Genomic DNA, 54,568 nt, shown 5'->3' with positions numbered 1-54,568 from the left:
CGGGCACGGCCGTGCCCTCGGCGAGTCGGTAGTTCGCACCCACGATCGCCAGGCGACGCTCCGCCACGGCGTCGCTGATCAGCTCGGACGAGTGCAGGAGCTCGGCCACCGTGTCGCGGAGGTGCTCGCGGCCGACGCGGTCGGCATCGATGACGGCTGGCACCGCCCCGTCGACGGTCATCTCACGCTGCACACGACGCACGGCGGGAACGATCGGCGCGATCTGCCGCCAGATGCGCGGGGGGAGCGCGGGGGCCTCGAGGGCGACGCTGTCGATCGCAGCGCCGACGGCGCCGCACGCGTCGTGCCCGAGGACGACGATGAGCGGCACCTCCAGAACGGCGACCGCGTACTCGAGGCTGCCGACGACCGAGTCGGAGATGACCTGCCCGGCGTTGCGCACGACGAAGAGGTCGCCCAGGCCCTTGTCGAAGATGATCTCGGCGGACAGTCGCGAGTCAGAACACCCGAACAGGGCAGCACGAGGACGCTGACCCGTGGCGAGCTCGGCCCGCCGATCGACATCCTGCCGCGGGTGTCGGGGTTCTCCGGCGACGAACCGCGCGTTGCCCCGCTGCATCTCCTGCCAGGCCTTCAGCGGGCTGGGTTCGGTCACGCTCACTCCTGTTCGCTCGTCTCGGCGCGCAGCGCCGCGATCTGATCCGAGACCGACGCGGCCACGAGCTCGAGCGTCGCGGCATCCGTCGATCCGTAGATCAGCACGACGTCCGACCCTGCCTGCGTGCTCAGGGCGGCCGAGACGTTGCCGGCTCGCGAGGGGTCGGGGATCGCGTACGTGTCCCACTGGATGCCGTCGATCTCAACGGTGCCGTCCGCAGAGGCGCCGCTCAGCACACGCGTCGTCCACGCCGGGTCGGCGTCGAATCCCTGAGCGAAGCGCAGGAAGCCGCTCGTCTCGTCCGGCACGTACACGATCGTCCACGCGGGGATCGCATCGCCTTCGATCGACGCCCGGTTCACCAGCCATTCGGTCGGCACGCCGGGGACGAGCACCGTGCGCCCCTCAGCCTGCGAGATCGACTCCGCGACCGCGGCGACATCGATGGGTTCGCGCGGCGGGGGCGTGCCCCGCGGCACCGCGAACACGATCACGAGGACCACGCCCAGGGTGACCAGGAGAGCCGCGATCAGATTGCGGGTGTTCTGGCTCGCCCGGTAGATGCGCGAAGACTCCGCCTTGCGATCGGCGGCTTCGTCGGGCGTCTCCGGTCGGCCGAGCTCGGCGACGATACGCGGGTCACGAGCCATCAGGCGTCCGCGCTTCCGCCGCCGGAGCGGGCCTCGTCGAGCCGGCGCTTCGCGCCGAGCAGCCATTCCTCACATCGCGCCGCGAGTGCCTCGCCGCGTTCCCACAGTTCGAGCGAATGCTCCAGCGTCGGGGCGCCCTGCTCGAGTTCGGCGACGACGCGCACGAGCTCGTCCCGAGCCTGTTCGAACGAGAGGCCCGCGACGTCGGCCACGCCTTCGGTCGGTGCGCTCATGAGATCCATTCTAGAGACGTCCGCGCCGCGCACCCGCTCGGCTGCGCGTTCTCGAGCAGGGTCATCGCTCGCCGACCTCGCCCTCGGAGCGGGCCGCGAACGAGCCGCGGCCGACGGTCACGACGACGCTCGCGCCCGCCTCGGCCTCGCTCGCATCGCGCACGATCGCTCCGCTCGGTAGGTGGGCGATCGCATAGCCGCGCGCGAGGGTCGACGCGGGGGAGAGGGTGCGCAGGGCCGCCCGCAGCTCCGCGGCGCGCCGCGCCTGCGCTTCGAGCCGCCGGTCGATCACGTCCCGCCCGCGGGAGAGCAGCAGCCACTGCTGCTGCGAGCGCGCGTCGATCATCGTCTCGGGTGTCCGCAGGACGGGCCGCGAGCGGAGCTGCTCGAGTTGGGCGATGTCGTGCGCGACCCGCTGGGACAGTCTCATCGACAGGCGTGAGCGGAGCTGGGCGACCAGCGCGCGCTGCTCGAGGACGTCCGGGACGATCCGCTTGGCCGCGTCCGTGGGGGTCGACGCGCGGAGGTCCGCGACGTCGTCCAGCAGGGGATGGTCGTTCTCGTGCCCGATCGCGCTGACGACGGGAGTGGATGCCGCTGCCACGGCGCGCAGGAGGCGCTCGTCGCTGAACCCGAGGAGGTGCTGCGGGTCGCCGCCGCCGCGGGCGATGACGATCACGTCGACCGAGGGATCGGCATCCAGTGCCCGAAGCGCGCCGATCGTCTCGGGGACGCAGCGGTCTCCCTGGACCGCGGCGTACGCGGTGCGGAAGCGCACCTGCGGCCAGCGCAGCTCGGCGTTGTGCCGGACGTCCTTCTCGGCGTCGGACTTCTCGCCGGTGATGAGTCCGACCACGTGGGGCAGGAACGGGATCGGCTTCTTTCGGACCGGGTCGAAAAGTCCTTCGCCGCGGAGTTTCGCGCGCAGACGCTCGAGCTTCTCGAGCTGGTCGCCGAGCCCGACGTGACGCATCGCCGAGACGGAGAAGCTGAAGTCGCCCGACTTCACGAAGTAGTCCGCCTTGACGCAGGCGATGACGTGATCGCCGACGGAAAGATCCGCCGGGAGTCGCTGACGCGTGCTCGACCAGATGCGGAACGAGATGGTCGCATCGGTGCCGAGGTCCTTCATCCGGCCGAACACATTGCCGGTGCGGACGTTCCACGACGTGATCTCGCCCTCGACCCACACGGATCCCCAGGTTTCGACGAACCCGCGGATCGTGTCGTTGAGGCGGGCGACCGAGGTGGGGGAGTCGGATGTGGAGTCCCGCGGGCGCACGGCATCCGGCGGCGGGGGCTCCCCGGCGACGGGGTCAGCGCGGAACGTCGTCATCCGATCCTCTCGTGGTGGCGGCACGGCGGCCCGATCGCACGGCCGTCGCCCAGGGCGCCCCCGTAGACTTGAGCTGTGAGCACCTCGGCCGTCCGTCTGCCCGTCCCCCGCATTCCGCGGCAGCGCGAGCGCCTTCAGGATATCCCGGTGCAGGGACACAAGAAGGTGCTGCTGGCGGCACCGCGCGGCTACTGCGCGGGTGTGGATCGTGCGGTGATCGCGGTGGAGAAGGCTCTCGAGCGCTACGGTGCGCCGGTCTACGTCCGCAAGCAGATCGTGCACAACATCCACGTCGTGACCGAGCTCGAGGCCGCCGGCGCGGTGTTCGTCGAGGAGGTCGACGAGGTCCCCGAAGGCGCACACGTCGTCTTCAGCGCGCACGGCGTCTCGCCCGCCGTCGTCTCGGCGGCATCGGAGCGGCACCTGCAGGCGATCGACGCGACCTGCCCGCTGGTGACGAAAGTGCATCGCGAGGCCGTGCGCTTCGCCCGGGACGACTTCGAGATCCTGCTCATCGGCCACGAGGGTCATGAAGAGGTCGAGGGCACCGCCGGCGAGGCGCCCGAGCACGTCACGATCGTGAATTCGCCCGAGCACGCGGACACGGTGGAGGTGCGCGACCCGTCGAAGGTCGTGTGGCTGTCGCAGACGACGCTGTCGGTGGACGAGACGATGGAGACCGTGCGGCGACTGCGCGAGCGGTTCCCGCAGCTGCAGGATCCGCCGTCGGACGACATCTGCTACGCGACGCAGAATCGTCAGGTCGCGATCAAAAAGGTCGCGAAGGATGCCGATCTGGTGATCGTGGTCGGCTCCGCGAACTCGTCCAACAGCGTGCGCCTGGTCGAAGTCGCCCTCGAGTACGGCGCGAAGGCGGCGTACCGCGTCGATTACGCGCACGAGCTCAAGCAGGAGTGGCTGGACGGCGTCGAGACCGTGGGTGTGACCAGCGGGGCTTCCGTCCCCGAAGTCCTCGTGCAGGAGGTCCTGGCCGATCTCGCCGACGCCGGCTACGGCACGATCGAGGAGGTCAAGACCGCGCAGGAAGACCTGATGTTCTCGCTTCCGAAGGAGCTGCGGCAGGACGCCTCGGGTCGCCGGGACGAGCGCGCTCTCGGCGGACGTACGACGTGAGCGATCCGGACCCGTCGCGCCCCAGGCCGCAGTACGGCGAGTACGCGACGCCGGAAGAACAGCGGGCCCGCATCAAGCAGCCCGAGATGACCTGGCTGCTGGAGACCGGACAGGATCCCGACGCGCTTGCGGGCGCGGCGCCTGCCGACGCACCGGCTTCACAGGCCCAGCCTGTCGCCCCGCCGAAGAGCCGCTTCGCCGACCGCGTCGCCACGATCGCGCTGCTGGCCTATGGTCTGGTCAACGTGGCGACCGGCATCCCCAGCATCGTGGATTACGGCGCGTACGTGTCGACCGTGATGGGCATGGCGGGAGTCGACGCGCAGCTCGCGGACGTTTCGGCGGGCAGACCGTGGGCGATCGCGGCGGCGGTGATCCTGGCTGTCGGCTGGCTGGCGACCGCGCTCATCTCGTGGCGCAGCATGTCGAAGGGGAGACTCACCTGGTGGATTCCGCTGACAGCGGGAGTGGTCTTCACGTTCGTCATCGGCATCCTGCTGATGGTGCCGATCGTGTCGGATCCGACGCTGTGGAACGCGATCCTGAACAGCGCCCGGTGATGCCGCGCCTGGTCGCGGTGTGCGCCGTGTCCGCCCTGCGGCCGGACGGCGGCAGGGATCGCGTCACCGCGATCGACAAGCGTCCTCTCGAGGGTCGCGTACGCATCGGTCGCTACGGCGTGGGTGCGGATGTCCAGGCCGATCGCAAGCATCACGGCGGTCTCGACAAGGCGCTGTACGCCTACGCCGCGGAGGACGCCGCTTTCTGGGAGGAGGAGCTCGGACGGCCTCTGCCGCCGGGGTTCTTCGGTGAGAACCTGCGGACCGAGGGCCTCGATGTGAATGCGAGCGTGATCGGCGAGGTGTGGCGGATCGGAGAGGTCTGCACGGTGGAGGTGACCATGCCGCGCACTCCGTGCCAGACGTTCGCGCGGTGGGTGGGTGGCGCCGAGCAGCGGGGCTGGGTGAAGCGCTTCTCGTCCGAACGCCGCCTCGGTCCCTACCTGAGAGTCCTCCGCAACGGTTCGGTGCAGGCGGGTGACCCCATCGAGGTCATCTCACGTCCCGAAGGCGCTCCGGGACTTCTCGTCGGCTATCGCGACCCCGCCTGACGGTCTCAGCGCGCGGCGGCGAGTCCGAACGCGGCGGCGCGCTCGAGGAGGAGTTCGGCGCGGGCGCGAGCGGGAGCATACGAGCCGTCACCGTGAACGGGGCCGTCGAGGATCCGTATGGCGTCCCGGATGGCATCCGTCGTCGGCGAGAGACCCTCGTGCAGCGGCGCGAGGTGGTCATCCCGCAGGACGAGCTTGCCGGTCATCCCCATCGCCAGCGCGTGACGCGCAGCGGCCAGGGCGTCGGTGGGCGACCCGAGGCACGGTCCGTCGATCGGAGCAGGGATGCCGGCGGCGGCACTGGCCACCACGAGTCGGGCGCGGGGCCACGACAGCACCACGGGGTCGTCGGCCATTCCGGTGTCGCGACGGAAATCGCCGCTGCCGAACGCGAGACGGAAGGTCGCCGGGTGCGACGCGATCGACAGCGCACGCTCCAGCCCGATGGCCGATTCGATCAGCGCGACGATCCTTGTTCCCGCGGGGACTCGCTCCGCGGTCGCCTCCACCTGGGCGGCGGAGGCGGTCTCCGCGAGGACGATGCCCTGCAGCCCCGCTGCCGAGCCCACGGCACGCAGATCGGCATCCCAGGCTGGAGTGCCGTGTCCGCTCACGCGCACCCACGCCTCCCGCCGCCCGAGCACGGCGGCGGCTGCCTCACGCCCTTCGTCCTTGAGCTCGGGCGCCAGCCCGTCCTCGAGGTCCAGGACGAGCGCGTCCGGGGTGACCGCGTCCGATTCCGAGAGCGGCGAGCGCAGCATCCAGGATCTCGCCCGATCGGCGCTGATCCGCGGGCGGGTCGAAGTCTCGGTCATCGGTTCTCCACGTTCTGCGCGCACGGCCGATGTGCGCACGTGTCGATCCTGTGCGGGGTCGATGCGGTCGTCGACTTTCGGTCGTAATGGTCCCCGGACGGCGCGATGCCCCGGTCCAGCCGGACCGGGGCATCGCGGAGTGCGGGGGTTCAGCTCTGGGAGTGTCCCGCGGAGCCGAGCTGCTGCGTGGCCTGCACGACGCGGGCGGCCATCGCCGACTCGGCGATCTTGCCCCACGCACGCGGGTCGTAGGCCTTCTTGTTGCCGACCTCGCCGTCGACCTTCAGCACGCCGTCGTAGTTCTGGAACATGAAGCCGGCCACCGCGCGCGTGAACGCGTACTGGGTGTCGGTGTCGATGTTCATCTTGATGACGCCGTTCGCGACGGCCAGAGCGATCTCCTCGTCGGTGGAGCCGGAACCGCCGTGGAAGACCAGGTCGAGGGGCTTGGGGCCGGTGCCGAACTTCGCGGCGATGCCCTCCTGGATCTCGCCCAGCAGCTCGGGGCGCAGCTTGACGTTGCCGGGCTTGTACACGCCGTGGACGTTGCCGAACGTGAGCGCGGCGATCCAGCGGCCGTTCTCACCGAGTCCCAGACCCTCGACGGCCTTGGTCACATCGGCGACCGTCGTGTAGAGCGCCTCGTTGGAGCCCTCGTGCTTGACGCCGTCCTCTTCGCCGCCGACGACGCCGATCTCGACCTCGAGGATCGCGTTGATCGCCTTCAGGCGCGGCAGAAGCTCCTGGGCGATCTCGATGTTCTCGTCGAGCGGCACCGCCGAGCCGTCCCACATGTGCGACTGGAAGATCGGCTGTCCGCCGTCGGCGACGACCTTCTCGGACTCCGCGATCAGCGGCAGGACGAAGTCCTCGAGCGCGGGCTTGGGGCAGTGGTCGGTGTGCAGGGCGACCGTGACGGGGTAGCTCTTGGCCACTTCGTGGACGTACTTCGCGAATGCCAGGGCACCGGTCGCGCGGGCCTTGACGGTGTGGCCGGCGAAGTAGTCGGCGCCGCCGGTCGTGACCTGGATGATGCCGTCGGATCCCGCTTCGGTCAGGCCCTGCAGGATCGCGTTCACGCTCTGCGAACTCGACGCGTTGAACGCGGGGTAGGCGAACCCGCCCGCCTTCGCGCGGTCCAGCATCTCGGCGTACTGCTCGGGGGTGGCGACGGGCATGACGGCTCCTTGGTCGTGTGCAGGGTTTCACCGTCACTCTAGCGAAGGGCGCCGCGCCGCGACCGTTAGGCTACCCACGACACCACGCGGGGAAGGAGCCCGGATGCCTCGCAAATCCCTCGTCTCGGTCGTGGCCGACGCGCTCCTGGACCGCATCGTCTCGGGCGACCTCGATGTCGGGGCACCACTGCCGAGCGAAGCCGAGATCGGCGAGGCGTACGACGTCAGCCGTGTGACGGTGCGCGAAGCGCTCCGCGTCCTGACGACGCAGGGCATCGTCCGCGTGACGTCGGGGATCGGCTCGGTCGTCACACCGCTGGAGGACTGGCAATCGCTCGCGGCGATCCTCCGTTATCGGTCGGCGCGAGGCAACGACGGCGAGGTGGCGACGCAGCTCATCGCGGTGCGGCGGATGTTCGAGGCAGAGGCGGCCGCGCTCGCCGCGCCGCGTCTGAACGGTGCGGCGCTGGATGAGCTCGCGTCGTGCGTCGAGCGGATGCGGGGGGCAAGCGGCGCGGGCGACGTCGATGCGTTCGTCGAAGCGGACCTCCGGTTCCACGATCTGATCCTGCGCGGCTCGGGGAACGTGTTCCTCGCCGCGCTGTTCGAGCCGCTCACCCGCGTGCTGGCCGAGCGTCGCGCGCAGACCTCGCGCGTCCCCGAAATCCAGCGGCACGCGATCGACGAGCATGCCGCCGTTCTCGCCGCGCTTCGGGAGGGGGACGCCGTGCGCGCGCGTGCGGCGATGGAGCACCACATGCAGCAGACCCTCCAGGACCTGCACACGTACGTGCTCGCCGAGAGCGACTGAGCGCCTCCTGTTGACACCACGCGTCGCATCTGTCAACCTGTATGACACCTGACAGCAGGTACCTAACGAAGACGTTGATCGACGATGGAGTTGTCATGAAGCTGGATGCGCTGTTGAGCCCGTACCCGGTGTCGCAGCCGGTGAACCCTGCGGTGATCGCCGACCGCGTGCGCCACTCGCGTCGCGTTCACATCGTTCTCGACGACGACCCCACCGGAACGCAGTCGGTCGCCGATCTGCCGGTGCTCACCCAGTGGGCGGTCGAGGACCTCGACTGGGCTCTGGACACCGGCGCGCCGGCGGTCTACGTGCTGACGAACACCCGCAGCTTCGACGCCGAGACGGCTGCCCGCATCAACCGTGAGGTCGTGACGGCTGCGGTGGCCGCGACGCGTGCCCGCGGCATCCGCCCCGTCTTCACCAGTCGGAGCGACTCGACCCTCCGCGGACACTTCCCCCTCGAGCCCGACGTCATCGTCGCGACGCTCGACGGGCTCGGTGAGCCCGCCGTCGACGGTGTCGTGCTCGTCCCCGCGTTCCCCGATGCCGGCCGGATCACGATCGGCGGCGTGCACGGGATGACCGACGGCGTCGAGTTCACACCGATCGGGCAGACGGAATTCGCGCAAGACTCCACCTTCGGATACCGTTCCTCGCGGCTCGCGGACTGGGTCGAAGAGAAGAGCCGGGGCGGGATCGCCGCGGCGCAGGTCGTCGAACTCACGCTCGACACGATCAGGGCCGGAGCCGAGCGCATCGCCGAGGCGCTGTGTTCGGCCGCCCCCGGCTCGGTGTTCGCCGCCGACGTCGTGGTGGAAGACGACATGCGACAGCTCGCGCTCGGCCTCGAACTCGCCGAAGCGGGCGGACGCAGCTTCGTCTACCGTGTCGGTCCGCCCTTCGTGCGGGCGCGCATCGGACAGCCCCAGCGCAGCCCGCTCGAGATCGACGACGCGGATGCCGCTGAATCGACGACCCGCGGGGGACTCATCGTCGTCGGATCCCACGTGGGTCTCACGAGTCGCCAGCTCGCCGATCTGACGGCGCGCCGGCCCGATGCCGCCGTCGTCGAGCTCGACGTACCGTCCATCCTCGACGATTCGACCGTCGCCGCGACGCTCGAGGCCGCCGCCGACCGGGTCGTCTCGTCCCTCGCGGACGGTGATGTCATCGTGCACTCCAGTCGCACCCTCATCCGGACGGAGGATCCCGACGAGAGCCTCGCGATCTCGCGCCGTGTCTCGGATGCCCTCGTCGCCGTCGTGAGCCGCACGCTCGCCGCGCGTCCGCCACGTTTCGTGATCGCGAAAGGCGGCATCACCTCGAGTGACGTCGCGAGTCGCGGTCTGTCCATCCGCCGCGCGATCGTCCGCGGATCGCTCTTCCCGGGAATCGTCTCGGTGTGGGAGCCCGCCGAGGGACCCGCCACGGGCATCCCGTACGTCGTCTTCGCCGGCAACGTCGGTTCCGACACCACGCTCACCGAAGCAGTCGAGAAGCTCTCCGCCCCCGCATCCCACTCGGCCGCTCAGCGCTGAGCAAAACGAAAGGCACCCTGATGACCACTCCGACCGTCGCCGTCCTCGGGCTCGGCGCCATGGGTCTTCCCATGGCCACCCGGCTCGCCGAAGACCTGCCCGTCCGCGGGTTCGACATCAACCCCTCCCGGCTCGACCTCGCCGAGGGAGCCGGCATCGTGCGCTGCGCGTCCGCCGTCGAGGCCGTCTCCGCGGCGGACGCGGTGCTTCTCGCCGTGCGGGACTCCGCCCAGCTCTCCGACGTGCTGTTCGGTGGGAACGGCATCGCGCCGAGCCTGGCGCGGGGATCGATCGTCATTCTCACCAGCACGGTCGGGACGGACGGGCTCGCCGACGTCGTCGCGCGCCTGGGGGAGTCCGACATCGAGCTCGTCGACGCTCCGCTCAGCGGCGGGCCGGCGCGCGCCGGTGCGGGCGATCTGCTGATCGTCGTGGGGGCCACCCCGGCGGCGCGAGCGAAGGCCGCGCCGATCCTGGAGCGGCTGGCTTCGACGCTCACCGTCGTGGGCGACCGTCCCGGCGACGGCCAGGCGCTCAAGACGGTGAACCAGCTGCTGTGCGGCGTGCACATCGCCGCGGCGGCCGAGGCGCTCGCTCTCGCCGATGCACTGGGCCTGGACACCGAGCGCACCTTGGAGGCGCTGGGAGCGGGAGCGGCCGCGTCCTTCATGCTGGCCAATCGCGGACCCCGTGCGCTGCAGGCCTACGACGCCGATGGCGCGGAGGTGCTCAGCCGCCTCGACATCTTCGTCAAGGACATGGGGATCGTCACGAAGGCGGCCCGCGCAGCCCACCTCGCGACCCCGCTCGCAGCCGCGGCCGAGCAGCTCTACCTGATCGGCGAAGCGCAGGGCCTCGCCGCCCACGACGACTCGGCTGTCATCAAGGTGATCGCCCCCACCCGTCGCAACGCCTGACACCCCCCACCACGAAACACGTCGAAGGAGACACGTTCATGTCCACTCCCGTCCTGCTCGCCATCGGAGTCGGAGGCATCCTGCTTCTGCTCCTGCTGATCGTCAAACTGAAGGTCAATGCCTTCCTCGCCCTGCTGATCACGAGCATCCTCGTCGGCCTCGCCGCCGGCATCCCGCTTGCGACGATCCCCGCGACAGAGGACACTCCGGAGAAGCTCGGCATCATCCCGGCGATCATCGCGGGTATGGGCGGCACGCTCGGATCGGTCGCGATCCTGGTGGCGCTCGGCTCGATGCTCGGCCGGATCATCGAGCTCTCCGGGGGAGCCACGAGCCTCTCGGGCCGGTTCACCAAGCTCCTGGGTCCGCGCCGCGTCTCGGGGGCGCTCACCGCAGCGGCACTCGTGCTGGCGATCCCGGTCTTCTTCGACGTCGGGTTCATCATCCTCGTGCCGATCATCTACGGCTTCAGCCACGCGGCGGGACTCAATCCGGTCAAGTTCGGCCTGCCGATCGCCGGCGTGATGCTCGCGGTGCACGTCGCCGTGCCGCCGCACCCCGGCATCGTGGGCGGTGCATCGCTGCTCGGCGCCGACGTGGGCATGCTGACCCTTCTCGGCATCGCGATCGCCATTCCGCTGGGCGTCCTCTCGCACTTCGTCTCGAAGTGGATCAATCGGCGCGAGTTCCCGATGCTGGCCTCCACGAAGGTCATGTTCGAGGACTTCGGCGGCGGCGATGACACCGGCATCGGCGGCGTCGGCCCCGGCACGACCATGACCGGAACGCTCACCCGCACCGAGGCCCCGCCGTCGGCCGCGATGATCCTGACGCTGATCCTGACCCCGCTGGTGATGATCGGCCTCGGCACGACGGCGGCGACCGTCCTTCCGGCGGGATCCCCCGCGCGCGACGTCCTCGGGTTCATCGGCGCCCCGATCTTCGCGCTACTGGTCACCGTCCTGCTCGCCGGCTTCTTCCTCGGCGTCCGGCGCGGCTGGTCGAGCGCCCACATCTCCGAGGTCTTCGAGTCGGCCCTCCCGCCCGCGGCGATCGTGATCCTCGTCACCGGAGCGGGCGGCGCGTTCGCCCGCATCCTCACCGAGTCGGGGATCGGCAAGGCGCTCGCCGACACCCTCCTGTCCACGGGGCTTCCGATCATCGTCCTGGCGTTCCTCGTGTCCCTCTCGCTGCGCGCCGCCCAGGGCTCGGCGACGGTCGCGATCCTCACCACGGCCGGTCTCCTCTCCGAGGCCGTCCTCTCGGGCGGATACAGCCCGATCCAGGTGGTCGTCATCACGCTGGCCATCGCCTTCGGCGCGCTCGGTCTGTCCCACGTCAACGACTCGGGGTTCTGGGTGGTCACGCGCTATCTCGGCCTGAGCGTCGCGGATGGTCTGCGAAGCTGGACGGTGCTGACGACGATCCTCGGCATCGTCGGATTCCTCCTCACATTCCTCGTCTGGGCGCTCGTCGGCGGTGTGTCCGCGTGACGCTCGACCTGCTCGAGGATGCCGCTGCGTCAAGAAACGCGAATCCTTCGCTCCGCCGGCCGGGCGTTTCCCGGTCGGCGGGGCGGCCCGTGGCTAGGCTGACCTCATGGTGAGCCTTACCGCCGACATGAGTCCGCTGCATCCCGACCGAAACCTCGCGCTGGAGCTCGTCCGTGCGACCGAGGCCGCGGCCATCCGGGCGGTGCCATTCATCGGTCGAGGCGACAAGCTCGCCGCCGATGGCGCCGCGGTCGACGCGATGCGGGCGTTCTTCAACACGGTGAACTTCGACGGCACGATCGTGATCGGCGAGGGCGAGAAGGACGAAGCGCCCATGCTGTTCAACGGAGAGAAGGTCGGCAACGGCCGGGGTCCGCAGTGCGACGTCGCCGTCGACCCGATCGACGGCACCTCGCTCACGGCGGCGGGCCGCCAGAACGCGCTGTCGGTGATCGCCGTGTCCGACCGTGGCAGCATGCTGGACGCATCCACCGTCTTCTACATGGACAAGCTGGTCACCGGACCCGCCGGAGTCGGCGTCGTGGACATCCGCCTGCCGATCGGCGAGAACATCCGGCTTCTCGCGAAAGCGCTGGGCAAGCCGATCGACGAGATGGTCGTCTCGGTCCTGAACCGTCCGCGCCACGAACAGCTCATCGCCGAGATCCGCGAAGCGGGAGCGGGCACCCGACTCATGTCCGACGGCGACGTCGCCGGCGGAATCAACGCCGCGCGGCACAACGCCCGGACCGACATGTGCGTCGGCATCGGCGGGAGCCCGGAGGGCATCGTCACCGCGTGCGCGATCAAGGCGCTCGGCGGTCACATCCAGGGCGTGCTCTGGCCGCGCAACGACGACGAGAAGCAGAAGGGCGCGGATCACGGCCTGAAGACCGACGGGCACGTCTACGAAGCCGACGAGCTGGTCACGGGACAGAACACGATCTTCGTCGCGACCGGCGTGACGGACGGTCAGCTCGTCGCCGGCGTGCGCCGAGAGGGCGACTTCATCTACAGCGAGAGCGTCGTGCTGCGCGGGCGCTCAGGCACCCTCCGCCGCATCGTCTCGGAGCACCTCACCTCGAAGTGGCTGTAGCGGCGCGGCGCGCAGGGTGACCGAATCGTCACACGGTTCGGCGACGTTCTCTGGCAGAATCGAACCTGTGTCGATGGGGATGCGCGATTGTCTCCGTACCCGAAGGGTCTCCCGATGTCCGCACAAGCCAGTGGTGCCCGGCCGCAGACCGGCGCGATCGCGGTGGTCGCCGACGCGACCGACCCGGCCCGGCGTCCCGACGTCCTCTTCCGCGTCCGCCGCGACGAGGACCATCAGGTCTCGGCGTGGTGGATGGTGGGTGCGTTCGTCGGCGTGTCCGTCGCCGTGGTCGCCCTCCTGAGCTTCGTTCCCGGGGGCGCCTGAGCCGCCACGCGGCTCACGTCACGCTCGTGGATCACTCGCGGGTCGACAGCCGATCGCGGACGTCGCCGAGGTCCGCGATGACCCTCGGCTCGGATGCCGCATCCGTGGTGTGCGGCGCGTTCACCGCGGCAGGCTCGACGAATTCGGGAGCCGTGAGTCGACGCGGCGCGCGCTCGATGCCGGCCGGCTCGCTCAGCGCGTCAAGTTTCGTCTGATCGATTCCGGGGAACCGGCGCGCGGACACCAGGACGCGCGTCTCGAGGGAGCCGGCGAACCTGTTGTAGCTGTCGACCGTCCGCTCGATCGCGCGTCGGAGGTCGTCGGCGTGTCCGGCGAGGGTGCCGAGCCGCTCGTACAGCTCGTTGCCCAGGTCGAACAGCGCGCGGGCCTCCTGGGAGACGTCCTGCTGGGTCCACGTGTACGCCACGGTCTTCAGTACCGCCCACAGGTTGACGGGGGAGGCGAGCGCGACACGCTTGCCGAACGCGAAGTCCAGCAGCGCGGGGTCCTGTTCGAGGGCGGCCGAGAGCAGGGATTCGCTCGGCACGAAGCACACGACGAATTCCGGGCTCGTCTCCAAGCCGGCCCAGTACGCCTTCTTCGCGAGGGCGTCGATGTGCGCGCGGACCGCTCTGACGTGCTTGTCGAGCAGCGTGGAGCGGCGCGCCCCTTCGGCACCCTGCGCCGACGGAGCGATCGCACTCGCCTCGAGGTAGGCATCGAGCGGCACCTTCGCGTCGACGGCGATGGTCTTGCCGCCGGGCAGGCGGATGACCATGTCGGGCCGACCGGCCCCGGCATCCGAGGTGATCGAGATCTGCGTATCGAAGTCGATGTAGCGGGTCAGGCCGGCGGCCTCCACGACGCGGCGCAGCTGCGTCTCACCCCACACCCCTCGGGTGCTGCCCGAACGCAGCGCGCTGGCGAGCGACTCGGTCGTCGCGCGCAGTGCCTCGTCGGAGAGCTGAGCCTGCCGCAGCTGCTCGGCGAGCGTGCCGAACTGCGCGTGACGGTCGCGTTCGAGGTCGTCGACCTTGTTCTGCATGTTCTGGAGCGTCTCGTGCACGGGTGCGAGGGCGCGGAGGACCGACTGCTCCCGTCGCTCGCGCTCTTCGCGCAGCGCCTGATCGGTGCGCGCCTGCGCGGCCAGCTCGCGATACAGCAGGTGCTGATGCTCGAGCTGCGCCTGGACCCCCGCCCGCGTCGCCTGCTCGGCCGCCAGTCGCGTCTGCGCCGCAGTGAGCGCCTCGCTCGCGCGCGTGGAAGCGCGCGCGGCGCCGGCCGCCCAGCCGGCGAGCAGACCGGCTGCGAGAGCGCCGATCGCCACCACGGAGAGAGTGAGTGCGTCCATTCCTCAAGGATGGCCTGGGGGTGCGACACCGGCCGGTGTAGCGTCGGAGCATGTCGCCGGAGGAGATCGAGAACCTCGCGCATCTGCGCCGGGCCCGCGACCTGATCGACCGGGACTACGCGCGACCGCTCGACGTGCCGACGATGGCTGCGAAGGCGCTGATGTCGCCCGCGCATTTCTCGCGACGCTTCCGCGCCGCGTACGGCGAGACGCCCTACGGCTACCTCATGACGCGGCGGATCGAACGCGCGATGGCGCTTCTGCGCGATGGTGCCACGGTGACCGACGCCTGCATGGAGGTCGGCTGCACGTCACTGGGTTCGTTCAGTGCGAGCTTCACGCAGATCGTCGGGATGACGCCGAGCGAGTACCGCCGACAGGAGCACGACGCGCTCCGGGCCATGCCGTCGTGCGTCGTCAGGGCCCGTGCCCGTCCGGAGCGAGCGGGTCGGAGCAGGATCGGAGAAGCGCGGGGCGGTTCGGCGGCGTAGCGTCCTGGCATGGACATCGCACTGCAGTACACGAACGTGACCGTCACCGACGTGGACGAATCGATCGGCTTCTATCGCGACGCCCTCGGGCTCGACGTGCTGAACGACGTGGCGTCGGGGGAGCACCGCTGGGTGACGCTGGGCACACCCACGCAACCCGGTCTGGGCATCGTGCTGTCCGAGCCGCACGCCGGTCGATCGGAGCGCGACGGGGACGCGATGCAGGAGCTGCTGACGAAGGGCGTCCTTCCGATGCTCGTCTTCCGCACAGACGATCTGGACGCGCTTTTCGAAAGGGTCCGGGCGTACGGCGCCGAGGTGCTCCAGGAGCCGATCGATATGGGCTGGGGTCAGCGCGACTGCGCGTTCCGTGATCCGTCGGGCAACATGGTGCGGATCGCCCAGGCACCTGCTGTCTGATCGTCAGACGAACAGCAGGGCGGGCTGATCCGTCACCGGGACCGCCCCCTCGAGTCGAGATACGCGGACGGATGCCGCGGCGGCGAGCCCCGCGACGTCCTTCGCTCCGACCAGTTCGGCGGCGTGGATCATGATGTGCGCGCACGCGAGCGCGTCGGCGGTGGCGTCGTGATGCGCGAAGTCGATGAATCCGGCGGCCGCCGCCACCGACGGGAGCCGATAGGACTCGAGGTCGTAGAGCTTGCGGGCGACCTGCAGGCTGCAGACGTACTCGAACGGCGGGTGCACGTCGCCGGTCGCTTCGCACGCGCGCCGGAGGACCGTCATGTCGAAGCCCGCGTTGTGGGCGACCAGCACGTCGGAGCCGGCGAAGTCGGTGAGATCGCCCAGCTGCTCGCTCCACGTCTTGGCGTCGGCGACGTGCTCGGGTTCGATGCCGTGGATACGGACGTTGATCTCGAAGAAGCGGTCGTGTCCGGGTGGCGGCTGGATGAGCCACCCGGCCGTGGCCACCACGCGCCCGTCGCGCACCCGTGCCATCCCGACCGCGCACGCCGACGCGTTGCTGGAGTTCGCCGTCTCGAAGTCGATCGCGGTGAAGTCGAGGGGCACGCGTCCAGGCTCGCCCCGGGCAGCCCGCGCAGGGGGGAGGCGCGCCGCGGGAGCCGGGCATAGGCTCGCGGCATGAGTGGTGACGAGAGGCTGGCGCGCTCGTTCGGCGCCGAAGCCCACACGTACGAGACCGGTCGCCCCGACTATCCGATTCAGGCCGTGGACTGGCTGCTTCAGCCGGTCGCGGGCGGCGAGCGCCGCATCCGGGTCGCCGATGTGGGGGCGGGGACGGGGAAGCTGACGCGGGTCGTGCAGGAGCTGGGTGCCGAGGTCGTCGCGATCGACCCGGATCCGCAGATGCTCGCCACGCTGCGCGAGAGCGTGCACGCCGTCCCGACGTTCGTCGGGACCGCCGAGCGGATGCCGCTCCCCGACGACAGCGTCGACGCGGTGGTCCTCGGCCAGGCATGGCACTGGGTCGATCCGACTGCTGCCGCGGCGGAGGCGGGCCGGGTTCTGCGGCCCGGCGGAGTGCTCGGACTCGTCTGGAACCTGCGCGACGACGATGTGGACTGGGTCGCCCGGATGACGGCGGTCATGCACGGCAGTCACGCCGAGGAAGTCCTCGCCGAGGGGCCGCCGCAGGTGGGTGAGCCGTTCGGCGAACTCGAGAGCGCCGAATGGCGGTGGACGAGGCCCATGAATCGTGCGACCTTCCTCGCGATGGCCCGCTCGCGCAGCTACGTCATCACCGCGCCGGCGGACGAACGCGCGCGTATCGAGGCGGGACTTGTCGGGGTGCTCGATGACATCGGTGCGATCGGGGACCACGTGGTCGATCTGCCGTACGTGACGCGCGCGTTCCGAGCGCTGCGGCGGTGACCGGGGAGCGGCATCCGGTGGTCTTCGCCGCCCGCGCCGTCGACGCGTCCGTCGACGCGGGGGCGGCGGCCACCCGCACGTAGACTGAATGCCCGTGGCTCTCACTATCGGTATCGTCGGTCTGCCCAATGTCGGCAAGTCCACCCTCTTCAACGCACTGACTAAGAACGACGTGCTCGCGGCGAACTATCCCTTCGCGACGATCGAGCCGAACGTGGGCGTCGTGTCGTTGCCCGATCCGCGGCTCGGCAAGCTCGCCGAGGTGTTCCACTCCGAGCGCATCCTGCCCGCCACGGTGTCGTTCGTCGACATCGCCGGGATCGTCCGGGGCGCGAGCGAGGGTGAGGGGCTGGGCAACCAGTTCCTCGCGAACATCCGCGAGGCCGACGCGATCGCGCAGGTCGTCCGCGGATTCACCGACGACGACGTCGTGCACGTCGAGGGCGGCGTGAACCCGAAGAACGACCTCGAGACGATCAACGCGGAGCTGCAGCTCGCCGACCTGCAGACGCTCGAGAAGGCGATCCCGCGCATCGAGAAGGAGGTCAAGGGCAAGAAGACCGACCCCGCTGCCCTCGAGGCCGCGGTCGCGGCGAAGGACGCCCTCGAGCGCGGTCAGCTGCTTTCGCACTCCGGCATCGACCTCGCCCCGATCAAGGAGCTCGGACTTCTCACCGCGAAGCCGTACATCTATGTCTTCAACGTCGATGAGGCGATCCTGACGGATGCGGCGGCCAAAGCCGCCCTCGAAGAACTCGTCGCCCCGGCCCACGCGGTCTTCCTGGACGCGAAGATCGAGTCCGAGCTCATCGACCTCGACCCGGAGGACGTGGCGGAGCTGCTCGCCTCGACCGGCCAGGAGGAATCGGGGCTCGACCAGCTCGCCCGCATCGGCTTCGACACGCTGGGCCTGCAGACCTACCTCACCGCGGGGCCGAAGGAAGCGCGGGCGTGGACGATCGGCAAGGGCTGGAAGGCTCCACAGGCCGCGGGCGTCATCCACACGGACTTCGAGAAGGGCTTCATCAAAGCCGAGGTCATCTCGTTCGACGACCTCATCGCGACCGGCTCGATCGCCGCTGCGCGCGCCGCAGGCAAGGCGCGCCTGGAGGGCAAGGACTACGTCATGCAGGACGGCGACGTCGTCGAGTTCCGCTTCGGAAAAACATGAACGTTATCGATCTGTAACATTTGGTGGGTTTCGAGAGCCAGCGCCATGAAACACATTTAGCCCATTTACAGACGATTCGCGCTAACCTAGATTCATGTCGACGACCACTCGCCTCCCCAACGACGGTTCGGCAACTGCCGCGCTCGTCTCAGAGGCGCGCGATCGAAGTGAACGCGTTGGTGGCACAAAGCTAACCTCCGCTGAGCGAAGCGAGGCTGCGACCAGGTACGGGAAGGTCTACCGGGCGACGCCTGACGACGCAAGACTTTTTGCCGCATGGCTCAAGCGGAAGCGTGCCGCTTAGCTGGATCGAAGCCAACCTTGACTCGGTTCAACGTCTGAGGGGCTTCGAGTGCGCTTATCCGGCGTACGTCGGACGCAGGGACGGGGAGATCACCCATCCGAGGCCGTACCAGATCGTAGTCGAGAGCTTCCTCCAAGAGTTCCAACCCCCCAGGGAACTTCCGCCCGCGGTGCTCGTCGGCGAAGACGATCTGGGTATCGCGGTCATATGCGCGTATTCATACGTGGAGTACGGCGACATCCCGCCGTCATACTTCATCAACGCACTGGCACGGGCGCGCCGATGTTACGGGACGGACTACGCGCAACAGGCGCTCACGGAAACGCTTCAACGGCTGAGGGACAGAAACGCGCGTCACGGCAATGAGTACGGTGTGTACGGCAAAGTGGACAACCGAAATCGAGCGAGCCTTCGGCTGCTCCGAGCCAATGGATTCGAAAGGTTCGCGGGGGATTCGCGATTCGATTTCATGGGCCGCGATCTCTGACGTTCGTGAGCGCGCGTCAAGCCCAAGGCGGAGCGCAGAAAACCCCCGACCCATAGCGGGCCGGGGGTTGCTGTTACTGCTGGCTAGTCCTCGTCAGAGACTCGCTTGATGGTCGTGACACGCGCTGCCTTCGTCACGAAAACAGTCTTCTTCGCGACATTCTGGAAGAAGAAGAAGCCATCTTCCTGCCTGAGCGAGTACGCGCCCTCTACAGTCTCCTGATCGCCGTATCCCTCATTGATGATGTACTTCACTGCCATTTCGTCCCCCTCGGGTTGCTCGGCTTCGAACCCTAGCCAATACCTCAGACATCCCCCGTTACGGTTCAGCGCATTCGCGCTCCCGCCTGCAACGCCAACGCGGAATGCGTGTCGTAACGCTTGATCTCCTGCCCAGCGATAACGCGGGCCTGCGTCAATATGGAGCCATTGGCGTCGACCAGGGTGATGGTGTCCGGGAAAGATACCGACACCGGAGCTCCAGCGCCTGAACCGTAGCTCTGCGCGTAAATCGGCTGATCCCCTCGGACCATGCCACGCAAATTCTCGACGGCCTTGTGCCCACCAGCGGCAGCGACCTCAGCCGCAGTCCACACATGCTCACCGTCCGACGTGCCCGTGCCAGGTCCGCGCACCGCACCACCGCTCGCAAACGTCCCGAACCGTCCTGAGCCGGATACGTCGCCGTTCAAGTCGGGGAGCACCGACCGATAGATGATGTTTCCGGACAGGGTGCCGTACTTGTTCATGAAGTCCTGCACGGTCCATGTCGCTTGAGCGGTGTCCGCGATCATCTTCCACTCCGTCTCGGATGGAATGCGGAAGATCTGATCCGCCAGCGCGCCCGCCTCCTCCGCATTCATGCCGAGTTGTTCCGCACGGTCGATCAGGGTCTGGCGACTGGCCTCGAGGGTGGCCCGGTAAGCCTCCGTGTTCCCGTCGAGCTCGAACTGTTTCTCCGCGGCGTCCTGAGCTTTGCTTGCCAGTTCAACCAGCATGCCCAGGTTGTCCCGGCCGGCCTGCGTAGACGTGTCGAGAGTCGCTGAATACCCCTCCACTCCGTCGCGGGCCTTCTGGATCACCTCATCCACCCCGGCCAGCGCATCCTTGTAGCTGAGGTTCGCCGAAACCGCGTCCTGACCCACCCCGTTCGCCTCGTTGATGCGCCCGATCAGCTCGTCCAGCTTCGATGTGAGTCCTGACACCTCATCGGACGCTGCGATATAGGCGTCTGCTGCGCTCTGCGTCGACTCGGTGTTCTCGTCCGTAGCCGCGGCGAGCAGTTCGTTCCGCTTGACCGCATCTTCCAGGGTGCGGGATTCGCCCTTGACCGCTTCCTCGACAGTCACGATCGCGTTAGCGGTGTCGAAACTTCCGTCCCGCAGCGAAGTCAGTTCTTCGTTCAACTGCTTCAGCGCCGGCCCGCTACCCTCAGCCGCCTTCGTGACCAGGTTTAGGTTGACGCCAAGCTTCTCGGCAGCGTCCAGCGCGGAATCCTGCTCGAACCAAAGGACTTCCCGTTTCGCCGCCAGGTTCTCCCTGATCGCGCGGCGCGTGGCATCAGTGATCTTGTTCGTACCCTGCTCGAGCGTGTCGGCGTACTCCTGCGCCCTGCGCCTAGCCTCAGCCTGTTCGGCTGCGAGTTGACCGACGATCGCGAACAGTCCACCGAGCGCCAGTCCCGCAGCGCCCGCCTGAATGGCCGTCCTACCCATCGAGATACCGGCACCCGCCATCGTGGCCTTGAGCTCAATGAACTTCGGCACCGCGAGAAGGGCTGTACCGCCCGCCAGGGCGATAGCCGCCGTCGCACCGCCCACGGCCAGGACCGTCTCCTTCACGGGGTCAGGAAGCTCGTTATAGCCGTCCACGAGCACAGTGATGGCCTGCACCATGTCCCGCAGAACATCGTTCGCCGCAGACCCGGACGAGATCAGCGCGGTATCGAACGCCCCGCCCAGCGCCTCCAGATCACCCTTCAGGTTGTCCAGCCGTGCGCGAGCCGTCTCAGCCGCATACCCCTGGTCATCAACCGCAGCCGTCCACTCGCGGATACCGTGAGCGCCCTCGTTGTAGAGAACATTCGCCGCACGGACAGCATCGGAACCGAACATGACCGACAGGGCCGCGTTTCGCTGCTCGGGGGTGAGATCGCTCAGAGCCGTTTGCAGATTCCCCGCGAACTTCTCGAGCCCCACGAACTGGCCCGCGGCGTCATATGCCGAGATCCCCAGCTCATCCATCTTCTTCTGCGCCTCCGCAGACTGAGGGGTGAGGCGTTGCAGCATCGTCTTGAAAGACGTACCCGCATCCGAACCCAGAAGACCCTGCGACGCGAACGCAGATAGCGCCGCCGTCGTCTCCTCAATCGTCAGCCCCGTTGCCGCTGCGACCTGGCCTCCCTGAGCGAGCGCCTGCGACAGATCCGACACGTCACCCATCGCCTTGCCGGCACCCGCAGCCAACAGATCGGCGACATGGGCCATGTCCTCGCCACGCAGGTTGAACACCTTCAACGCCGTCGCTGCGATACCCGCCGCGTCGGCAACCTCAAGGCCACCAGCCGCAGCCAGATCCAGCGCCGCGTTCAGACCACCATTGAGGATGTCAGCGGTAGACACACCAGCCTTCGACAGTTCCTCGATCGCACCCGCCGCCTCAGTTGCTGAGAACACCGTGGAAGCGCCCGCGTCAAGCGCTGCCTGCCGTAGCAGATCCATGTTCGCCGTTGTCTCATGAGTCGCCGCCTGAACCGCAGACATGCCTTGCTCGAAATCAGCGAACTTCTTCACCGCCAGGGCGAACCCCGCCGCGACAAGAGTTCCCGTTGCAAGACCGATACGCCCCAGAGACTGGAACGCCTCCCGCTGCTGAGCAAGCTTCTCCGATGCCGTACCCACCTCACGGGTCGCCTTTGCAGCCTCCAACATGCCCTGCCGGTACTGCGCCACCTGGGCCGTCATCGTCACCTTCACAACCCGTTCAGGCATTGCGCTTCTCCTTTTCCTTCGCCACCAGCGCACGCAACTGCTCGGCCGGCATACCCTCGTTCACGGCCCACGCCGCAGCGGCCAGATCAGAACGCGTGGCGGCATCCAGAAGCCCCCACAACTCCGACCACGCCTCAGCGGTCACCGCATCGCCGTCGACCGTCAGCGAGCCCTCTGGGTACAGTCCCGTCACCGCTTCAACGTCGTAACCGACGCCGCGGTCCTGAGCCACCCCGGGCCGAGGCGGGTGGCTGTCCTTCAGCAGCATCCACGGCCCCGCAGGACGCACCTGACTGAAGACGATCTCCACCAGCACGTCACCAACAGCCAACTCAACCGGCATCGTGAACAGCGGCCTATTCCGCGCCCGCTCGATCAGATCGGTCAGCCGACTACGCACCGGCTCAGGTGTGGAAAGCTCCACAACGGGCTCCGGACGCAACGCCGACAACACACTCTCAATACCCATACAGATCACTCCTCCGTCGTTCTGCGTGTGCCCTTTGACGACACGCACCACTGCAATACCTCTTGTCCGACCGGCCCCACACGAACCCGCCACACACCGGACACGCCACCCCCGTCCGCCACCGCGAACGCAACTGAGCCGACAAAGACCGCAACTCAACCGCCGCCCTCTCCGTCCGCTCCAGCAGATCCAGCAACACCGACTCGGGCAACGCCCTCAGTCGCTCCACCTCCGCATCGCTCAACATGTCCGCGCCGCCACCCACCGGCAACCGCCATGCGAAAAAGTCACGCGGATCATCACGGCGAATCACCTCAAACCGCGGAACCTGACGCCTGCGCACAAATCACCAACTTTCTGACCGATGAGCCGTCAGAAACGGCCCGATTCGAAACCTTTGAACCCGTCGCACCTCGGAAAGCCCTCTCCGGCGACTCTCTGGCCGCGGGTAGTTGCGGGGTCCCCCCCGTCGGTGTGAGCCGACGGGGGGACGGGCGCAATCTCTCATTCGTCGGGTTCGCTGTTCTGTGTGCTTCGTGGTTCGAGCAGCGTTCGCCAGGGGTTGTCTGGACTGGTGTCAGCGGTCAGGAGCTTGGCGTTCTCGTCCGTGATTGCTTGCGTGATGGGGCGATAGTCGAGGTTCTGCATGTTCGTGGCCTTTCAGATGTCGGCGAGTCCGTTGAGGACTTCGGTGTGGTTGGCGATGGTGGTTCCGGTGACGCCGCGTACGGAGATCTCGGGCCACACGTGGGCGACGTTGAATCGGATGGTGGTGTCCCAGGGTGTGTGGTCGAATACCCAGTTCGTCCATGCGATTGCTTCGCCGAGCTGGTTGATCTGGTCGTGCAGTCGTGTGATCTCTGCGCGTACCTTCTCCCGTTGCTTCTGCTCGGCGGCTTCGGCGTTCCCGGTGTTCTGGATGCGTTCGCGTTCTGCGGCAAGGTCGGCTTCGATGAGCTTTCGTGCGCCGTTGCTTGCGGCGATGGTGTCGATGAGGTTCTGTCGCTGGCCTCGGAGTTCCTTGACTGCTTTCGGTGTGAAGGGTGTGCCGTTGCGGTTTGCGTTGGCTGCGTCGCGGGCGTCGCTGCGGGTGGCTTCAGCTTCCAGTTCGATCCAGTTCGCTTCGATCGTCAGGAGTTCCTGTTCGGCTGTCCCGATGATCGTGTTGTTGCGATCGAGTTCGGCGAACAGTTTCTTGAGCGCCGGGGTGGTGTGTGTTGCGGGCGGGCGGGCGTCGGGGTGGAATGCGCCGGGGTCGGTGCTGAGTGCTGAGCGCTGGCTGTGGATGGCGATGGTTTCGTGGGTTGCGTTGCGTGCTGCCATGGTTTTTCTTCCGTTCGAGGTTTAGGAGTAGGGGCGTCCGTCGGTCCAGAGGGTGTCTGGGAACGGCTGTAGTTTTCGGGCTTGGGTTCGCTTGACGTCGCGGAGTGCTTGGCGGCTTTGTTCTCGTCTTTCGTTTTCTGTGAGTTGTTGGCAGGTGGGGCATTGGTTGATGGCTCTCCATACGCGGTCGTATGCGCTTTCGTGGGTTGGGGTGCTCATCTCTTGTCCTTTCGGGTTGCTCCGTAGTGCCGGCCGGCCCAGAAGCCGCCTTTGGGTTTGCCTGCCGCTGAATACGCTTCGCAAGCGGCAATCAGGGGACACGTCCTGCACATGCCGCGCATCTCGAACACGTCGCGCGGGGTGAGTTCGTCCTGGATGAACCGCGGGTCGTCTTCGCAGTTGGGGGTGTTGTCGTCCATCTGCTGGAGGAGTGCGGCGTATTCGGTGTCACCTGCGGCCACGGGTCACCTCCTGCCCGTCGACGCGCTGCAATGGGGGGAACGCGTGGCATCCCGGTTCGTGTAGCGCTTGAACGATCGGCTCGTTAGTCGTGGGGTGGTTGACGACGCGAGTCCAGGGGTTGCAGCTCTTGCAGTTCTCGAGCCAGACGCGGTACGCGCTCACCACGTCACCTCCTCGGAGTTACCGGAGTTACCGGAGTTACCGACTTCTGGGGGTGCGGGGGAGGGCAGGTATCGATCCCAGGCGTCGGCGAAATGCCAGCGCATATATCCCTTGACCGGGCGACCCTGAATCTTGATCGTGTTGTTCGTCTCGATCTCGTAGCGGGTCAAGTTCCTAGCCAGGAATCGAGCGTCGATGGGTTCACCCTTGAGGTTCGACCAGGGGGCGGTGTCCATAGACACAAGTCGGTCCAGCAGTTCCACCGTCGAGATGCGTTCCTCATCCCCCAAAGCGGTACGGATGTCCGCAAGCAACCGGATGCCGAGCGTCGCGGGCTTATCCTTCGCCGCCGCCACCAGTCGCACCGCAGCCCCGCGGGCAGTAGTTGGCCAGTGACTACCCGCCGCGTCCGCTACAGCGAGAAGGGGTTCCCATACGTCAGCGTCACGGTCCTGGATCGACTCGGGGAGTTCAGGCCACGCACCCTCGATGAGAGCAACCGAACGCGTCATGAAGTCCGAGACAGATTCATAGTGATCGAGTGCTTCCGCACCGTTCACCCGTCGCCGATATGGTTCCACTCGCTGGTCGTGCCGGCGGCGCTTCATGGCGATCACAACGGATCTCGTCATGAGGGTGTCGGGAAGCTGATTCAGGCCCGCGAGGGCGACAGGGCAGAACGACGGCCACTCCTCGGTGACTATCTCTCTACCTCGGGCAGCGGCACGCCCCGCCACAGCCCCACGCCGATAGCCGCTGTTGAGGAGTCCACGGAGGTCTTCGTTCATGTCGGACTTGCCGCCAGTGAATATGGAATCCACTTCGTCTAGAAGCAGCGTCGGCAGGCCGGCGTCATCGCTGATCTTTCGGAATATGTACGCAGTAGAAGCGTTCACGCTCAGAACTGGACGGGGAACAAGTGCCTCTGTCAGTTCGAGCGCACGCGACTTACCCGATCCGGGTTCCGGGCTGAGAAACGCGATCCGCGGTGTGTTCTCGAACACGTCTACCGCATGGCAGTGAGCGATCCACAGCGTGTGCGCCACTGAGGCGTCGTCGCTGGGGTAAGCGATGAAGCGCTCGAGGAACGACCGCATGCGGTCAAGCACGCCCCCATACCCCTGGGCATCGGTAACCTCGGTAACTTCGGTAACCGCGTTCGTCATCGTGTCACCGCCGATCGGCTCGCGGCGATCCGGTCGAGCTCTGCCCAACGCTCAGCAGTCGACTTCCGGTTGAGTGCCACCTGGAACTCGGCGAGCATCTGCCGGTGACGTGCCTTCGCTTCGTCCGAGTTGTACGCCTCGTAGTAGTACCGGGCAGCGTCAGCCTCGGCCTGAAGGAGACGAGAACGAACCTTCTCTGCGCCTGCGTGGAAACCGTCGCGCCAGAGAGCATGCAATGCCGGGGGCAGGTCGTGCGGCTGGAGTGTGCGTTCGATCACCCCACGGACAAGGGGGGAAACGGTAGACTCGGACCCAGGAACCCGCCGGCCAGCGTTATCCTCGAGCCCGCCCATGAGGCGGGTTTCGTCATTCAAGCGGCATCACCGACAAGCAGCGCGGCCAGGCGTGAGCGCTGGTCCGCTGTAAGCGGCGGTGCCGTCGCGACGACGCGCTGAATGTAATCCTCGATACGTGCCGCGCGGAGATCGCGGCGTGCAGCGATCAGGTCGGGATCGTCGGCGGATCGTGAACGGGAAAGGGATGCGACACGGGCGCGTTCAGTCGTCCATGACATAGGGAAGCCTCCAGGCAGGGAGAAACTTCCTCTGCTTGGAGGCTGGAGCAACCGGGGAGTGGCCAAACTGCCACCCAACGCCGTGAATGCTAACTATAGCACCTTCATTCGTTTAGCCGCTCGACACGCCGAGCAAACTCCCGAACAGGAATCTCAAGAATGTTGTCCGCCTCGCGCAGAGTGGCAAGCGTCGCGAGAATCGGGTAAATACGCCGTGGCTGCGCGATCTCGCGAGAGAAGCCGCATACGGGGCACCGGAGACGCCATCTGATGCGGAGGTCGTCGCGGGTGTAAATGTCTTGGTCAGACACGCGGTCGATGGGAACCCATTCGTTTCCGACGAGATACTGACCGATACCAGGAGATATCCGGTGCAGCACGTCCTGACTGTGATCGGCGTACCCGGCTGTGGAGTCGGCCCAGAAGATCTCTCCATTACGGACCTGGGCGGTGATCGAACCGATACGCCACTTGTCGTGCGAGTGAGTTGCCGTCCCGCGGCAGTAGACGGATATGTAGATGGAATCGCCGCGTGCTGTGTTTGACCACGGGCCCACACGGCGGGTCGTGTAGGTGTTCGTCTTCTTGCGGCTCATCGTGTCTCCTAAGTCGTGAGTGTTTCAGGGGGTGCCGACATCCGCGTTGCCGACACCCCCGAGACGGAAACGGCCGGACTATGAGCCAGTCGGATAAACGCGGGCAAAGAAGTCTCCGCTCGTCAGTCCAAGTTCCGCCTGGAGTGCAAACGCGCTTTGAACGGACCAGAAGCGGCCTCGGGATTCGCGCATCCAGGGAACGTTAGCGACGGGAACGTGCAACCGCTCACTGACCTCCTCGTCGGTCCAGCCCGATATCGCTTCAGGCAGTCCGTCCAGGAGTGGCATGCTGTTGTATAGCGCGTCCACCGCAATCACGACCGCACGTTCGTCCGGCTCACAGTCCTCGATCGGCTTCCATGGCTGTCCCTTGAAGGACACCATGACGCCGTCGTTCAGTCGTACCTCGGACCAGGACGGGGATTCGTCGTATCGGGTGTCCCAGAACCGGACGCCCGCCTCATACGCGGTGACGGCGGGGAGAGTAATCTGGTTGTCAGACATCGTTTGTTTCCTTTCGGTGTTTGTTGCCCCCGTTCAGACGCCAATCTCACGCGGGGGCTTCTTTCTGCCCAGCTTGTGCCGGGAAGGTCTTTTAGGTGGCCTCTGAGAGCCACTGAATCTCTACGCTCGACGGGTTGAACCCGCGCCGGCCCTGCTTCACATGTAGCAGTCGAACCCGCATCAGAGCGGCGATCACGTTTCGCCGGATCGCGATGGACGACGCTTCGAATGCATCCGCAGGCTTAGCCGCCGTCAGAATCCCCGCCACGGCTTCACCCGTCGCCAGGCTTGCCCGTTCCTGCTCAACAGATTCGAGCTCCGCACGCACCTTCCCAGAGGCTTCCGCATACCGTCTACCGTCGATCAGTTCAGCGTCATAGTCAGCGGCGATCCGATCCAAGCGCGCCCGCAGCGCAGACGACTTATCCCGCAGACTCTTGAGTCGCTCCGTGTTCGGTGCGACCAGTAGCGCGTCAAGATCCCCACGGCTCAGTCGCGCCCGCACAACACCAGCCACCAATTCGTCAACGGGTGCCATGCCGCGGGTGACATGGCCGGGGCACCAGTACCGGAGCCCATTGGTGCGGACGGGGTTGTCGCAGACACCACAGATGAACAGGCCAGCGCCGAGGTGCTTACGTGCTGTCCCCTCACGGTTCGTCACCCGCCGCGGGTCGGTGATCATGGCCTGCACGACGTCGAACAGATCAGCGGAGACGATTGCTTCCCAACGCGCGTCACCGACTACCTGCCCGCGGTGAACAGACCTACCGGCATAGCGTGGGTTCATGAGAAGGGTGCGGATTGTTGACGCGTTCCATCGGCCCCCACGACGCGTCGGCACGCCCTGCGCCTCCAGCCAGGTCGCAAGACCCTTCAGGGTTTCGCCGTTGCGGAACCGTGTGAACAGTTCCCGCACGATCGCCGCTTCCGGTTCGTGAAGCTCACCAGCCTGCGTGTAACCCGTCAACCGGACACCAGACGGGGGAGCACCCTTCAGAGCACGTTGCGCGTTCGCTCGAGCCTGCCGCTCACCCTTACGTCGAACCTCGAACCGTGCGATGCCCGCAAGCATCGTCGCCCGGAACTCACCGTCAGCAGTCGACAGGTCAATCTCGCCGTCAACCGTGACAACCTGCAATCCGCGGTCGATGAGGGTGTTCAGATCCCGGGTCGATCGCAGCAGACGGTCAAGGTCGACACCTACAACGACGTCGATCCGGCCGGCGTCAGCATCCGAGAGCATCCGTTCCCACGCGGTCCCTGCCCCTCGGTTCTTCGATGCGCTCACACCGTCATCCAGGTATGTACCGGCGACCGTCCAGCCGCGGAGCTCTGCGAGACTGCGGGTGCGCTCGATCTGCCGCTCGGGACCGTCGCCCGTCCCGTCAGACTTCGATTGCCTCACGTAGAGGGCTGCCCGTTTGCTCATAGGTACGAACTTAACGTAACGTGGTCGAGTTCCGCTTCAACGTCTGAGTTCCTCGACGTCGGCGCTTCCTTCCTGCGACGGCGCCTGATGTTTCGGTGGGCCATCGCAGGGAAGAGGCGCCCACAGGTCGGTACACGCCCGTCGCACTCCGGAAACACGCGGTGCGTATCCTCGGTTCTGGGAGAAGCTCCGAGACGAGGTGGAGTGGCATGTCGGTACCCGGGTATGAGGCGAGCGTGTGGGAGCGCTACGCGACCGAGCTCGATCTCGCCTTCGCCGACACGGTGACCCGCATCCGTGCCGTGCGTGCCGCGTATTTCGAGCACGACTTCGACATCGACCTGATCATCCGACTGAGCGGCTTCCCCGCCTGGCGGATCCGGCAAGCGGTCATGGACGGCCCGCTGCCGACGGACTGAGCCCGACGGATCGGTCGCGCACGGTCGTGGTCGGCTCGGGAACCGGGCCGGCATCGACGTTTGCTACCGTCGATGGGGCGCTCCGCCCCACGCGTCGACCGCACTCCGCCCCGCCCGAGAGGACTCACCCCCCCATGACCGATACGCAGACTCTCGAGAACGCCGGCCGTCGGGTGGAGTACGCCGTGGAGGGCGACGGCCCGGTCGGGCTGGTGCTGATCCCGGATGCCGGGCTCGACTCCGCTGCGCTCGCCGTGGTCGGGCATTACCTCGCTGAGGAGGCGGGCTTCCACGTCGTGCGCGTGGGGACGGCGAAGGACGCCTCGCCCGCGGAGCGCGCCGAAGACGTCCTCGCGGTGATCGACCGGGTGGGACTCGAACACACCTGGATCGGCGGTCACGCCTCGGGCGGCACTGTTGCGCGGGTGTTCGCCGCCGCGCACGTCGACCGCGTGAACGGACTGCTGCTGCTCGGCGTCGAAGAGACCGACGTCGCCCTGGCCCCGACGATCCCCGTCCTCATCGTGCAGGGGACGGACGACGAGAGCACCCCTCCCGAGAACGGCGAGCGGCTGCAGTCGACGGCGCCCGAGCGCGCGAGCATCAAGACGATCAGCGGGGCGGGTCACCTGTTCCCCATGACTCACCCGATCGCCACCGCCGTCATCATCGAGGAGTACCTCGACTGGGACTGACGCTCCCGCGATCAGTGCCCGGCGGCGAGTTCATCCAGAACGTGACGGGCGAGTGCGCGCTGCGCCCGTTGCTCGTTCGTGAGCATGATCAGGGCCTTCCACACCGCCCATCCGCGTCCACGGGCCCAAGTGGCCTCATCGACGGCGAGCTCGGCCATGAACGCGGCGCGGGCTCGACCCTGGAACCGGGTCCACACCATCACGGTGTCGCATGAGGGGTCGCCGGCGCCGGCGCATCCGAAGTCGATCACGGCGGCCAGCCCTCCGTCAGTGACCAGAAGGTTGCCTGCCGCGACGTCCCCGTGGAACCACACCGGTCTGCCGGTGAACGGCGCACCGAGGGCGTCCCGCCAGAGCCCCGCGGCTCGGTCGCGCTCCGCGCCGTGCACACGATCAAGGAGGGCCTGCATCTCGTCGTCGTAATGCTGCAGGGGACCGCCACGGAACGCGCTGTGCGGACCCGGCGCCGGAGCGCCGTCGGCGTCGGCGGCGCGCAGCGCGCGGAGGAAGCCGGCGAGCGCGATCGCGATACCCCTCTCGTCCTCGACTCGTCCGACGGACAACGGCCGACCATCGATCCACCCGTACACCGACCACGGAGCCGGGAACCCATCGGTGGCGGCGCCGATCCCGCGCAGAGCTGGGATGGGCAGCGGGAGGGCCGGTCCGAGCCGCGGCAGCCACTCCTGCTCCTTCGCCACCTGGGGGACGTAGCCCGGTGCGCTGGGCAGTCGCACCACGAGCTCCCCGCCGAGCCGGAACATCCGGTGGTCGTTGCCGCCGTTGCGGACCGGTCGCAGCGACAGATGCGCCCACTCCGGGAACTGATCCCGGATCAGGGCCGCGACGAAGGCGGCGTCGATCCGGGACGCGTCGACGCGTGTCGGGGGAGCCACCGCCTAACGGCCTTGGCGCTTCTTATAGGGCTTGGGCTGCCCCTTCACGACGGGCGCGCGACCCTTCCCCTTCGAGGCCTTCGCCTTGCCACCGGCGGGAGCGGATGCCGCTCCCGCTGCCGGAGCAGCCGCGATGCGCTCCCGCGCTTCGGTCACAAGGAGGGCGCCGGCCGGGCTCAGACGCGTCGGCTGGGCGTGCGGCACGAACAGCGGCTGACCGGTTTCCTGCTCCAGTCGATCGATCGACGAGTACAGCGCCGGCAGCGGGATCCCCAGGGTCTCTGCGGCGCGCGGGAAGTGCAGCACGTCCGCGGCGACGACGAAGCGGCGCAGGTCGGTGATCTTCATGGCATCCTTCCGCTGTCGGCGCCGATCGAGGCGGTCGACTGCCCAGCATAGGCCGAGCCCTGCTCGACCACCCGCCCCATCGCGTAGCGTCGGCCCATGACCACGCGCCTGCTGCTGATCTCCGACACGCACATCCCCGGGCGTGCCCGAGCGCTGCCGAGCGCGCTCCTGCGCGCTGCCGACGCGGCCGATCTGATCATCCACGCGGGCGACTGGGTGGCGGCATCCGTGCTCGATGAGCTGACCGACCACGGCGAGGTACTCGGCGTGTTCGGCAACAACGACGGCCCTGACCTGCGGTCGCGTCTGCCCGAGATCGCCCACCGCGAGATCGAGGGGCTGCGGTTCGCCGTGGTCCACGAAACGGGGCCGAAGACAGGTCGCGAGATGCGGATGGAAGCGGCGCACCCGGACGTCGACGTGCTGGTCTTCGGACACAGCCACATCCCGTGGGACACGGTGTCCGCTCGCGGGATGCGGCTGCTCAATCCCGGCTCACCGACCGATCGGCGCCGCCAACCCGTGTGCTCGATGATGAGGGTCCTCGTCGCCGACCGGGCGGTGAGGAGCGTCGAACTCGTCGCGCTCTGATGCGACCGGAGGGCTCACACTGCGCGGGCCATCACAAACCCCTGCGGAAGCCTCTCCTCGCGTCGCGGGCCTCGATCCATCCGCACCTCGACGACGAATCGCGCAGCGGTCAAGGCCGAGCTGACCGCGGCTGTGTCGTGCAGATACGCGTGCAGTTCGATGTCATGACCGTAGGCGCCCGAACGGCGACGTTCCCCGAATCCTGACTGGAACCCGAGGAGAACGAGACCCCCCGGACGCAGCACCCGCCGGAACTCGCTCAGGACCTCCGGGAGATCGGCGGGCGACGTGTGGATGACGGAGTACCACGCGAGGATGCCGTCCGCCGACTCGCCGGGGAGGGACATGCGCTGGAGAGGGGCTTCGACCAGCTCGACGTCGGGATGCGCGGCCCGCGCGTGGGCGAGCATCGCGGGCGAGAGGTCGACGCCGATGGGGCGGACGGAGGCCGAGAGCGAGCGCAGATGGCCGATCATCCGGCCCGTTCCGCATCCGGCGTCCACGATGTCCACGCGCTCGCCGTGCGCGAGCTGATCGACGAAGTCCGCGATGAGGGACAGCTCGAGCGCGCCCTCGAACCCGACGTCCGCCACGAGGAGGGCGTACGCGTCGGCGACCGTCTGGTAGAACGCCCGTGTCCGAGGAACATCCGACGCGACCATGTCATGACCGTATTCCCGAGGCGCGCTCCGCGCCGTAGGACCTCCGGCCCTGTCGTGCATTCCGTGCGCGACCGAGAGTGGGGGTGGATCGCCGACGATCGCTTTCCGGGAAGGAGTGCATGATGTCGACGACAGGCACGCTGCAATTCCTCGGGGCGGCGGACACGGTCACCGGGTCCCGCTATCTGATCGAGCACGGGTCTACGCGCGTTCTCGTGGACTGCGGACTGTTCCAGGGACTCAAAGTGCTCCGCGAACGCAACCGCGCGCCGTTTCCGGTGCCGCCCGCATCGATCGACGCCGTCGTCGTGACGCACGCGCACCTCGATCACACCGGATACCTGCCCGCCCTCGTCCGGGACGGATTCCGCGGGCGGATCCACGCGACCCCCGCCACGGCCGAACTGCTCGGCGTGCTGCTCCCCGACAGCGCGCACCTGCTCGAGGAGGAAGCCCGACACGCGGCATCCCACCACTGGTCGTCCCACGCTCACCCCGAGCCGCTCTACACGACCGCGGATGCCGAGCACGCGCTCGACCTCGTTCATCCGGTGGACTTCGGCCGGCCGACCCGCGTCGCGGACGGCGTGGAGGTGACGTTCACGCCGGCCGGGCACATCCTCGGTGCCGCCGGTGTGCACGCGGTCGTCGGCGCGGGAGCAGCTCGCACCTCCATCCACTTCAGCGGGGACCTGGGACGCGCAGCGGATCCGGTCATGCGTGGGCCCGCTCCGCTGGAACCCTGCGACGTCCTGGTCGTCGAATCCACGTACGGAGATCGCGCACACGCGGCGGTGGACGCCGCGGACGTGCTGGCCGACGTTATCGCGAGGACGACTCGCAAGGGCGGGGTCGTGATGATCCCGGCATTCGCGGTGGGGCGGACGGAGTCCGTGCTCCTGCAGCTCGCCGAGCTCCGACAGGCGGGCAGGCTTGCGGATGTTCCGATCTTCCTGAACAGCCCGATGGCGATCGAGGTCGCCGGCATCTACCACCGTCACCCGGACGAGCACCGGCTCGGTGCGGCCGAGATCGACCGGATGTACGGCCTCGCGACCCCCGTGCGCACGGTCGACGAGTCGAAGCTCCTGAACCTCCGCGGTGGCCCGATGGTCATCGTCTCCGCGAGCGGCATGCTCACGGGCGGCCGCATCCTGCACCACCTCAGCGCCTACGCGGATGATCCGCGCAACGCGATCGTGCTCACCGGATATCAGGCGGCGGGCACACGCGGCGCGGCTCTCCTGAACGGGGCGCAGACGCTGCGCATCTTCGGTCGGGACGTGCCCATCCGGGCGGAGGTCGTGCGTCTGGACAGCCTGTCGGCCCACGCCGACGCGGATGAGCTCATGGACTGGATGCGCCGAGTGCCCGTGCCACCGGCATCCGTCTATGTCACACACGGCGAGCCCAGTGCGGCCGACACTCTGCGGCGTCGCATCAAGCAGGAGTTGCACTGGAGCGCGCGGGTGCCCGAGCCCTTCGAGCGGGTCGGGCTGGTCACCTCGCCGCGCGTAACGAATTCGTAAAATCGGCAATTCCTTCGCGGTGATCTGGTCATGGAAAGCAACGTACTTTCTCTAGTCTCGGATCACACGTCCCCCGGATCGAGGAGAACGACCATCGACATCCCCGTCCCCGCACGACCCCTGCGCGAGGCGTACTTCGTCTCCGACAGCACCGGCATCACGGCGGAGACCCTGGGCTCGGCACTGCTGGCGAACTTCCCCGGCGTGCACTTCCGTCGGCACACGATCCCGTTCGTGGACACACCGGAAGGGGCTCGCAACGTCGTCCACGACCTGCACGAGGCGATCCGCAGCGGTGCGGATCCGATCGTGTTCGCCACGGTGAAGTCTCCCGAGATCATCGGCGAGCTCGCCGCCTCGGGTGCGGTCGTGATCGACCTCCTGGGCGGACATCTGCGCGAACTCGAAGCGGCACTCGGGAGCACGGCGTCGGAGCAGCTCGGGCAGTATCACGGCGTCGGCGACATCGAGCGCTACTTCGCCCGCATGCGTGCCGTCGAGTACGCGATCGAGCACGACGACGGACAGAGCATGCGGGCGCTCGACATCGCGGACGTCATCATCATCGCCCCCTCCCGGTGCGGCAAGACGCCTACGACGATGTACCTCGCCCTGCAGTACGGCCTGCTCGTCGCGAACTATCCCCTCACAGACGACGACTTCCCGTCCGACGGGCTTCCCGCCACCGTGGCTCCGTACGCGAACCGCTGCTTCGGGCTCACCACGACGCCGCTGCGCCTCAGTCAGGTGCGGCACGAGCGCCGGCCCAGCTCGACCTACGCGAGCCTCGCGCAGTGCACCCTCGAGCTGCGGCGCGCCGAGGACCTCTACCGCCGCAACCGCGTCCCGTTCCTGAACTCCTCGACCAAGTCGGTCGAGGAGATGTCCGCCGTGATCATGCAGTCCATGCGACTGCGCAGCTGAAACCCACACAACAGGAGAGTCACATGACGAACATCCTCTGGTTCACCGAGATGGGCATGAACGACGTGCACCAGGTCGGCGGCAAGAACGCCTCGCTCGGCGAGATGGTCTCCAACCTGTCGCACCTCGGTGTGAGCGTCCCGGGCGGCTTCGCCACGACCGCCGACGCGTACCGCGACTTCCTCGCCGCGGACGGGCTGTACGAGCGCATCAAAACGGTTGTCGAGGCGCTCGACGTCTCGGACGTCGCCGAGCTCGCGCGTGTCGGGGCGAACGTGCGCGAATGGATCGAACAGCAGCCGCTCCCGGCTCAGCTGGACGCCGACATCCGCGCCGCGTACGCGCACCTGATCGAGAACGATCCCGAGCCGGAGGCGGTGTCGTGGGCCGTGCGCTCGAGCGCGACCGCGGAGGACCTGCCCGACGCATCGTTCGCGGGGCAGCAGGAGACCTTCCTCAACATCAGCGGGATCGACAACATTCTGGCGGCGATCCGCAGCGTCTTCGCCTCGCTGTACAACGACCGCGCCATCGCCTACCGCGTGCACAACGGCTTCGACCACCACGATGTCGCCCTGTCCGCGGGCGTGCAGCGCATGGTCCGCTCGGACGTCGGAGCGTCGGGGGTCATGTTCACTGTCGACACCGAGTCCGGCTTCGACCGGGCGGTGTTCATCACGAGCTCGTACGGTCTCGGCGAAGCCGTCGTCCAGGGTGCGGTGAACCCCGACGAGTTCTACGCCTACAAGCCCGCCCTCCGCGCGCGCCGCCCTGCGATCCTCAAGCGCTCCGTGGGGGAGAAGGCCGTGAAGATGGTCTACGCCGACGGCACCCACGTCGGAGGGAGCACCGTCTTCGTGGACGTCCCGCAGAATGAGCGGGCGCTGTTCAGCATCACGGATGCCGAGGTCGAAGAGCTCGGACGCCAGGCGCTCACGATCGAGGAGCACTATGGCCGCCCGATGGACATCGAGTGGGGCAAGGACGGTGTGGACGGCAAGCTCTACATCCTGCAGGCGCGGCCCGAGACGGTCGTCTCGCGCGTGGACGGCAATGTCACCCGCCGGTTCGTGCTGGCCGAGCGCGGAACGGTGGCGACGGTCGGCCGGGCGATCGGGCAGAAGATCGGCGCCGGGCCGGTGCGTGTGATGCGCACGCTCGCGCAGATGGAGGAGTTCCGCACCGGAGACGTTCTGGTCGCCGACATGACAGACCCCGACTGGGAGCCCATCATGAAGCAGGCATCGGCGATCGTGACGAACCGCGGAGGACGGACGTGCCACGCGGCGATCATCGCGCGCGAGCTCGGCATCCCCGCGGTCGTCGGCACCGGCGATGCGACGATCTCGCTCCACGACGGGCAGGAGGTCACCGTCTCGTGCGCCGAGGGTGACAACGGCTTCGTCTACGAAGGGCTGCTGCCGTTCGAGGAGGTCGTCACCAAGCTCGACGACATGCCCGAGAGCCCGACGAAGATCATGCTGAACGTCGGCACGCCCGACCAGGCCTTCGCGTTCTCGAAGCTGCCGAACAAGGGCGTCGGCCTGGCCCGCCTGGAGTTCGTCATCAACCGGCAGATCGGCATCCACCCGCGTGCCCTGCTGGACTTCGACACGCTCGCGGCACCGTTGAGGGACGACATCGCGGAGCGCATCGCCGCGTACCCGTCGCCCCGCGAGTACTTCGTGCGGCGCGTGGCGGAGGGCGTCTCGATGATCGCCGCCGCCTTCGCGCCGGAACCGGTCATCGTCCGCCTCAGCGACTTCAAGTCGAACGAGTACGCCAACCTCGTCGGCGGGGATGTCTACGAACCGCACGAGGAGAACCCGATGCTCGGCTACCGCGGCGCCGCGCGGTACATCTCGGAGGACTTCCGCGCGTGCTTCGACATGGAGTGCGAGGCGCTGAAGTTCGTGCGCGACGAGATGGGGCTCACGAACGTCGAGATCATGGTGCCGTTCGTGCGGACCGTGGGGGAGGCGCACGCCGTGATCGAACTGCTGGGTGAAAACGGGCTTCGGCGGGGCGAGAACGGGCTGCGGGTCATCATGATGTGCGAGTTGCCCTCGAACGCCGTGCTCGCCGACGAATTCCTGCAGTACTTCGACGGCTTCTCGATCGGCTCGAACGACATGACGCAGCTGACCCTGGGACTGGACCGCGACTCGTCACTGGTCGCGGCGACATTCGACGAACGGGACCCGGCGGTGCTGAAGATGCTGTCGATGGCGATCGAGGCGTGTCTGCGGGCGGGCAAGTACGTCGGTATCTGCGGCCAGGGCCCGAGCGATCACCCGGATCTGGCGGAGTGGCTCGTGGGTCAGGGGATCGGATCGATGTCGCTGAACCCGGACACCGTCGTGGAGACGTGGCTGCGACTGGCCGGACCGCAGCGCGCCGCTGTCAACGCCTGAGTCGGCTGCGCGCCCGCGTGCGATCATGAGGCCATGCCGGAGTCGCCGGAGGTCGAAGAGCTCGCGTCGTTCCTGAACGAGCGCACGCGCGGACTGCGTGTGCGCTCGTTCGACGTGATGCTGCCGAAAGCCCTGAAGTCGCCGGTGGCGGGCGTCGAGGAGATCGTCGGATCGACCGTGACGGGGGTGACCCGTCACGCGAAGATGATCGATCTGGCGATGACGACGGATGCCGGTGCACCGCGGCACGTGATCGTGCACTTCGGGCACGACGGGTGGGTGCTCTGGCACGACAGCAGTCCCGAGGGTCGCTCGCGGGTGGGTGAGGCGACGCTCATGGCGCGTCTGCGCTTCGGATCCGATGCGGCTCCGGGGGAGGGTGTGGATTTGACGGATGCCGGGCAGTGGAAGTCACTGACGGTCCACATCGTCCCGCGTCCCGACGAGGTGCCGGCCGTCGCGAAGCTCGGACCGGATCCCCTCGCGGGCGAGGTGGACACGGCGACATTCGCCGCGTTGCTCGCGGGTCGGCGGAAGCAGATCAAAGCGCTCCTGCAGGATCAGACGGCGCTCGCCGGGATCGGCAACGCCTATTCCGACGAGATCCTGCACGCGGCGCGCGTGTCGCCCGTCGCGCATGCCGCGAACCTCACATCCGACGAGGTCGGTCGTCTGTACGCGGCGACCGTGCAGGTCCTCTCCGCCGCGCGGGATGCGCGCCGCGGTGTCGCGCCGGCCGATCTGAAGGCCGCGAAGCACGCGGCGTTGACGGTGCATCGCAAAGCGGGAAGGGCATGTCCCGTGTGCGGGGACGAGATCCGCACGTTCACGTTCTCCGGCGCCGCCGCTCAGTACTGCGCGACCTGCCAGACCGCGGGTGAGTCGCTCGGGTGAGCCCGGAGGACGACGAGGTGATTACGATGGAACCCATGACCGACCAGCAGCAGTCCGCGCCTGTGACCCTTCTCCCCGTCCTCGACGAGACGAAGAACCTCCTGGGTGGTCAGGCCTCCTCCTGCTGCGGTGGATCGGCCTGCGGCACCTCCGACTGACCCTCGGTCCGCAATCCGCGGCGCCCTCTGGCAGGCTTGTCGGGGAGGTCCGGGAATGACGGATGAGAAGATTCTGGGCACGACGCCTCGCGTGACGAGGATCCTCATGTCCGAGGAGGCGGTCTACGGGCTCATCCTCGTTTCGGGGATGATCGTGGTCAGCTACACGGCGACCGGGACGTCGCTCAGCGCGCTCGTGACGGTCATCGTGACCGTGCTGGTGTTCTTCGCCGCGCACGTGTACGCGGGGACGCTCGCGCGCCTCGCGGCCAGTGAGGGAAGGGCGACCCTCCCCGAAAGCCTGCGCGCGGCGGGACGTCACTCTCTGGGGATGCTGTTGATCTCGCTGCTGCCGATCGCGGTCCTGTTCCTCGGCGTCTCGCGTTTCATCGACGACGACTACGCCGTGTGGGCTGCGCTCTCTGTGGACGCGCTCGCGCTCGGCGTCCTCGGGTGGCTCGCGGTCGCGAAATGGACGAGCCACTTCTGGCTGCGGCTGGGCAGTGCCCTGACCACCGCCGCGTTCGGCGGAGTGATCATCCTGCTGAAGGCGTTCATCCACCACTGAGTGGCGTCCCGAAGCGCGGCGCGACAGGCAGCCGGGGTCAGTGCACCGGCGTCCCCGCCGGGGACGGCTGGTCCGCCGGCTTGCGGATGAGGAAGGCGCCGACGATGAGCGGAAGCGAGAGGATCGCCGCGATGCGGAACGCTGCGTGCGCGCCCTCCGCGCCGGCAGCGAACTCATCCAGTCCGGTACCGGCCGCCGCGGCGCCGACCGAGGCGAACACGGTCACCATGAGCGCGATCCCGGCGGCACCGGCCACCTGCTGCACCGTGCCGACGATCGCGGAGCCGTACGAGTAGAAGCGCGGCTGGAGCGACGCGAGCGACGCGGTGAACAGCGGCGTGAACGACAGGGCGAGGCCCACCGACAGGATGGTCTGCGCGACGGCGACCACCCAGACAGGCGTGTTCTGATCGAACGTCGTGAAGGTCCAGAGCAGCGCGCTGACCACGACGGCGCCCGGCACGAGCAGGACGCGCGTGCCGAAGCGGTCGTAGATGCGACCGATCACGGGTCCGGCGAAGCCCATCGCGAGGGCTCCGGGCAGGACGACGAGACCCGTCACGAGCGCCGAGACGTCGAGCACGGTCTGCATGTAGAGCGGGATGACGGTGATCGCACCGAAGAACGCGAGCGACATGACCGCCATCTGCGTGATCGCGAGACTGAAGTTCAGCGAGCGGAAGACGCGGAGGTCCAGAAGTGCGCGGTCTCTGCGCTGCAGGCGCACCTGCCGCCAGATGAACAGCGCCAGGGCGACGCCGCCGATGGCGAACGATGCGATCAGGGTGGTCGTCGACATCGCGGCGGCGGATGCGGCATCCGCCCCGCTTCCGCCGTGGCCGCCTCCGCCGATCTTGCTGAGACCGAAGACGAGACCGCCGAAACCGAGAGCGGACAGGATCACCGAGAGCACATCGATCGGTGCGTCCGACGTCTCGCCGAGGTTGTGGATCCACCGCGCACCCACCGCGAGGGCGAGCAGCGCGAGCGGCAGGATGATGCCGAAGATCCAGCGCCAGCCGACGGTGTCCAGCAGCAGGCCGGACATGCTCGGGCCGATCGCCGGTGCCAGTGAGATCACGACGCTGACCCGACCCATCATGCGGCCGCGGATCTGCGGCGGCACGGTGTTCATGATCGTCGTCATCAGCAGCGGCATCATGATCGCCGTGCCGGAGGCCTGTACGACGCGTGCCACGACCAGGAGGGGGAAGCCGGGGGAGACGAACGCGATCAGGGTGCCGAGCGAGAACAGGCTCATGGCGGCGATGAACATCGCCCGCGTCGTGAATCTCTGCAGGAGGAAGCCCGAGATCGGGATCACGACCGCCATCGTGAGCATGAAGGCCGTGGTCAGCCACTGCGCGGCGACCGCCGTGATGTCGAGATCATCGATGAGGTGCGGGATCGCGACACCCATGGTCGTCTCGTTCAGGATCGCGACGAACGCGGCACCGAGCAGGAGCCAGATGACCCGGCTATCCGAGCGGCTGAGCGTCGGGGCCGCGCCGTCGGACACACGGACGCTCCCGGTCTGCGGCGTCACGTCGGTCGTTGCCATGGGCGTCTCCTCGGGGGTCGGCGTGCACGAGCACCGTCCCGTAGGCGGGTCACACGAAATACAACAAGCCCTCACGATAACGGCCGGGTCGGACACCGCATTCCCCGATCGCGTGGAAACATTCGCACATGGCTGTGAATCCCGTCCGTCTGGCGGCGCTCTCCCGATCCCTCGTGGCCGCCGTCATCGGCGTGATCGGGGGGCTGACGGCCGCCCCGTTCCTGGGCATCGCGGCGGGTCTGCTCGCCGGATGGTCCGGGTTCGCCGCCACGAACGTCGTGTGGCTGGCGATCCTGATCTGGCCGATGGATGCCGCGCAGACGCGCGCGCACGCCACCGGAGAGGATCCCGGCCGTTCCTTCGCCCGGCTCGTCGCCCTGGTCGGCAGCGTCGCGAGCCTCGGCGCGGTCGCGATCGTCCTGATCCAGACGCAGACCACATCGGAACTCGAGTCGTACCTGCTCGCGGCGATCGCCGTGGTCAGCGTCGCGAGCTCGTGGGCCCTCATCCAGGCCGACTACATGCTGCGCGTGGCCCATCTGTACTACGGCGCCCCGGGCGGCGGGATCGACTTCAATCAGCATGATGATCCGTCGTACACGGACTTCGCGTACTTCTCGCTCGGGATCGGCATGGGCTATCAGGTGGGCGACAGCGCGGTGCGGACGAACCAGATCCGTCGGCTCGTGATCGCCCAGTCCCTCCTGGCGTACCTGTTCGGCGCAGTCATCATCGGCACGGTCGTGAACCTCGTGATCGATCTCTCCTAGCGCGGTTCCGCCGTGAGCGTTCACGGCCCCGGGCGTCCGGGGCCGAAAGTAGGCTCGAGCCCATGAGCATGGGCGGGGGACACGGCGGCGGATTCCGCCCGGTCGACATCAGCGCCCAGAAGAAGCTGAACGCCCAGGCGCCGCGCATCCCGAATCTCGGGCGCCGGGTGGTCGCCCTGTTCCGCCCCTACACCGGTCGCCTGATCGTGACGGCTGTGCTCGTGATCGCCGGCGCCGCGATCGCCGTCGTCCCCGCCCTGATCGTGCAGCAGATCTTCGACGAGGCGCTCTTCCCGCCGGGTGGCGCGGGCCCCGACCAGGCGCTCCTGTGGCGTCTCGTGCTCATCATGATCGGCCTGTTCGTGCTGTCCGCCGCTCTCGGGGTCCTGCAGACCTGGTTCACCTCCACGATCGGCAACCGGATCACCGGCGACCTCCGGGTCCAGCTCTTCGATCACTTGCAGGCGATGGAGCTCGGCTTCTTCACGCGGACGAAGACCGGTGTGATCCAGTCCCGGCTGCAGAACGACGTCGGCGCGGTCTCCGGCGTGCTCACGAGCACGTTCACCAGCATCCTCGGCAACGTCGTGACGGTCATCGCCTCCCTGGTGGCGATGATCATCATCGACTGGCGCCTGACGATCATCGCCGTGGTGATGATGCCGTTCCTCGTGATCGTGCAGCGCAGGGTCGGCCAGGTGCGCGCGCGCATCGCGGGCGAGACGCAGGAGTCGCTCTCGGAGCTGACGGCGATCACGCAGGAGACACTGAGCGTGTCCGGCATCCTGCTGTCGAAGTCGTTCAACCGTCAGCGCACCGAGTCCGCGCGGTACGGAGCCGAGAACGTCAATCAGGTGCGTCTGCAGGTTCGGCGCGCCATGAGCGGCCAGGGATTCTTCGCGGTCGTGCAGGTGCTCATGGCGAGCGTGCCGGCGATCATCTACCTCGTGGCCGGGTACCTCATCACCGGCGGCAGCGACGTCATCACCGCGGGCACGATCGTGGCGTTCACGACGGTGCAGGCGCGGCTGCTGATGCCGCTCATGGGTCTCATGCGCGTCTCGCTGGACGTGCAGACCTCTGCGGCGATCTTCGCGCGGATCTTCGAGTTCCTCGACCTCGTGCCCGCGATCAGCGACGCGCCTGGCGCGATCCCGGTGCGGGCGGCCCCGGGTCCGGTGGGCCGGGTGGAGTTCCGCGACGTCGTGTTCGCGTATCCGGATGCGGCTGCGCAGGCGCGACCGACCCTGCAGGGCGTGTCCTTCACCGCCGAGCCGGGCCAGCACGTCGCCTTCGTCGGACCCTCGGGGGCGGGCAAGACGACAGTTCTGTATCTGACGCCGCGCATGTACGAAGCGACGGGTGGGGCCGTGCTGTTCGCCGGTGCCGATGTGCGGGCGCTCACGCAGGAGTCGATCATCGACCACGTCGGCATCGTTTCGCAGGAGACCTACCTCTTCCACGCGACGATCCGGGAGAACCTCCTGTACGCGAAACCGGACGCGACGCAGGAAGACCTCGAGGAGGCCTGCCGCGCAGCGAACATCCACCACATCATCAGCGGGTTCGAGCACGGTTACGACACGATCGTGGGCGAGCGCGGGTACCGACTGTCCGGGGGAGAAAAGCAGCGGATCGCGATCGCGCGGGTCCTGCTGAAGGACCCGCCCGTCCTGTTGCTCGACGAGGCCACCTCGGCCCTGGACACCGTCTCCGAGCGCGTCGTGCAGGAAGCCCTCGATGCGGCCGCGCGGGGCAGGACCACCCTGTCGATCGCCCACCGGCTCTCGACGGTCATCGGGGCCGACGTGATCCACGTGGTCGACGCCGGGCGGATCGTGGAGTCGGGGACCCACGCGTCGCTGCTGGCGGAGGGCGGCCTCTACGCCGAGCTCGCGGCCCAGCAGCTCGCGGCATCCCGGATCCTCGAGATCGAGGCCGACGACGAGCCGGCGCCGCGGCCCGCGCGAAGAGCGGATCGTGCGCCGGACGACCCGGCGACCCTGCCGGCGGACGATCCGGCGGCGGTGCTCACCGGCTCGCTGGCGTTGCCCGAGGCCTGAGCGGGGGCCTCACCAGAGGCGGGCGGCGGAGACGGCGGCGTTCGCCGCGTCGTCCAGGCCCGATGTGGACGCGGCGCCCCGATCCCAGATCTCCCGGGTGAACGCCCCGAGCGTGCGACGGTACGCGGGATCGGGGTGCGCGCGCGCGAGTTCGACGAGGCGCGGGATGTCCATCCGCAGGATCTGCCCGACGCGGGCACGCGCGGCGCGCGGGTGCCCGGTGTCCTCCAGGACGCGGAGGCCGGCATCCATCGCGTCCAGGCAATCGCGCAGCACGTCGAGCTGCGCCTCCCGTTGGGTGATCGAGGACCCGTCCGGACGCACCCGCCAGTGCACGAGGACGTCAGGGATCGTGTCGAAGCGTCGCGCCCGAGCGTACATCTGCTGCGCCACGAGCTGATCCTCGTAGAGCCTGCCCTCGGGGAAGCGCAGGTGAGCGCGGTGCCAGAACTCGGTCCGGCTGATCTTCGACCACGCCACGACGTTGGCCGTCGCCTCGGGGTGGTCTTCGATCGTGGTGGCCAGGCGCTCGGGTGCCGTCGCGGCTGCGACCCAAGGCTGAACGGGACCGGGCGTATAACCTCCGTGGCCATCAGGGCGCAGGCGCACGTACGCGCCGAGCGCGAAATCGCTGCCGGTCCGCTCCAGGACACCGAGGAGCCGCTCGAGCGCGGAGGGGATCAGCACGTCGTCGGCGTCGAGGAACCCGAGGTACGGCGTCTGTACGAGGTCGAGAGCGCGGTTGCGGGCCGCGCCGAGACCCCCGCGTGCGGGCGCGCGGACGACGCGGAAACGCGGATCCTGCGCGGCGGCGCGGTCGAAGATGTCCGCGGTGGCATCCGAGGAGGCGTCATCGACGAGGATCGCCGACCAGTCCGCGCGGGTCTGCGCCCGGAGCGAGTCCAGTGCGGCGTCAGCGTAGTCCGCGACGTCGAAACCCGGGACGATGACCGTGACCGCCGGCCCGGTGGAAGTGCTCACGCGCCCGATTGTACGGCGGCGACCGAGGCCTGGACGGCCCGCGTCAGCTCGCCGGGGTCGACCCGGGTGTCGTGCCCGAACGTGAAGCGGACGGCGGTCTGGGCGAGCTCGGCGGGAATGCCCATCGCGACGAGCACGTGCGAGGGTTCGTCGCTTCCGGCCGCACACGCCGATCCGCTGGAAGAGACCACGCCCCGCCGCTCGAGCTCGAGAAGCACGGCCTCACCGCTCGTCCTGGCGAACGTGAAACTCGCGGTCCCGGGAAGCCGGTGCACCCGGTCGCCCGTCAGGGTCGCCGTCGTGACGCCGGCGAGAACGCCGCCGATGAACGCGTCCCGCACACCGCTCACGCGAAGAGCGGATGCCGCCCGGTCGGCTTCGGCCAGTTCCAACGCGGTGGCAAGGCCCACGGCCCCGGCGACGTTCTCGGTTCCGCTGCGCCGGCCGCGCTCCTGCCCGCCGCCGTGCAGGACCGGCTCGATCGGGATGCGGCCGCGGACGGCGAGGAGACCCATTCCCTTCGGGGCTCCGAGCTTGTGCCCGGCGAGCGAGATCGCGTCGACGCCGAGCGCCGCGGCATCCAGCGGCAGCCACCCCGCGGCCTGCACCGCATCGATGTGCACGGGGACGCCCCGCGCGTGCGCGGCGGCAGCGATCGCCGCGACGTCCTGGACGGTGCCCACCTCGTTGTTCGCGTACCCCACGCTCACCAATGCGGTGTCCTCCCGGAGCGCGGCCGCGACATCGCCGGGGTCGATCCGCGCATCACCGTCCACCGGCAGACGGCTGACGGAGAAGCCGTGGATGCGCGCGAGATAGTCGACCGACTCGAGGATCGACTCGTGCTCGATCGCACTCGTGATGACGTGGCTCGCTCCGCGGCGGGCGTGCGCGGCGATCGCGATCCCCTTGACGGCCAGGTTGTTCGCCTCGGTGCCGCCCGAGGTGAAGACGATGTCACCCGCCCGCATTCCCAGGATGCGCGCGACCCGGGCGCGGGCGTCGGCCAGAGCGCCCGCGGCCGCCTCACCGACCGTGTGGTGGCTCGAGGGGTTCCCGTACCAGCGGGTCAGGAACGGCATCATCGCCTCGAGCACCTCCGGCCGCACCGGGGTGGTGGCCGCGTTGTCGAGGTACAGCATGCTCACGAGAGGCGAACGTCCAGCGCGAGGTCGAGGGCGCGCGCGGAATGCGTGAGTGCACCGACGGAGATGACGTCCACGCCGGTCTCCGCGATCGCGCGCACGGTCTCCAGGGACACGCCGCCGGAGGCCTCCACGATGACCCTGCCGCCGATCTGCTCGACGCCGCGGCGCAGATCCTCGAGCGAGAAGTTGTCGAGCATGATCGTGCCCACGCCCGCGGCGAGCACGGGCTCGATCTGATCGAGGCGATCGACCTCCACCTCGACGTGCGTCGTGTGCGGCAGGCGCGCGATCGCACCCTGCAGCGCGGCGGTGACGGACATCCCGGTCCGGGTCAGGACGGCGAGGTGGTTGTCCTTCGCCATGACCGCGTCCGAGAGCGAGTAGCGGTGGTTGTGACCGCCGCCCGAGCGGACGGCGTGACGCTCGAAGGCCCGGAGTCCCGGTGTGGTCTTGCGGGTGTCGGCGATGCGCGCGCCGGTGTGGGCGACCTGAGCGACGTAGCTCGCCGTCAGCGTGGCGATGCCCGTCATGCGCTGCGCGAAGTTCAGTCCGACGCGCTCGGCGGTCAGCACTCCGCGTGACGGTCCGGTGACCACCGCGAGGACCGCACCGCGCTCGAACTCCGCGCCGTCCGCGATCGCGAGGTCCACCTGGATGGCCGGGTCGGTCAACGCGAACGCAGCGGCGAAGACCTCTCCGCCGCTGAAGACGCCGCGCTCCCGCGCGACGAGCTCGGCGACCGCGGTGGAGGCCTCCGGGATGAGCATCTCGCTCGTGATGTCGCCCCAGGGGGCGTCCTCCTCCAGGGCGGCGGAGACGGTGCGCTCGATCGTGGCGCGCGTGAGCATCAGCGGACCGCCTCGGTGGGCGCGGCAGAACTCCACGCATCGGGCGTGATGTCGGCCCCGATCGCGGCCGACGCGGCCGCATCCGACCGATTCCGTGGAGTTTCGTCAGGCTCCGCGCCGTCACGACGGAAGTGCGCGCCGACGGAGGCGGTGCGCGTCGCCGCTGCGGCGACGAGGTGCTGGGCGACCAGCAGCAGGTTCTCGTCCTCGAACTCGGCTTCGGCGGCGGGCGTCCGCTCCGTCGCGCGCCATGCCGCGAGGATCCTTGCCGCGCGGGCGAGGCCTTCGGCGTCCCGCACGAGTCCGGCGTCCTCCCACATGAGCCGCTGCAGGGCGGCCCGCGAGAACGGCGGGGCGTCCGCGGCAGGCGTCGCCTCGATCGGGTCGACCGGCGCGACCTGCAGAGCAGGCCACGCTCCGGATGCCGCATCCGCGGCGATCGCATCGCCCGCCCGGGCACCGAACACGGCCCCCTCCAGCAATGAGTTCGAGGCGAGGCGGTTCGCGCCGTGCACGCCCGTGCGCGCCACTTCGCCGACCGCGTAGAGCCCCGCGACGCTCGTGCGTCCGTCGAGGTCGGTCACGACCCCGCCCATCAGGTAGTGCGCCGCGGGCGTCACCGGTATCGGCTGCCGCGCCCAGTCGAGTCCGCGTTCGCGCACGGCCGCGTCGATCGTGGGGAACCGGCGCGCGAGGAATGCCGCCGTCTCCTCCGGAGTAGGTCGCAGATGAGTCGCATCCAGCAGCACGGGGCGCCCGTCCTGACGCTCCATCTGTCGTGCGATCGCGCGGGCGACGACGTCCCGAGGAGCGAGCTCACCGTCGGGGTGGGCATCGAATGCGAACCGGCGGCCCGATTCGTCGATCAGTGTCGCTCCTTCGCCGCGGACGGCTTCAGAGACCAGGAAGGACTCGCCGAGAGCGGAGCCACCACCCTCGAGCACCGTCGGGTGGAACTGGAAGAACTCGAGGTCGGCGACGGCAGCCCCAGCGCGCAGCGCGGCGGCGATCCCGTCGCCGGTCGCGACCGGCGGGTTCGTGGTGTGCGCGTACAGCTCGCCCGCGCCGCCGGTGGCGAGGACGACGGCATCCGCGTGGATGCTCTCGCGGACCCCGCGCACGACGGATCGATCGGTCGACGCCGGCACATCGCCGACGAGCAGCTCCACGCCCGCCACGCGTCCGTCGGAGACGATGAGATCGATCAGGAAGGCATGCTCGATCACCCGCACCTCGCTCGCGCGCAGGCGCGCCACGAGCGCCTTCTCGATCGCCGTGCCGGTCGCATCCCCGCCGGAGTGCAGGATGCGCGGGTACGAATGCGCCGCCTCCAGACCCTTCACGAACGCGCCGTCCTCGCCGCGGTCGAACGCGACGCCGATGTCGATGAGCTCGCGGATGCGGGCGGGACCCTCGTCGACGAGGACGCGGACAGCCTCGGGATCGCTCAGTCCGGCCCCCGCGGTGAGCGTGTCGCGGATGTGGTCCTCGGCGCGGTCGTCGTCGAACATGACCCCCGCGATGCCGCCCTGCGCGTACCTGGTGTTGGCGTGCTCCAGGACGTCCTTCGTGACCAGGGTCACCTGCACGCCGTGCTGGACGGCGTGCAGGGCCACCGTGAGCCCGGCGATGCCGGAGCCCACCACGACCGCGTGCAGCGGCCCGCTCACGACGCGTTCTCCCACGCGGCGGCGGGCGCGGCCGGAGGCTTGGCGGCCAGCATCCGCTCGAGCGCGACCCGCGCGGGGTCGGCGACGTCCTGCGGCACGGTGATGCGGTTGCGCACCTCCCCGGCGACGAGCCCTTCGAGCACCCAGGCGAGGTACCCGGGGTGGATGCGGTACATCGTCGAGCACGGGCAGACCACGGGGTCCAGGCAGAAGATCGTGTGCTGCGGATTCGCGGCGGCGAGACGCTGCACGAGGTTCACCTCGGTGCCGATCGCGAACGTCGTCGGCTCGGATGCCGCTTCGATCGCGCGGCGGATGTAGTCGGTGGAGCCGGACTCGTCGGCGGCGTCGACGACGGCCATCGGGCATTCCGGATGCACGATCACCCGCACGCCCGGGTGCGCCGCGCGGGCGGTGTCGATCTGATCCACGGTGAAGCGCCGGTGCACCGAGCAGAACCCGTGCCACAGGATCACGCGCGCGTCCTCGATCTCCGCCTCCGTGGCTCCGCCGAGCGGCTTGCGCGGGTTCCACATCGGCATGTGCTCCAGAGGCACTCCCATCGCCTTGGCGGTGTTCCGGCCGAGATGCTGGTCGGGGAAGAAGAGCACGCGGCGCCCGCGGGCGAACGCCCACTCCAGAACCGTCTGGGCGTTGGAGGACGTGCACACGATTCCGCCGTGGCGACCGACGAAGCCCTTGATCGCGGCCGAGGAGTTCATGTACGTCACCGGGATGACCGGAACGAGTCCGTCGGCGTCAGGGGCATCCATATCGCCGTAGATCTCGGCCAGCTGCTCCCAGCACTCCTCCACCTGGTCGATGTCCGCCATGTCCGCCATCGAGCAGCCGGCGGCCAGGTTCGGCAGGATCACGGACTGCTCCGGGCGCGAGAGGAGGTCTGCGGTCTCGGCCATGAAGTGCACGCCGCAGAACACGATGGCCTCGGCATCCGGGTGTTCGAGTGCCGCATTCGCGAGCTGGAAGGAGTCTCCGACGTAGTCCGCATGCCGGATGACCTCCTCGCGCTGATAGAAGTGCCCGAGGATCACGACGCGGTCGCCGAGGATCGTCTTCGCGGCGATGATGCGCGCATCGAGCTCTTCCGGGCTCGCCTCGCGGTACGACGCCGGAAGCTCACCCTGCCGTGGCGCGCCCACCGGGATCACGTCGCCCATCGACGACCCCGGGCCGTAACCGGGGCGCGCGTCGAACGTCCAGGGTCCGGCGGCGAGGTCCGTGTTGCAGGTCTCGGCCGTGGAGGCTCCGGCGACGATCGCCTGGATCTCGTGGTCGACCGACGGGTCCACGGGAGGGAGGGTGAGGGACATGGCGGACTCGATTCGATCTGGGCGGGTTCAGGGGCGGGCGATGAGGGGGCCGCGGTCGGCGAGCTCGACGTCCTGGTTGTAGCGGTACAGCCGAGCCGGTCGGTGGCTGCCCGTGCGGAAGCGGTCGGTCGGGATCAGGGTCTCGGAGTTGTCGACCTGACGGCGGAAGTTCGCCGGGTCCAGTCGGCGGCCGAGGATGGACTCGTACACCTCGCGGAGCTCCGCGAGCGTGAACTCGTCCGGTAGGAGGCCGTGCGCGATCCGGCTGTATCCCGCCTTGTTGCGCAGGCGCCACAGCGCGTAGTCGACGATCTCGGTGTGGTCGAACGCGAGCGGGGGCAGGTGCGCGGCATCCACCCAGGTCACGTTCTCGGCGTCGTACGCGGGGACGGCCTCGTGCGAGGGGATCTCGTCGGGACGCACCAGCGCCCAATAGACGATTGAGATCACGCGCGTGGGGGAGCGGTCGACCGCGCCGAACGCGTAGAGCTGCTCGAGGTAGCTGGGGGCGATGCCGGTCGTCTCGGCGAGCGTCCGTGCGGCGGCGTCGTCCAGGCTCTCGTCCTGGTCGAGCCATCCACCCGGGAGGGCCCACAGGCCCTCGTAAGGATCACGCGTGCGCCGAACGAGCGGGAGGGCGATGACGGGATTCTCCTGTGCGGGATCGCGGCGGAGCGTGAAGATCACGGTCGACACGGCGACACGCGTCACGTCGCTGCTCTGCTCGGACGGCGCAGCGAGGACGACTGTTCGTGTCATGGTGACCATTACCTCCGGATGCGATCTTAGTGTCACTCTGACTCGAAGGGCAAATGGCGCGTCTTCGGCTCGCGCATAGCCGCCGCCCGTACGCTGAACCACCGGTGTGCGCGGATCACGGGAGGGGGAGGGATGCTGATCATCGACATCATCGCGATCGCCCTGCTGATCGTCGCTCTCGTGATCGGGCTGCAGCGCGGAATGTTCGCGAGCCTCGGCACCCTCATCGGCCTCGTGCTCGGCGGGCTCGCGGCGTATTGGCTCGCCCCGATCGTGAACGACGTCTGGCCGTGGCCGGACACGCGCGTCGTGGCCGTCGTCGCTCTCGTGATCCTGCTCGTCGTGGGTCTCTCCTTCGCGGGTGGCCTTGCGGGTGGCGCGATCCGCCGGGGCGTGGACCGCAGCGCGCCGCTGCGCGTGATCGACCGCATCCTCGGCGGAGCCCTCTCGGTCGTCGCGGCGGCCCTGGCCCTGACGATGGTGAGTGCGAGCATCGGAGGGACGGGGACACCAGGCGTCACCTCCGCGCTCGCGTCGTCCCAAGTGCTCCGCACGATCGAGGACCTCACGCCGCGCCCCGTCGCCGAGGCGCTCGCGCAGGCGCGCTCGGCCGTCGTGGACGACGCGCTGCCGATGCTCGGCGAACTGCTGGACCTGGATGTCCAGCCGACGGCCCCTCCGGTCGCGCTGGACGACCCCGTTCTCGCCGAAGCGGCGCAGTCCGTCGCGCGGGTCTCGGGTGTCGCTGCGGCGTGCGGCATGAGTGCGACCGGCTCCGGCTTCGCGGTGACTCCCGACCGCATCGTGACGAACGCCCATGTCGTGGCGGGGATGAGCACGGCTCTCGTCGAGCTGCCGGGCCGCACGGCGCTCGAGGGACGCATCGTCTACTTCGATCCGATCGACGACCTCGCCGTCGTCGCCGTCGACGGACTGGATGCGCGACCCCTCCCGGTCGTGACGCCGCTCGGACCCGGCACGGCCGCCGTCGTGCAGGGGTACCCCTGGGGTGGCCCCTTCGAAGCGGGAAACGCCGAGGTGCTCTCCAGCGGCGCGGTCCTCGTGCCCGACATCTACCGCGATTCGCAGGCACTGCGCGAGATCTACGGCCTCGCCGCCGAGATCGTCCCGGGCAACTCGGGTGGACCGCTGCTGACCGCGGCCGGCGAGGTGGCCGGCGTGGTGTTCGCCCGTGCGGAGAACGATCCGGAGCGCGGCTACGCGATGACCACGACCGAGCTGCAGCCGGTGCTCGCCGGTGCAGAGGGCTGGACGGACGCCGTCTCCACGGGGCGCTGCACGAGCTGAGGCCGCAACCCCCGCGTGTCGGAGGGGGCTCGGGCGCTATGCTGACAGGGCAAGTCAATACCGGCCACACAACCCGGGCGGGAGAGCCTCGACAGATCCTTGTCGGGCACCGAAGGAGCAAGCCTCCCCGCCAATCTCTCAGGTCACGCGTACCGTCCTGGTTCGGCCACTCTGGAAAGCGATCCTCGCGGATCCGCCGACGGTGAAAGTCCCGCATCCGTTCGTCTTCGGATGCCGCGATGAAACTCTCAGGCCCATGACAGAGGGGGAGTTCACAGGTGCCGTCCGGCGCCTGCCCGCCTGCGACCGGGGGAACTCATGACCCAGCCTCGATACACCGTCCTGCGTGAACGACACGAGAGCCTCGGTGCGTCGTTCACCGACTTCGGCGGGTGGGCCATGCCGGTCCGCTACAGCTCGGATCTCGCCGAGCACCACGCGGTGCGGACCGCGGCGGGCCTTTTCGACATCTCGCACATGGCCGAGTTCTTCGTCGACGGACCTGCGGCGGGCGAGTATCTCGATTACGCGCTCGCCGGCCGCCTCTCGACGATGCCCGTCGGCAAAGCGAAGTACTCCCTCGTCCTCGAACCGGGCGGCGGCATCATCGACGACGTGATCGTCTACCGTCTCGCGGAGGATCGCTTCCTGGTCGTGGCGAATGCCGGCAACCGCGAGCCGGTCGCGACCGCCCTCGCCGAGCGCGCGGCGGGCCGTGATGTGCGCGTGGACGACCAGACCGACGCCTACGCACTCATCGCGGTGCAGGGCCCGAACGCCCGAGCCGTGCTCGACGAGGTCGCGGTGACCGAGCTCGCGCATCCGCTCGATGAGCTGAAGTACTACGCGGCGGTCACGGCGACGTTCGAGGGCGCCCCGATGCTGATCGCGCGGACCGGCTACACCGGTGAGGACGGCTACGAACTGCTGATCCCGAACGATCGCGCGGAGCGGCTGTGGGACGCCCTGCTGAGGGTGGGCGCGGCGCACGGTCTGGTTCCTGCCGGTCTCGCCGCGCGCGACACCCTCCGGCTGGAGGCCGGGATGCCCCTGTACGGTCACGAGCTGTCGCGCGACATCGTGCCCGCGCAAGCCGGCCTCGGCCGTGCCGTCGCGCTCGACAAAGAGGACTTCGTCGGCGCCGCCGGCCTCGGTGTCGTCGTGGTTCCCGACGCACCGGTGCTCGTGGGCCTCGTCTCGGAGGGCAAGCGAGCGGGACGCGCGGGCTATGCCGTCACGGATGCCGACGCTCCGGTCGGCGAGATCACGAGCGGGGCGCTCAGCCCGACGCTCGGCCACCCGATCGCGATGGCATTCGTCCCGCAGTCCGTGAGCACCCCCGGTACGCAGCTGTTCATCGACGTGCGCGGGACGCGGATCCCGGCGACCGTCACCACCCTGCCCTTCTACAAGAGGAACGCATCATGACCGATCTCAACGCACTGAAGTACACCGCCGAGCACGAGTGGATCGCACTGGACGGCGACGTCGCGACCGTCGGCATCACGGACTACGCCGCCGACAAACTCGGCGATGTCGTCTTCGTCGAGCTCCCCGGGGTCGACACCGGTGTGTCCGCCGGTCAGGTCGTCGGAGAGATCGAGTCCACGAAGTCGGTCGGTGAGCTCTATGCGCCGCTGACCGGCGACGTCGTCGCCGTGAACGACGCGGCGGTGGACGACCCGTCGCTGGTCAACAGCGACCCTTTCGGTGAGGGCTGGCTCGTGAAGATCCGCGTCGACGCCTCGGCCCCGGCGGAACTGCTCGACCGCGAAGCCTACGTCGCGCTCACGGGCGGGCAGGAGTGAGCACCGCCCTCGACGCGCCCGGTCGCCCCGGCGACTTCGTCCGGCGTCACATCGGGACGGATGCCGCGGCGCAGGCACTCATGCTGAACGCGGTGGGGTACGACAGTGTCGACGCCCTCGTGCAGACCGCGGTGCCGGCATCCATCCACGTGCACCCCCGATCCACGAGCTCGATCCCGGCCGCCGCCACCGAAGCGGAGGCGCTCGCAGAGCTGCGCGAACTCGCCGCGCAGAACCGGGTCGCACGACCCATGATCGGGCTCGGCTACTACGACACGTTCACGCCGTCCGTGATCGCACGCAACGTCCTGGAGAATCCGTCCTGGTACACCGCGTACACGCCGTACCAGCCGGAGATCTCGCAGGGACGCCTGGAAGCGCTCATCAACTTCCAGACGATGGTGACCGACCTCACCGGTCTCGCGACGGCGAACGCATCGATGCTCGACGAGTCGACGGCGGTCGTGGAGGGCATGCTCGTGGCCCGGCGGGCCTCGAAGTCGGCATCGGACGTCTTCCTGGTCGACGCCGACGCGCTCCCGCAGACCAAGGCGCTCCTGCAGCACCGGGCGGAGGCGGTCGGGATCAGCATCCGGTTCCACGCGTTCGAGCAGTCCGCCGTCCCGGCTGATCTCGACGTCTTCGGCGCGTTCATCCAGTACCCGGGCGCGAGTGGGCGCGTGTGGGACCCGTCCGAGACCGTTGCGGCCGTCAAGACGCAGGGTGGCCTGGTCGTGATGGCCGCCGACCTGCTCGCCCTCACGCTCCTTCGCTCGCCCGGTGCCCTCGGCGCCGACGTCGCCGTCGGAACCACCCAGCGTTTCGGCGTCCCTCTCGGATTCGGCGGCCCGCACGCCGGCTACATGGCCGTGCGCACCGGGCTCGAGCGTCAGCTGCCGGGACGCCTCGTCGGGGTCTCGCAGGACGCGGCTGGACACCCCGCGTATCGTCTGTCGCTGCAGACGCGCGAGCAGCACATCCGCCGCGAGAAGGCGACGTCCAACATCTGCACCGCTCAAGTGCTGCTGGCCGTCATGGCGGCGATGTACGCCGTCTACCACGGCCCTGACGGGCTGCGCGCGATCGCGACCGATGTGGCGCAGAAGGCGGAGGCGCTCGCCGAGCGGCTGCGCTCGTACGGGCTGACGCTCGAATCCGATTCGTTCTTCGACACGCTGCGCGTGCACGTGCCGGGGTCAGCCCGCCGCGTGATCGAGCGCGCGCGCGAACGCGGATACCAGCTGTTCTGGGCGGACGACGCGACAGTCGGGGTCTCGGTGGACGAGACCACGAGCGCCGCAGACCTCGCCGCGGTGGCGTGGGCCTTCGGTCTTCCCGAGGCGGAGTTCGTCGGCGGCGGAGAGCAGGGCGACCGCGCGGTCCCGTGGGAAGCGGCATCCGCTCTCGCAGGCGTGTCCGCGGAGCTCATCCGTCGCGAGGACTACCTCACTCACCCGGTGTTCAACGTGCACCGCAGTGAGACGGCGATGATGCGCTACCTCAAGCAGCTGGCCGACCGCGACTACGCGCTGGATCGCGGCATGATCCCGCTCGGCTCGTGCACCATGAAGCTGAATGCGGCCACGGAGATGGCGGCCGTTTCGTGGCCGGAGTTCTCCCGCGTGCACCCTTT

At 68.5% G+C, this 54,568-nt stretch carries 59 protein-coding genes and 2 riboswitches (2 of these 61 cut by a window edge); of the genes, 29 read left to right on the top strand and 30 right to left on the bottom strand.

Annotated features, from left to right (window positions below):
- The 4 genes from ABD197_RS11140 to xseA form a co-directional block, all read right to left on the bottom strand.
- Positions 1–580, bottom strand: partial view of a carbonic anhydrase gene (locus ABD197_RS11140; protein WP_344055843.1) — the 5' portion only. 26 nt of this gene lie to the left of the window's left edge; only the first 580 of its 606 coding nucleotides appear in the window; it begins with the start codon at positions 578–580; its stop codon lies beyond the left edge, outside the window.
- A 38-nt stretch (positions 581–618) separates the two neighbouring features.
- Entirely contained in the window at positions 619–1,269 is a 651-nt protein-coding gene (locus ABD197_RS11135) for a DUF4245 family protein (protein ID WP_344054512.1), read from the bottom strand.
- Positions 1,269–1,502, bottom strand: coding sequence for an exodeoxyribonuclease VII small subunit (locus ABD197_RS11130; RefSeq protein ID WP_363360697.1), 234 nt, complete (start codon positions 1,500–1,502; stop codon positions 1,269–1,271). Before ABD197_RS11130 ends, ABD197_RS11135 begins: the two co-directional genes overlap by 1 nt.
- 61 nt (positions 1,503–1,563) lie before the next feature.
- Positions 1,564–2,838 (bottom strand): exodeoxyribonuclease VII large subunit, encoded by a 1,275-nt coding sequence (gene xseA / locus ABD197_RS11125; RefSeq protein ID WP_344054508.1) that lies wholly within the window; start codon positions 2,836–2,838, stop codon positions 1,564–1,566.
- Positions 2,839–2,913: 75 nt separating this feature from the next.
- Between xseA and ABD197_RS11120 the strand changes: the two genes are divergently transcribed.
- The 3 genes from ABD197_RS11120 to ABD197_RS11110 are packed head-to-tail and all read left to right on the top strand — an operon-like array spanning position 2,914 to position 5,083.
- On the top strand, positions 2,914–3,972 hold the full coding sequence (locus ABD197_RS11120; RefSeq protein WP_344054506.1) for a 4-hydroxy-3-methylbut-2-enyl diphosphate reductase: 1,059 nt from the start codon (positions 2,914–2,916) through the stop codon (positions 3,970–3,972).
- Positions 3,969–4,532 carry a DUF6264 family protein gene (locus ABD197_RS11115; RefSeq protein WP_344054504.1) on the top strand — a complete coding sequence of 188 codons (564 nt, stop codon included), beginning with the start codon at positions 3,969–3,971 and terminating at the stop codon, positions 4,530–4,532. Before ABD197_RS11120 ends, ABD197_RS11115 begins: the two co-directional genes overlap by 4 nt.
- A complete protein-coding gene (locus ABD197_RS11110) occupies positions 4,502–5,083 on the top strand; it encodes an MOSC domain-containing protein (protein ID WP_344054502.1) in 582 nt (193 codons plus the stop codon). The genes ABD197_RS11115 and ABD197_RS11110 overlap by 31 nt, the downstream gene beginning before the upstream one ends.
- Positions 5,084–5,088: 5 nt before the next feature.
- On the opposite strand, the gene ABD197_RS11105 is transcribed toward ABD197_RS11110, so the two are convergent.
- A complete protein-coding gene (locus ABD197_RS11105) occupies positions 5,089–5,898 on the bottom strand; it encodes an HpcH/HpaI aldolase/citrate lyase family protein (RefSeq protein ID WP_344054500.1) in 810 nt (269 codons plus the stop codon).
- A gap of 149 nt (positions 5,899–6,047) precedes the next feature.
- Positions 6,048–7,076 carry a class II fructose-bisphosphate aldolase gene (fbaA, locus tag ABD197_RS11100; protein WP_344054497.1) on the bottom strand — a complete coding sequence of 343 codons (1,029 nt, stop codon included), beginning with the start codon at positions 7,074–7,076 and terminating at the stop codon, positions 6,048–6,050.
- A gap of 103 nt (positions 7,077–7,179) precedes the next feature.
- On the opposite strand from fbaA, the gene ABD197_RS11095 reads away from it, so the two are divergent.
- From ABD197_RS11095 to ABD197_RS11070, 6 genes are all read left to right on the top strand, one after another.
- Positions 7,180–7,887, top strand: coding sequence for a FadR/GntR family transcriptional regulator (locus ABD197_RS11095; protein ID WP_344054495.1), 708 nt, complete (start codon positions 7,180–7,182; stop codon positions 7,885–7,887).
- A 95-nt stretch (positions 7,888–7,982) separates the two neighbouring features.
- Complete coding sequence (locus ABD197_RS11090) at positions 7,983–9,425, top strand: four-carbon acid sugar kinase family protein (protein WP_344054493.1); 1,443 nt, start codon at positions 7,983–7,985, stop codon at positions 9,423–9,425.
- 20 nt (positions 9,426–9,445) lie between these two features.
- Positions 9,446–10,342, top strand: coding sequence for an NAD(P)-dependent oxidoreductase (locus tag ABD197_RS11085; protein WP_425561014.1), 897 nt, complete (start codon positions 9,446–9,448; stop codon positions 10,340–10,342).
- Positions 10,343–10,380: 38 nt separating this feature from the next.
- The gene (locus tag ABD197_RS11080) at positions 10,381–11,835 is read left to right on the top strand and encodes a GntP family transporter (RefSeq protein WP_344054490.1); all 1,455 of its coding nucleotides are present in this window, start codon (positions 10,381–10,383) and stop codon (positions 11,833–11,835) included.
- A gap of 106 nt (positions 11,836–11,941) precedes the next feature.
- Complete coding sequence (gene glpX, locus ABD197_RS11075) at positions 11,942–12,931, top strand: class II fructose-bisphosphatase (RefSeq protein ID WP_344054488.1); 990 nt, start codon at positions 11,942–11,944, stop codon at positions 12,929–12,931.
- 114 nt (positions 12,932–13,045) lie between these two features.
- Positions 13,046–13,255 carry a UDP-N-acetylmuramyl pentapeptide phosphotransferase gene (locus tag ABD197_RS11070; protein WP_344054486.1) on the top strand — a complete coding sequence of 70 codons (210 nt, stop codon included), beginning with the start codon at positions 13,046–13,048 and terminating at the stop codon, positions 13,253–13,255.
- 31 nt (positions 13,256–13,286) lie between these two features.
- On the opposite strand, the gene ABD197_RS11065 is transcribed toward ABD197_RS11070, so the two are convergent.
- Entirely contained in the window at positions 13,287–14,606 is a 1,320-nt protein-coding gene (locus ABD197_RS11065) for a DNA recombination protein RmuC (RefSeq protein ID WP_344054484.1), read from the bottom strand.
- Between the two features lie 50 nt (positions 14,607–14,656).
- Here ABD197_RS11065 and ABD197_RS11060 point away from each other — a divergent pair, with 50 nt between their 5' ends.
- Both ABD197_RS11060 and ABD197_RS11055 read left to right on the top strand, forming a co-directional pair.
- Positions 14,657–15,097, top strand: coding sequence for a helix-turn-helix transcriptional regulator (locus ABD197_RS11060; RefSeq protein ID WP_344054482.1), 441 nt, complete (start codon positions 14,657–14,659; stop codon positions 15,095–15,097).
- A 9-nt stretch (positions 15,098–15,106) separates the two neighbouring features.
- Positions 15,107–15,517, top strand: coding sequence for a VOC family protein (locus ABD197_RS11055; protein WP_344054479.1), 411 nt, complete (start codon positions 15,107–15,109; stop codon positions 15,515–15,517).
- Between the two features lie 3 nt (positions 15,518–15,520).
- On the opposite strand, the gene ABD197_RS11050 is transcribed toward ABD197_RS11055, so the two are convergent.
- Positions 15,521–16,129: a 3'-5' exonuclease gene (locus ABD197_RS11050; protein ID WP_344054477.1), complete on the bottom strand. Its 609-nt coding sequence runs from the start codon at positions 16,127–16,129 to the stop codon at positions 15,521–15,523.
- 72 nt (positions 16,130–16,201) lie between these two features.
- Here ABD197_RS11050 and ABD197_RS11045 point away from each other — a divergent pair, with 72 nt between their 5' ends.
- From ABD197_RS11045 to ABD197_RS11035, 3 genes are all read left to right on the top strand, one after another.
- Complete coding sequence (locus tag ABD197_RS11045; protein ID WP_344054474.1) at positions 16,202–16,951, top strand: class I SAM-dependent methyltransferase; 750 nt, start codon at positions 16,202–16,204, stop codon at positions 16,949–16,951.
- A 94-nt stretch (positions 16,952–17,045) separates the two neighbouring features.
- Positions 17,046–18,122: a redox-regulated ATPase YchF gene (ychF, locus tag ABD197_RS11040; RefSeq protein WP_344054472.1), complete on the top strand. Its 1,077-nt coding sequence runs from the start codon at positions 17,046–17,048 to the stop codon at positions 18,120–18,122.
- Between the two features lie 293 nt (positions 18,123–18,415).
- Positions 18,416–18,913 (top strand): hypothetical protein, encoded by a 498-nt coding sequence (locus ABD197_RS11035; protein ID WP_344054470.1) that lies wholly within the window; start codon positions 18,416–18,418, stop codon positions 18,911–18,913.
- 83 nt (positions 18,914–18,996) lie between these two features.
- Here the strand turns inward: ABD197_RS11035 and ABD197_RS11030 are convergent, their stop codons facing one another.
- The 12 genes from ABD197_RS11030 to ABD197_RS10975 all read right to left on the bottom strand — a co-directional run bounded on the left by ABD197_RS11030 (position 18,997) and on the right by ABD197_RS10975 (position 28,590).
- Entirely contained in the window at positions 18,997–19,173 is a 177-nt protein-coding gene (locus tag ABD197_RS11030) for a hypothetical protein (RefSeq protein WP_344054468.1), read from the bottom strand.
- Positions 19,174–19,238: 65 nt separating this feature from the next.
- Entirely contained in the window at positions 19,239–21,902 is a 2,664-nt protein-coding gene (locus ABD197_RS11025; RefSeq protein WP_344054466.1) for a phage tail tape measure protein, read from the bottom strand.
- Positions 21,895–22,371, bottom strand: a complete 477-nt coding sequence (locus ABD197_RS11020) for a hypothetical protein (protein ID WP_344054463.1) — start codon at positions 22,369–22,371, stop codon at positions 21,895–21,897. Before ABD197_RS11020 ends, ABD197_RS11025 begins: the two co-directional genes overlap by 8 nt.
- 504 nt (positions 22,372–22,875) lie before the next feature.
- A complete protein-coding gene (locus ABD197_RS11015) occupies positions 22,876–23,019 on the bottom strand; it encodes a hypothetical protein (protein ID WP_344054461.1) in 144 nt (47 codons plus the stop codon).
- A 12-nt stretch (positions 23,020–23,031) separates the two neighbouring features.
- Entirely contained in the window at positions 23,032–23,694 is a 663-nt protein-coding gene (locus tag ABD197_RS11010) for a hypothetical protein (RefSeq protein ID WP_344054459.1), read from the bottom strand.
- Between the two features lie 215 nt (positions 23,695–23,909).
- Complete coding sequence (locus tag ABD197_RS11005; RefSeq protein WP_344054458.1) at positions 23,910–24,155, bottom strand: WhiB family transcriptional regulator; 246 nt, start codon at positions 24,153–24,155, stop codon at positions 23,910–23,912.
- Positions 24,156–24,314: 159 nt separating this feature from the next.
- Complete coding sequence (locus ABD197_RS11000; protein WP_344054457.1) at positions 24,315–25,484, bottom strand: DUF3631 domain-containing protein; 1,170 nt, start codon at positions 25,482–25,484, stop codon at positions 24,315–24,317.
- Positions 25,481–25,762: a hypothetical protein gene (locus tag ABD197_RS10995; RefSeq protein WP_344054455.1), complete on the bottom strand. Its 282-nt coding sequence runs from the start codon at positions 25,760–25,762 to the stop codon at positions 25,481–25,483. The genes ABD197_RS11000 and ABD197_RS10995 overlap by 4 nt, the downstream gene beginning before the upstream one ends.
- A 92-nt stretch (positions 25,763–25,854) precedes the next feature.
- A complete protein-coding gene (locus ABD197_RS10990) occupies positions 25,855–26,058 on the bottom strand; it encodes a hypothetical protein (RefSeq protein WP_344054452.1) in 204 nt (67 codons plus the stop codon).
- A gap of 104 nt (positions 26,059–26,162) precedes the next feature.
- On the bottom strand, positions 26,163–26,654 hold the full coding sequence (locus ABD197_RS10985) for a hypothetical protein (RefSeq protein ID WP_344054450.1): 492 nt from the start codon (positions 26,652–26,654) through the stop codon (positions 26,163–26,165).
- A gap of 78 nt (positions 26,655–26,732) precedes the next feature.
- Positions 26,733–27,158: a hypothetical protein gene (locus ABD197_RS10980; protein ID WP_344054448.1), complete on the bottom strand. Its 426-nt coding sequence runs from the start codon at positions 27,156–27,158 to the stop codon at positions 26,733–26,735.
- Positions 27,159–27,249: 91 nt separating this feature from the next.
- Positions 27,250–28,590: a recombinase family protein gene (locus tag ABD197_RS10975; protein ID WP_344054446.1), complete on the bottom strand. Its 1,341-nt coding sequence runs from the start codon at positions 28,588–28,590 to the stop codon at positions 27,250–27,252.
- A gap of 209 nt (positions 28,591–28,799) precedes the next feature.
- On the opposite strand from ABD197_RS10975, the gene ABD197_RS10970 reads away from it, so the two are divergent.
- Entirely contained in the window at positions 28,800–29,009 is a 210-nt protein-coding gene (locus tag ABD197_RS10970; RefSeq protein WP_344054444.1) for a hypothetical protein, read from the top strand.
- A 134-nt stretch (positions 29,010–29,143) separates the two neighbouring features.
- Positions 29,144–29,704, top strand: a complete 561-nt coding sequence (locus ABD197_RS10965) for an alpha/beta fold hydrolase (RefSeq protein ID WP_344054442.1) — start codon at positions 29,144–29,146, stop codon at positions 29,702–29,704.
- Positions 29,705–29,715: 11 nt separating this feature from the next.
- Here the strand turns inward: ABD197_RS10965 and ABD197_RS10960 are convergent, their stop codons facing one another.
- Positions 29,716–30,600 carry an aminoglycoside phosphotransferase family protein gene (locus tag ABD197_RS10960; protein ID WP_344054440.1) on the bottom strand — a complete coding sequence of 295 codons (885 nt, stop codon included), beginning with the start codon at positions 30,598–30,600 and terminating at the stop codon, positions 29,716–29,718.
- A gap of 3 nt (positions 30,601–30,603) precedes the next feature.
- Positions 30,604–30,948 (bottom strand): LysR family transcriptional regulator, encoded by a 345-nt coding sequence (locus tag ABD197_RS10955; protein WP_344054438.1) that lies wholly within the window; start codon positions 30,946–30,948, stop codon positions 30,604–30,606.
- A 96-nt stretch (positions 30,949–31,044) separates the two neighbouring features.
- Between ABD197_RS10955 and ABD197_RS10950 the strand changes: the two genes are divergently transcribed.
- Positions 31,045–31,539, top strand: coding sequence for a metallophosphoesterase family protein (locus ABD197_RS10950; protein ID WP_344054436.1), 495 nt, complete (start codon positions 31,045–31,047; stop codon positions 31,537–31,539).
- A 14-nt stretch (positions 31,540–31,553) separates the two neighbouring features.
- Here the strand turns inward: ABD197_RS10950 and ABD197_RS10945 are convergent, their stop codons facing one another.
- A complete protein-coding gene (locus ABD197_RS10945; protein WP_344054434.1) occupies positions 31,554–32,201 on the bottom strand; it encodes a class I SAM-dependent DNA methyltransferase in 648 nt (215 codons plus the stop codon).
- Positions 32,202–32,323: 122 nt separating this feature from the next.
- On the opposite strand from ABD197_RS10945, the gene ABD197_RS10940 reads away from it, so the two are divergent.
- The 6 genes from ABD197_RS10940 (at position 32,324) to ABD197_RS10915 (ending at position 38,688) form a co-directional block, all read left to right on the top strand.
- Positions 32,324–33,730, top strand: coding sequence for an MBL fold metallo-hydrolase RNA specificity domain-containing protein (locus tag ABD197_RS10940; RefSeq protein ID WP_344054432.1), 1,407 nt, complete (start codon positions 32,324–32,326; stop codon positions 33,728–33,730).
- 30 nt (positions 33,731–33,760) lie between these two features.
- A complete protein-coding gene (locus ABD197_RS10935; RefSeq protein WP_344054430.1) occupies positions 33,761–34,654 on the top strand; it encodes a pyruvate, water dikinase regulatory protein in 894 nt (297 codons plus the stop codon).
- Positions 34,655–34,677: 23 nt separating this feature from the next.
- The gene (gene ppsA, locus ABD197_RS10930; protein WP_344054428.1) at positions 34,678–37,068 is read left to right on the top strand and encodes a phosphoenolpyruvate synthase; all 2,391 of its coding nucleotides are present in this window, start codon (positions 34,678–34,680) and stop codon (positions 37,066–37,068) included.
- Between the two features lie 33 nt (positions 37,069–37,101).
- Positions 37,102–37,962: a DNA-formamidopyrimidine glycosylase family protein gene (locus ABD197_RS10925; protein WP_344054426.1), complete on the top strand. Its 861-nt coding sequence runs from the start codon at positions 37,102–37,104 to the stop codon at positions 37,960–37,962.
- Positions 37,963–37,997: 35 nt separating this feature from the next.
- The gene (locus ABD197_RS10920; RefSeq protein WP_344054423.1) at positions 37,998–38,120 is read left to right on the top strand and encodes a hypothetical protein; all 123 of its coding nucleotides are present in this window, start codon (positions 37,998–38,000) and stop codon (positions 38,118–38,120) included.
- Between the two features lie 106 nt (positions 38,121–38,226).
- A complete protein-coding gene (locus tag ABD197_RS10915) occupies positions 38,227–38,688 on the top strand; it encodes a hypothetical protein (protein WP_344054421.1) in 462 nt (153 codons plus the stop codon).
- 37 nt (positions 38,689–38,725) lie between these two features.
- Here the strand turns inward: ABD197_RS10915 and ABD197_RS10910 are convergent, their stop codons facing one another.
- A complete protein-coding gene (locus tag ABD197_RS10910; protein ID WP_425561013.1) occupies positions 38,726–40,249 on the bottom strand; it encodes a DHA2 family efflux MFS transporter permease subunit in 1,524 nt (507 codons plus the stop codon).
- 128 nt (positions 40,250–40,377) lie between these two features.
- Here ABD197_RS10910 and ABD197_RS10905 point away from each other — a divergent pair, with 128 nt between their 5' ends.
- Both ABD197_RS10905 and ABD197_RS10900 read left to right on the top strand, forming a co-directional pair.
- On the top strand, positions 40,378–41,019 hold the full coding sequence (locus ABD197_RS10905) for a DUF1345 domain-containing protein (RefSeq protein ID WP_344054419.1): 642 nt from the start codon (positions 40,378–40,380) through the stop codon (positions 41,017–41,019).
- A gap of 68 nt (positions 41,020–41,087) precedes the next feature.
- The gene (locus ABD197_RS10900) at positions 41,088–43,082 is read left to right on the top strand and encodes an ABC transporter ATP-binding protein (RefSeq protein WP_425561037.1); all 1,995 of its coding nucleotides are present in this window, start codon (positions 41,088–41,090) and stop codon (positions 43,080–43,082) included.
- A gap of 9 nt (positions 43,083–43,091) precedes the next feature.
- Here the strand turns inward: ABD197_RS10900 and ABD197_RS10895 are convergent, their stop codons facing one another.
- Genes ABD197_RS10895 through ABD197_RS10870 form a run of 6 tightly spaced genes read right to left on the bottom strand, consistent with a single transcriptional unit; the run spans position 43,092 to position 49,819 of the window.
- Positions 43,092–44,063, bottom strand: a complete 972-nt coding sequence (locus ABD197_RS10895; RefSeq protein WP_344054415.1) for a glycosyltransferase family 2 protein — start codon at positions 44,061–44,063, stop codon at positions 43,092–43,094.
- Positions 44,060–45,205 carry a cysteine desulfurase family protein gene (locus tag ABD197_RS10890; RefSeq protein WP_344055840.1) on the bottom strand — a complete coding sequence of 382 codons (1,146 nt, stop codon included), beginning with the start codon at positions 45,203–45,205 and terminating at the stop codon, positions 44,060–44,062. Before ABD197_RS10890 ends, ABD197_RS10895 begins: the two co-directional genes overlap by 4 nt.
- Positions 45,206–45,207: 2 nt before the next feature.
- Positions 45,208–46,059 (bottom strand): carboxylating nicotinate-nucleotide diphosphorylase, encoded by an 852-nt coding sequence (gene nadC, locus ABD197_RS10885; protein WP_344054413.1) that lies wholly within the window; start codon positions 46,057–46,059, stop codon positions 45,208–45,210.
- On the bottom strand, positions 46,059–47,729 hold the full coding sequence (gene nadB, locus ABD197_RS10880; protein WP_344054411.1) for an L-aspartate oxidase: 1,671 nt from the start codon (positions 47,727–47,729) through the stop codon (positions 46,059–46,061). The genes nadC and nadB overlap by 1 nt, the downstream gene beginning before the upstream one ends.
- Positions 47,726–49,060, bottom strand: a complete 1,335-nt coding sequence (gene nadA, locus ABD197_RS10875; protein ID WP_344054409.1) for a quinolinate synthase NadA — start codon at positions 49,058–49,060, stop codon at positions 47,726–47,728. Before nadA ends, nadB begins: the two co-directional genes overlap by 4 nt.
- A gap of 27 nt (positions 49,061–49,087) precedes the next feature.
- On the bottom strand, positions 49,088–49,819 hold the full coding sequence (locus tag ABD197_RS10870; protein ID WP_344054407.1) for an NUDIX hydrolase: 732 nt from the start codon (positions 49,817–49,819) through the stop codon (positions 49,088–49,090).
- 132 nt (positions 49,820–49,951) lie between these two features.
- Here ABD197_RS10870 and ABD197_RS10865 point away from each other — a divergent pair, with 132 nt between their 5' ends.
- From ABD197_RS10865 to gcvP, 4 genes are all read left to right on the top strand, one after another.
- The gene (locus ABD197_RS10865; RefSeq protein ID WP_344054405.1) at positions 49,952–51,127 is read left to right on the top strand and encodes a MarP family serine protease; all 1,176 of its coding nucleotides are present in this window, start codon (positions 49,952–49,954) and stop codon (positions 51,125–51,127) included.
- Positions 51,128–51,195: 68 nt separating this feature from the next.
- A riboswitch (glycine riboswitch) is annotated at positions 51,196–51,292 on the top strand.
- Positions 51,293–51,400, top strand: a riboswitch (glycine riboswitch).
- 45 nt (positions 51,401–51,445) lie between these two features.
- Positions 51,446–52,555 (top strand): glycine cleavage system aminomethyltransferase GcvT, encoded by a 1,110-nt coding sequence (gene gcvT, locus ABD197_RS10860; RefSeq protein ID WP_344054403.1) that lies wholly within the window; start codon positions 51,446–51,448, stop codon positions 52,553–52,555.
- Complete coding sequence (gene gcvH / locus ABD197_RS10855) at positions 52,552–52,935, top strand: glycine cleavage system protein GcvH (protein WP_344054401.1); 384 nt, start codon at positions 52,552–52,554, stop codon at positions 52,933–52,935. Before gcvT ends, gcvH begins: the two co-directional genes overlap by 4 nt.
- 80 nt (positions 52,936–53,015) lie before the next feature.
- Positions 53,016–54,568 carry the 5' portion of an aminomethyl-transferring glycine dehydrogenase gene (gene gcvP / locus ABD197_RS10850; protein WP_425561036.1) on the top strand. 1,288 nt of this gene lie beyond the right edge of the window, so only the first 1,553 of its 2,841 coding nucleotides appear in the window; the start codon lies at positions 53,016–53,018; the stop codon falls past the right edge of the window.

This window comes from Microbacterium lacus (assembly GCF_039531105.1).
In the GTDB taxonomy this organism is placed as follows: Bacteria; Actinomycetota; Actinomycetes; order Actinomycetales; family Microbacteriaceae; genus Microbacterium; species Microbacterium lacus.
This window is presented reverse-complemented; position numbering and strand designations above follow the sequence as displayed.

What these genes read in the sequence shown, in the direction of transcription:
- ABD197_RS11030 (WP_344054468.1), bottom strand. Translation starts at nt 19,173, where the DNA reads ATGGCAGTGAAGTACATCATCAATGAGGGATACGGCGATCAGGAGACT.
- ABD197_RS11095 (WP_344054495.1), top strand. Translation starts at nt 7,180, where the DNA reads ATGCCTCGCAAATCCCTCGTCTCGGTCGTGGCCGACGCGCTCCTGGAC.
- nadA (WP_344054409.1), bottom strand. Translation starts at nt 49,060, where the DNA reads ATGTCCCTCACCCTCCCTCCCGTGGACCCGTCGGTCGACCACGAGATC.
- ABD197_RS10970 (WP_344054444.1), top strand. Translation starts at nt 28,800, where the DNA reads ATGTCGGTACCCGGGTATGAGGCGAGCGTGTGGGAGCGCTACGCGACC.
- ABD197_RS11025 (WP_344054466.1), bottom strand. Translation starts at nt 21,902, where the DNA reads ATGCCTGAACGGGTTGTGAAGGTGACGATGACGGCCCAGGTGGCGCAG.
- ABD197_RS11135 (WP_344054512.1), bottom strand. Translation starts at nt 1,269, where the DNA reads ATGGCTCGTGACCCGCGTATCGTCGCCGAGCTCGGCCGACCGGAGACG.
- ABD197_RS11020 (WP_344054463.1), bottom strand. Translation starts at nt 22,371, where the DNA reads ATGGGTATTGAGAGTGTGTTGTCGGCGTTGCGTCCGGAGCCCGTTGTG.
- ABD197_RS10870 (WP_344054407.1), bottom strand. Translation starts at nt 49,819, where the DNA reads ATGACACGAACAGTCGTCCTCGCTGCGCCGTCCGAGCAGAGCAGCGAC.
- ABD197_RS10915 (WP_344054421.1), top strand. Translation starts at nt 38,227, where the DNA reads ATGTCCGAGGAGGCGGTCTACGGGCTCATCCTCGTTTCGGGGATGATC.
- ABD197_RS10935 (WP_344054430.1), top strand. Translation starts at nt 33,761, where the DNA reads ATGGAAAGCAACGTACTTTCTCTAGTCTCGGATCACACGTCCCCCGGA.
- fbaA (WP_344054497.1), bottom strand. Translation starts at nt 7,076, where the DNA reads ATGCCCGTCGCCACCCCCGAGCAGTACGCCGAGATGCTGGACCGCGCG.
- ABD197_RS10950 (WP_344054436.1), top strand. Translation starts at nt 31,045, where the DNA reads ATGACCACGCGCCTGCTGCTGATCTCCGACACGCACATCCCCGGGCGT.
- ABD197_RS10980 (WP_344054448.1), bottom strand. Translation starts at nt 27,158, where the DNA reads ATGTCTGACAACCAGATTACTCTCCCCGCCGTCACCGCGTATGAGGCG.
- ABD197_RS10940 (WP_344054432.1), top strand. Translation starts at nt 32,324, where the DNA reads ATGTCGACGACAGGCACGCTGCAATTCCTCGGGGCGGCGGACACGGTC.
- ABD197_RS10925 (WP_344054426.1), top strand. Translation starts at nt 37,102, where the DNA reads ATGCCGGAGTCGCCGGAGGTCGAAGAGCTCGCGTCGTTCCTGAACGAG.
- ABD197_RS10965 (WP_344054442.1), top strand. Translation starts at nt 29,144, where the DNA reads ATGACCGATACGCAGACTCTCGAGAACGCCGGCCGTCGGGTGGAGTAC.
- xseA (WP_344054508.1), bottom strand. Translation starts at nt 2,838, where the DNA reads ATGACGACGTTCCGCGCTGACCCCGTCGCCGGGGAGCCCCCGCCGCCG.
- ABD197_RS11000 (WP_344054457.1), bottom strand. Translation starts at nt 25,484, where the DNA reads ATGACGAACGCGGTTACCGAAGTTACCGAGGTTACCGATGCCCAGGGG.
- ABD197_RS10865 (WP_344054405.1), top strand. Translation starts at nt 49,952, where the DNA reads ATGCTGATCATCGACATCATCGCGATCGCCCTGCTGATCGTCGCTCTC.
- ABD197_RS10890 (WP_344055840.1), bottom strand. Translation starts at nt 45,205, where the DNA reads ATGCTGTACCTCGACAACGCGGCCACCACCCCGGTGCGGCCGGAGGTG.
- ABD197_RS10905 (WP_344054419.1), top strand. Translation starts at nt 40,378, where the DNA reads ATGGCTGTGAATCCCGTCCGTCTGGCGGCGCTCTCCCGATCCCTCGTG.
- ABD197_RS11055 (WP_344054479.1), top strand. Translation starts at nt 15,107, where the DNA reads ATGGACATCGCACTGCAGTACACGAACGTGACCGTCACCGACGTGGAC.
- glpX (WP_344054488.1), top strand. Translation starts at nt 11,942, where the DNA reads ATGGTGAGCCTTACCGCCGACATGAGTCCGCTGCATCCCGACCGAAAC.
- ABD197_RS11010 (WP_344054459.1), bottom strand. Translation starts at nt 23,694, where the DNA reads ATGGCAGCACGCAACGCAACCCACGAAACCATCGCCATCCACAGCCAG.
- ABD197_RS10910 (WP_425561013.1), bottom strand. Translation starts at nt 40,249, where the DNA reads ATGGCAACGACCGACGTGACGCCGCAGACCGGGAGCGTCCGTGTGTCC.
- ABD197_RS11060 (WP_344054482.1), top strand. Translation starts at nt 14,657, where the DNA reads ATGTCGCCGGAGGAGATCGAGAACCTCGCGCATCTGCGCCGGGCCCGC.
- ABD197_RS11080 (WP_344054490.1), top strand. Translation starts at nt 10,381, where the DNA reads ATGTCCACTCCCGTCCTGCTCGCCATCGGAGTCGGAGGCATCCTGCTT.
- ABD197_RS11090 (WP_344054493.1), top strand. Translation starts at nt 7,983, where the DNA reads ATGAAGCTGGATGCGCTGTTGAGCCCGTACCCGGTGTCGCAGCCGGTG.
- ABD197_RS10990 (WP_344054452.1), bottom strand. Translation starts at nt 26,058, where the DNA reads ATGTCATGGACGACTGAACGCGCCCGTGTCGCATCCCTTTCCCGTTCA.
- ABD197_RS11045 (WP_344054474.1), top strand. Translation starts at nt 16,202, where the DNA reads ATGAGTGGTGACGAGAGGCTGGCGCGCTCGTTCGGCGCCGAAGCCCAC.
- gcvH (WP_344054401.1), top strand. Translation starts at nt 52,552, where the DNA reads ATGACCGATCTCAACGCACTGAAGTACACCGCCGAGCACGAGTGGATC.
- ABD197_RS11105 (WP_344054500.1), bottom strand. Translation starts at nt 5,898, where the DNA reads ATGACCGAGACTTCGACCCGCCCGCGGATCAGCGCCGATCGGGCGAGA.
- ABD197_RS10985 (WP_344054450.1), bottom strand. Translation starts at nt 26,654, where the DNA reads ATGAGCCGCAAGAAGACGAACACCTACACGACCCGCCGTGTGGGCCCG.
- ppsA (WP_344054428.1), top strand. Translation starts at nt 34,678, where the DNA reads ATGACGAACATCCTCTGGTTCACCGAGATGGGCATGAACGACGTGCAC.
- ABD197_RS11085 (WP_425561014.1), top strand. Translation starts at nt 9,446, where the DNA reads ATGACCACTCCGACCGTCGCCGTCCTCGGGCTCGGCGCCATGGGTCTT.
- ABD197_RS10975 (WP_344054446.1), bottom strand. Translation starts at nt 28,590, where the DNA reads ATGAGCAAACGGGCAGCCCTCTACGTGAGGCAATCGAAGTCTGACGGG.
- nadC (WP_344054413.1), bottom strand. Translation starts at nt 46,059, where the DNA reads ATGCTCACGCGCGCCACGATCGAGCGCACCGTCTCCGCCGCCCTGGAG.
- ABD197_RS10945 (WP_344054434.1), bottom strand. Translation starts at nt 32,201, where the DNA reads ATGGTCGCGTCGGATGTTCCTCGGACACGGGCGTTCTACCAGACGGTC.
- ABD197_RS11015 (WP_344054461.1), bottom strand. Translation starts at nt 23,019, where the DNA reads ATGCAGAACCTCGACTATCGCCCCATCACGCAAGCAATCACGGACGAG.
- ABD197_RS11070 (WP_344054486.1), top strand. Translation starts at nt 13,046, where the DNA reads ATGTCCGCACAAGCCAGTGGTGCCCGGCCGCAGACCGGCGCGATCGCG.
- ABD197_RS10955 (WP_344054438.1), bottom strand. Translation starts at nt 30,948, where the DNA reads ATGAAGATCACCGACCTGCGCCGCTTCGTCGTCGCCGCGGACGTGCTG.
- ABD197_RS11130 (WP_363360697.1), bottom strand. Translation starts at nt 1,502, where the DNA reads ATGAGCGCACCGACCGAAGGCGTGGCCGACGTCGCGGGCCTCTCGTTC.
- ABD197_RS11065 (WP_344054484.1), bottom strand. Translation starts at nt 14,606, where the DNA reads ATGGACGCACTCACTCTCTCCGTGGTGGCGATCGGCGCTCTCGCAGCC.
- ABD197_RS10900 (WP_425561037.1), top strand. Translation starts at nt 41,088, where the DNA reads ATGGGCGGGGGACACGGCGGCGGATTCCGCCCGGTCGACATCAGCGCC.
- ABD197_RS10920 (WP_344054423.1), top strand. Translation starts at nt 37,998, where the DNA reads ATGACCGACCAGCAGCAGTCCGCGCCTGTGACCCTTCTCCCCGTCCTC.
- gcvT (WP_344054403.1), top strand. Translation starts at nt 51,446, where the DNA reads ATGACCCAGCCTCGATACACCGTCCTGCGTGAACGACACGAGAGCCTC.